Here is a 57671-nt window from a genome sequence, read left to right as displayed (position 1 = left end):
AAAAAAATCCCGGACACAGGGCCCGGGATTTTCAGCAGGATAACGCGTTATTTTTTCAGTTCAGCCAGACCCAGCCAGGTCTGCACGACGGTGTCCGGGTTCAGCGACAGGCTGTCGATCCCTTCTTCCATCAGCCACGCGGCAAAATCTTCATGATCCGACGGACCCTGACCACAAATACCAACGTATTTACCTTGTTTCTTCGCCGCGCGAATCGCCATCGACAGCAGCGCTTTCACCGCGTCGTTACGCTCATCGAACAGTGCGGAAACCACACCGGAGTCACGGTCAAGGCCCAGCGCCAGCTGCGTCATGTCGTTCGAACCGATAGAGAAGCCATCGAAGTGTTCGAGGAACTGTTCCGCCAACAGTGCGTTGGACGGGATCTCGCACATCATGATGATTTTCAGGCCATTCTCACCACGTTTGAGCCCCTGACGCGCCAGTTCGTCCACCACCGCTTTTGCCTGATCGACGGTACGCACGAACGGCACCATGATCTCAACGTTGGTCAGCCCCATCTCGTTACGAACGCGTTTCACCGCGTCGCACTCCAGCGCAAAGCAATCGCGGAAGCTGTCGGAAACGTAGCGACCGGCACCACGGAAACCGAGCATTGGGTTCTCTTCTTCCGGCTCGTAGCGCTCGCCACCCACCAGGTTAGCGTATTCGTTCGATTTGAAGTCAGACAGACGCACAATAACGCGTTTTGGATAAAACGCCGCGCCCAGCGTCGCGATCCCTTCGGTCAGACGGCCCACATAAAACTCTTTCGGCGAGTCAAAGCCTTTCATCATCTCGCGGATTTCATTTTGCAGCTTCGGTTCCTGGTCATCAAACTCCAGCAACGCCCGAGGGTGCACGCCAATCATACGGTTGATGATGAATTCCAGACGCGCCAGACCCACGCCTTCGTTCGGCAGGCAGGCAAAGTCAAACGCACGGTCCGGGTTGCCGACGTTCATCATGATTTTCAGCGGCAGATCCGGCATGGTATCGACGCTGGAACTGTTCACGCTAAAGTCCAGCAGGTCAGCGTAAACGTAGCCGGTGTCGCCTTCGGCGCAGGACACGGTGACTTTCTCGTCATCTTTCATGCGTTCTGTTGCATCGCCGCAGCCCACTACCGCAGGGATCCCCAGCTCACGGGCGATAATCGCCGCGTGACAGGTACGCCCGCCACGGTTAGTCACAATCGCCGCGGCTTTTTTCATGATCGGTTCCCAATCCGGGTCAGTCATGTCAGTGACCAGCACATCACCCGGTTGGATACGGTTCATTTCGCTAATATCGTGAATCACCTTCACGCTACCCGCGCCGATGCGATGGCCGATGGCACGGCCTTCAGCAACAATACGCCCCTGGGAATGCAGCGTATAACGCTCCATCACCTGTCCACGCGAACGCACGGTTTCCGGACGCGCCTGAACGATAAACAATTTACCGGTGTGGCCGTCTTTCGCCCACTCGATGTCCATCGGACGACCGTAGTGTTTTTCAATCTGGACGGCCTGTTTTGCCAGTTCCTGCACTTCATCGTTGGTCAACGAGAAGATATCGCACTGTTCCCGCGGCACGTCTTCAATACGCACCTGCTTGCCATGTTCCTGCGTCGGCGCGTAAACCATGCGGATCTTTTTCGACCCCATAGTACGGCGCACGATTGCCGGGCGATTAGCCGCCAGCGTTGGTTTGTGGACATAGAACTCATCCGGGTTCACCGCGCCCTGCACGACCATTTCACCCAGCCCCCACGCGGAGGTAATGAACACCACCTGGTCGAAACCAGATTCGGTGTCGATGGAGAACATCACGCCGGAGGATGCCAGGTCGGATCGCACCATCAGTTGGACGCCCGCCGAGAGCGCAACGCCGCGGTGGTCATAGCCCTGGTGAACGCGATAGGAAATCGCCCGGTCGTTAAACAGTGAAGCAAACACGTGCTTCACCGCCACCAGCACCGCATCGAAACCGTGGACGTTAAGGAAGGTTTCCTGCTGACCGGCAAAGGACGCATCCGGCATGTCTTCCGCTGTGGCGGAGGAGCGCACGGCAAAAGAGGCGTTGGAGTTATCCGCCGCCAGCTGGTTATATGCGTCGTGAATAGCCTGTTCCAGTTCGCTCTGGAAAGGAGTGTCGATGATCCACTGGCGGATCTGCGCGCCAGCTTTCGCCAGGGCGGTAACGTCGTCAATATCGGTGTCATCCAACAGTTGATAGATCTGCTGGTTCACGCCGCTCTGGTCGAGGAACTGATTAAACGCATCGGCAGTGGTGGCAAATCCGTTGGGTACAGAAACTCCCATCCCGGACAGATTCGTAATCATTTCACCCAAGGAGGCATTTTTGCCTCCAACTCTGTCTACATCATTCATGCCGAGTTGGTTGTACCAAAGCACCAGCGGTGACGAGCCATTGTTGGACATCGAGACAATCCTTTTTAGATTAAAGAAGCAGTGATAAGTAACGACTGACTACTCAAAATATCCTCGCATATTTAAACTGCTGAAAAAAACGGTGAATCGTGTAAGCAAATTATTTTTTACTTTTTAGGATTGATTCCCGTTAATTCATAACCTACTGATTAGGCTAAAAAGCCACAATAACCGACGGTATATTGACCAGCTCGTAAAAATGAAATGGGCATTTCATTAAAAATAAAAATACCATTTCATTTTTAATTTAAGGACAAGCATCGTCAGGTTGTGTTTAAATTTAATTTACGCTTTCAGGTAATTAACGGGGAAAGGCAAAATGGAAAACGCAGTCGATCGTCAGGTATTTTATATTTCCGATGGCACCGCTATTACGGCGGAGGTTCTCGGCCACGCGGTGATGTCGCAATTCCCGGTGGCGATAAACAGCATTACCCTGCCGTTCATTGAAAGCGAAAGCCGGGCGAAGGCGGTGAAGGAGCAAATCGACGCGATTTACCAGCAAACGGGCGTGCGTCCGTTAGTTTTCTATTCCATCGTTATTCCCGAAATTCGCGACATTATTCTGCAATGTGAAGGATTTTGTCAGGACATCGTGCAGGCGCTGGTCGCCCCCTTACAGGAAGAACTTAAGCTTGATCCCACCCCTATTGCTCATCGTACTCACGGCTTAACGCCCGGTAATCTCACCAAATACGATGCGCGTATCGCGGCGATTGATTACACCCTGGCGCATGATGACGGTATTTCTCTGCGTAACCTCGATCAAGCGCAGGTAATCCTGCTTGGCGTCTCCCGCTGTGGAAAAACCCCCACCAGCCTTTATCTGGCGATGCAGTTTGGTATTCGCGCCGCCAACTATCCGTTTATTGCCGACGATATGGATAACCTCGTGCTGCCCGCGTCGCTAAAACCGCTACAGCATAAGCTGTTTGGCTTGACCATTAACGCCGAGCGTCTGGCGGCTATTCGCGAGGAGCGACGCGAAAATAGCCGCTACGCCTCAATGCGCCAATGCCGGATGGAGGTCGCGGAAGTTGAAGCGTTGTACCGCCGCAATCAAATACCGTGGATCAATAGCACCAATTATTCCGTAGAAGAAATTGCTACTAAAATCATGGACATCATGGGATTAAGTCGCAGAATGTACTAATACACTAGTACAATGCATCGAATTTGTTTATCATAGCAGTGTGATTGAGAGCACATTACGCTCCGCGCTTGAATTCAGCGGAGATTGGTTTATCGTGATGTGCATCACTTCCCAGCAAATTGGCTGGTGAGGCAACAAATTTCTGAGATCCCCATGAATAAGACCGATGAATTGCGTACGGCTCGAATTGAGAGCCTGATTACGCCTACTGAACTTGCCGAGCGTCACCCGGTATCAGCGGACGTTGCGGCGCACGTGACCGCTTCACGCCGACGGATTGAGAAGATCCTCAACGGTGAAGATCGCCGCCTGCTGGCGATTGTTGGCCCCTGCTCTATCCACGATCTTGATGCTGCCATCGATTATGCCCGCCGTTTACAAGTGCTGCGTGAAAAACACCAGGGCGAGCTGGAAATCGTCATGCGCACCTATTTCGAAAAGCCGCGTACGGTTGTCGGCTGGAAAGGATTAATCTCCGATCCGGACCTCAACGGTAGCTATCGCGTCAATCACGGTATTGAGCAGGCGCGTAAACTGCTGCTACAGGTCAACACGCTTGGCGTCCCAACCGCTACCGAGTTTCTCGATATGGTGACCGGTCAGTTTATCGCCGATCTCATTAGCTGGGGCGCAATTGGCGCGCGGACCACGGAGAGCCAGATTCACCGCGAAATGGCTTCCGCTCTCTCTTGTCCGGTTGGTTTTAAAAACGGTACCGATGGTAATACGCGCATTGCGGTTGACGCCATTCGCGCCTCTCGCGCCAGCCATATGTTCCTGTCGCCGGATAAAAATGGCCAGATGACCATTTACCAAACCAGTGGTAATCCTTACGGTCATATCATCATGCGTGGGGGGAAGAAACCGAACTACCATGCCGACGATATTGCCGCTGCCTGCGATACGCTGCATGAATTCGATTTGCCGGAACATCTGGTGGTCGATTTCAGCCACGGCAACTGCCAGAAGCAGCACCGCCGCCAGCTGGAAGTGTGTGACGATATTTGCCAGCAGATCCGCAATGGTTCTTCGGCGATTGCCGGTATTATGGCGGAAAGTTTCCTGCGTGAAGGTACGCAGAAAATCGTCGCCGACCAACCGCTCACCTACGGTCAATCGATAACCGATCCTTGCCTGAGTTGGGAAGATACCGAACTGCTGCTGGAAAAACTGGCCTCCGCGGTCGCCACCCGCCTGTAACATCCTCAGCCCGCCGCACTACGGCGGGCGCTTTACGCTCACCATTTATAGTACTAAATAAAACTTGCGGTTAACTCGCTGAATATTGATAATGGTTATCATTGTTACATTGATTTTCATTATAAAAATGTCGCTAATGGATACCTGCGCAGAATTAGAACCGCAAAAGGATAATACGCCTCGCCCGCTCTCCAGCGATCGCCGGATCGACAGTCAGGTGCTGTTAGGTCAGGAAGGCCGCGTGATCATCGAACATGGTGAACATCAATATTTATTGCGTCAAACTCAGGCAGGAAAACTCATTTTAACGAAGTAGCTACACCACCCGGATGGCAGTGCAGCTAGTGCCGGATTAGCTCGAACAGCTGACCTCGAGATGTTTACCCCAGTCCGGCGGACGGCGGCTGTAATCATCCTGGCGATCGCACCACGGAGAGCGCAGCGCTTCATGTAAACGGTGTAATTCCTGATAGTCGCCTTGCTCTGCCTGTTCAATCGCCCGCTGGGCCAACCAGTTACGTAACACAATGGACGGGTTAGCCTGTTTCATCGCGCGTTGACGCTGAGAATCATCAATCTCTTCTTGCTGCAGACGAGTTCGATACTGCGTGAACCAGCTATCAAACGCGGCTCTATCGATAAACTCATCACGCAGCGATGATGCCGCACTGTGTTGTTCAGTTGCGCTCAGCAGGCGGAATGTCAGGGTATAATCACTGCCCTCACGTTTCATCAATGCATACAGCCCATTGAGCAGATCGTTATCTCCCTGCTCTTCGCTAAATAGCCCCAGCTTTTTACGCATCCGCTGACCATACTCGCGGAACAACGTTTGCTGATAGGTATCCAGCGCCGCGTTCAAGGCATCGACTTCAATGAACGACGACAGCGACTGTGCCAGACGCTGCAAATTCCATAGCCCCACGGCAGGCTGATTATCAAAGCGGTAGCGTCCCTGATGGTCCGAGTGGTTACAGATATATTCCGGCTGATAATCATCCACGAAACCAAAGGGGCCGTAGTCGAGCGTCAGCCCAAGAATAGACATGTTATCGGTATTCATCACGCCATGCGCGAAACCGACGGTCTGCCAGCGAGCAATCATCAGCGCCGTACGCGTGACCACATCGTGGAACCACAGCGAGTAGCGTTCCGGCTCATTCTGCAAATGCGGCCAGTGATGACGGATGGTGTAGTCCGCCAGCTTACGAACGTTGTCCATGTCACGACGATAATAGAAATGTTCAAAATGACCGAAACGGATATGGCTCTCGGCAATACGCATCAGCATCGCGCCGGACTCAACGGTTTCACGTTGGATTGGCGTATCGCTGGCAACTATTGCCAGCGCACGAGTCCCAGGAATCCCCAGATAATGCATTGCTTCAGAGGCCAGACTTTCGCGCAGCGTGGAACGCAGCACCGCACGACCATCGCCCATCCGCGAGTACGGTGTCAGCCCTGCGCCTTTAAGATGCCAGTCAACCGTTTTGCCGTTTTCGAGTTGCTGCTCACCCAGTAAAATGCCACGGCCGTCGCCTAACTGCCCGGCCCAAACGCCGAACTGGTGGCCGCTATAGACCTGCGCCAGCGGCGACATGCCCGGCAGTAGCTGTTCACCGCCCCAGACTCCGGCCCCATGTTCTGGGGTAAAGAGCGCGGCGGGAATGGCTAACTCATTGGCAAGCGGCGCGTTATGCCAGACCACACGGGCATTGTGTAGCGGCGTGGGCTGTTGCGCGCTGTAAAATTCTGGCAGCTCATCGCGCCAGCGGGTGTTAAATGACAGGTTCATGGTTCCTCCTGCCCGTAGTGTATTGGGTTACTGTACGTTAAACACCCGAGGAAGTGCAGGGTTATTGTTGCGCTAATGTTATTAATGACGATTCAGGCACCACGGGCCACAAACTTCCCAGCATTCCACTAAAGCCGAAAGACTCCACACGCTGGCGAAGAATTTCGTCATCAATGCCGGAAATCATAATCGCCCGACAATAGGGTTGTATCTGACTTACGATGGCACGCATAAATGGCTCAAAGGAGCCCAACCTCGCCTGACGCTGGACAAAATTTCTGTCGAGCACCACGCGACTAAATAGCCCTGCGAAGACGGCTTTGGTCGATGCATCACCGGAGCCAAAGTCGCTGAGTACCAGCGGGAAGCGCTGGCATAATCTGGCGAGCGGATGATTTTCATCAACCTGATTGAGCCCAGGGAACCCTTCGCTTACGGCCAGTTCCAGAAAGGAGAAACGCTCGACGTTGGCCGCCAGCTCATCATCAGTGAGCAGCGCGTCAACAACGCCAGGAGGAATAGTGACCCACGCTTTCAGGCCGTGCTGGAGAAAAAACAGCTGGCAGGTAGTCAAAAGATCCAGTTTCTCAAGGAATAAAGCGATTTCTTCTTGCGCGGTAAGTCGTGGTAGAACGAGGCTAGTCGGAATACGAACGTGGTTATTAACACCGCTAAACTGGCTGACAACTTTCAGGCCAACAAGCTGTCCCCCATTATTCCTGGCGGGAAGAAAAAACAATTGAGAACAATACGTATTATCCAACGATACAATCATTGCGACTGCCCTTCACTAAAAGTCATGTCCGGGTTCCTGAAGTCACAAAGCGAAAACCTACGGTAATGGATACTGTGTTTATTCCTTTCATCGGTTCCTTGTTATTTCATTTGTCCGTCACTGGATCGTAATGATTGTAATCGAAACTAATGGATTAACACAATCAACCTTAAGTTCCATGATCTCGACCAACAAAATGAGAATATCGTTCGTGATTTAATTTAAATTAAATCGACTATGTAAAAAAGGAGGCATTTCGCCTCCTTCTCTTTTACTTAAATTCGCCTGGCCTGCCAAAAATTCTTTCGCCAGTAGACATTGTCGAGGGAGGAGCGCGTGACCCCCTGGCTGGTTGAGGCATGGATAAACTGATTGTCCGTGTCGTAAATACCGACGTGTAGGCCGCTTTCACCTGCCCCCGTCTTGAAGAACACCAGATCGCCTGGCAAGAGATCGTCTTTATCTATCTCGGTACCTATTTTGGCCTGCTGCCGGGTTTCCCTTGGAAGACGCATTTCAAATTTATCGCGGAAAGTGACCAGCACGAAGGCCGAGCAATCTACCCCTCGACGATTCATGCCACCGTAGCGATAAGGCGTACCGTGCCAGTGCTGTAACTGATCGTTTAAGCTCGCTATAACGGTAATGGAATCCGCGAGTCGTGGATTCGGCGGTGGCGGACGATGACTGCTACAGCCAACTAAAATGAATGCCACGAGAAAAAGTGTCCAGAAACGCATATCCAGCGCATCCTCTATTTTTATAATCAGCCAACAAATTATATCGATAAGCGATCGGCTGGCAAGCAATGACCGCCACCCGAGGCTGAGTATGGATTATTTTTCACCGCTATCAGCATAAACGAGCCATTGATGGCCCGCTATTTCCAGCTTCTGGAAAGTCATATTATAGGCCGTCGCTAAATTTTCCGGCTGTAATACGGCGTCAGTTCGACCGCTGGCAATCAATTGTCCAGCGCATAATAACCACACCCGGTTGGCATGCCGTAAAGTGTAGTTAAGATCGTGGCTGCTCATGATGATTGTCACGCCTGCGGCGCACAACTCAGCTAACAGCTTATCCAGCGCGGCCTGCTGGGCGACATCCAGGCTGTTCATCGGTTCATCCAGTAACAGAAGTTGCCCCTGCGCATTATCCCATGGGGAAATCTGTAACATCACCGCCGCAAGCCGGACCCGCTGCCACTCGCCGCCTGAAAGCTGGCTGACGTTACGCCCCAGCTTATTACTCAGCCCTAGCGCCTGCGTGACATGATCCGCAAACGATGATTTTTCACTGTCGTGTTGATGCAGCATCAGAAACTGCCAGACGGGCATGGCAAACGGAGGCGTCTGGTGTTGGGACAGATAGGCCCGGTGGCGCGCCAGCGCAGAAGCAGTCCACGCATCCAACGGCTGTCCGTTGAGCGTCACCACACCTTGGCCCCGGCTCAATCCGGCCATTCTCGCCAGCAACGTACTCTTTCCCGCTCCGTTCGGCCCAACGAGATGGATAATCTCGCCGCGACCAACGTCAACGCTAACGTTTTGTAGCCGAACGTTTTCGCTGACGTCCTGAAGCTGCATCAGAGGCATCATGACTGCGCGAGTGCCTGCTTGATGGCGGCCATCAGCGTTGGGTCATCCGGCGTCATATCCGGAGAGAAACGGTTGATAACCTCGCCATTACGGCCAATTAAAAACTTCTCAAAATTCCACAGGATATCGCCCGGTTGTGCCGGTGCACGTCCTTTACTGGCCATACGCTCATAGAAGCCACTGCCTTCAGGCGCGATGGCATCCGGCGCGATATGGGTTAGCTGAGCGTACAGCGGATGACGCCCGTCACCGTTGACCTCAATTTTGCTAAACAGCGGGAACGTTACGCCATAAGTCGTGCTGCAGAAGGTCTTAATCTCTTCTTCGCTGCCCGGTTCCTGTCCAAGGAACTGGTTGCAAGGGAACCCCAGCACGCTAAAACCTTCGCTCTGTAGCGAAGTCTGCAAGGCTTCCAGCTGCTCATACTGCGGCGTCAGGCCGCATTTAGAGGCGACATTCACAATCAGCAGCACTTTGCCTTTATAGCTTTCGAGAGTCGTGCTTTCACCATCAATCGTGGTGACAGGGGTGTTCAAAATCGTGGTTTGCATAGCATCCTCTTTTCAGGTTAAGCCGGGTCTAACGCCCGGACTTTAATAGTAACCAGATAAATACCGGCGCGCCTAGCGTCGCCGTCACAACACCTATTGGCAGTTCCGCGGCAGACAGTGCCAGCCGGGCGACAATATCGGCAAACAGGAGCGTACTGGCCCCTGCTAGCGCACTGGCGGGCAACAGCACGCGATGGTCAGTCAGACCGCACAGACGCAGCATATGCGGCACCACCAACCCAATAAAGCCGATTGCACCCGCTAACGCTACGCTCACGCCCACCAGCCAACCGGTAGCCATAACCAACAGCTTGCGCCACAGCGCAATGGGCACGCCGAGCTGAAGCGCTGAGGTTTCACCCAGCGCCAGCAGATTGAGCGGCTGAGATTGCAGGCAGACCCACACCATGACGGGCAATAGCGCCACCATCAGCCACAGCTGTTGCCAGTCAACGCCACCAAACCCACCCATCATCCAGTACATCAGCTGGCGCAGATCAAACGATGTTGAGAAGTAGACCGCCCAGGTCATCAACGCGCTACAGATAATCCCCAGTGCGACCCCTGCCAGCAGCAATCGACTGGTAGACAAGTGCCTGCGCGCAAAACGCATTAAAATAGCGGTGATAAACAGCGCCCCCGCAATGGCCGCAAGCCCTGGAACCCATCCGGGTAAAACGCCCTGGCCTAGCATAATGACCGCAATCAACCCCACGCCCGCGCCGTTAGACACACCAAGCAAACCGGGTTCGGCAAGCGGGTTTTCAAATAGTGCCTGCATAACGGCACCGCAAAGCGCAAGCGACGCGCCAACCAACATCACGGCAAACGTGCGCGGCAGGCGAATCTGCCAGATAAAAAGCTGCCCTTTTGCGCTAAACCATTCGCTGGGCGCAATCCATTGATCACCGGCGCACAGACCGATGATCAGCATAAACAGGAGCACCAGCGTCAGGGCGGTAAGCCAGCGGCGGTTTCTCCGCTGCTGTTGATGTACGTAGTCCTGCATAATTACCCGTAAGCACGTAGAGAAGCATTTGATTTTACGGTGGATGTGCCACCTAAGAAAAGAAAAAGGCCGCGAATGCGGCCTTTTTAGTTAGTTCAGATTACTCTTCTTTGGGTGTTGCGTTTTCGACCCGGCTTTTTAACTTCTGTCCTGGTCTGAAGGTCACCACACGCCGGGCTGTAATGGGAATATCCTCACCCGTTTTCGGGTTACGTCCCGGGCGTTGATTTTTATCACGCAAATCAAAGTTACCAAAACCGGATAGCTTTACCTGCTCGCCGTTTTCCAGAGCGCGACGGATCTCCTCAAAAAACAGTTCTACCAGTTCTTTGGCATCCCGCTTGCTAAGCCCAAGCTTATCAAACAGATATTCTGACATTTCAGCTTTTGTAAGCGCCATAGGTTCAATCCCTCAATGATGCCTGGAATCGCTCTTTTAATGCCTCTACACATTTGGCGACGGTAGCGGCAATCTCCTCTTCTTCGAGTGTACGGCTGGTATCTTGTAAAATCAGGCTGATAGCAAGGCTCTTGTAGCCCTCCGCAACACCCTTACCACGGTACACGTCAAATAAGTTTACGCCAACTATCTGATTTACGCCAACTTTCTTACATTCGTTTAAAATATCAGCAGCAGGCACATTTTCAGCAACCACAACGGCGATATCGCGACGGTTCGCCGGGAAGCGAGAAATGTCCTTCGCCTCAGGAACCACGCGGTCTGCAAGCTTGTTCCACTCTAGTTCGAATGCCAGCGTACGACCATTCAGATCCAGTTTACGCTCAAGCTCAGGGTGAATAACACCAATGAAACCAATGCGTTCACCTTTCAGATAAATCGCCGCAGACTGCCCCGGATGCAGCGCCGGGTTAGCTTCCGCTTTAAACTCAATTTCAGACAATTTACCGGTCAGGTCGAGAACGGATTCCAGATCGCCCTTCATATCATAGAAATCAACGGTCTCTTTTGCCAGGTTCCAGTGCTCTTCATAGCGGTTGCCGCAGATAACCCCACCCAGCATCACGTCCTGACGAATGCCCAGCGGCGCTTGCGTATCCGGAACGAAACGCAGGCCGGTTTCGAAAATACGCACACGGTTCTGCTGGCGGTTCTGGTTGTATACCGCAGTCGACAGCAGGCCGGTCAGCAGAGACAGGCGCATCGCAGACATTTCGCTGGAGATAGGGCTTGGCAGAATCAGCGCTTCTTCACCCGGATGAACCCATTGCTGAACTTTCGGGTCAACGAAGCTGTAGGTGATCACTTCCTGGTAGCCTTTATCGTTCAGCATTGTTTTCACACGCTTGAGCGACAGATTGGCTTCTTTATGGCTACCCATCACCAGACCCGCCTGTACTGGCTCGTTCGGGATGCTGTTATAGCCGTAAACACGCGCCACTTCTTCAACCAGGTCTTCTTCGATTTCCATATCGAAGCGCCAGGTCGGTGCAATGGCCTGCCATTGGTCCTGACCGACGGTCACTTCACAACCCAGACGGGTCAGGATATCCGTAACCAGGTCATCAGCAATATGATGGCCAATCAGGCGATCCAGTTTGCTACGGCGCAGCGTGATAGAGGCACGCTTCGGCAAGGTCGCTTCGCTGGTCACATCAATGATTGGGCCGGCGTCACCACCACACAGGTCGAGCAGCAGACGGGTGGCGCGCTCCATCGCTTTGTACTGCAGAACCGGATCTACGCCGCGTTCATAGCGGTGAGAGGCATCGGTGTGCAGACCATAACGACGCGCGCGGCCGGTGATAGACAGCGGGCTGAAGAAAGCGGATTCCAGCAGTACGTTCTGAGTTTCATCGTTCACGCCAGAATGTTCACCACCAAAGATACCGGCCATCGCCAGCGCTTTGTTGTGATCAGCAATGACCAGCGTATCGGCGCTGAGTTTTGCTTCGGTGCCATCCAGCAGAACCAGGGTTTCACCCTCTTTTGCCATACGCACTTTGATCCCGCCTTCGATGCGATCTTTATCGAACGCATGCATTGGCTGACCCAGTTCCAGCAGCACGTAGTTGGTGATGTCAACAACTGCGTCGATAGAACGGATGCCACAACGACGCAGCTTCTCTTTCATCCACAGCGGGGTTGGTGCTTTAACGTTAATACCTTTCACGACGCGCCCCAAGTAGCGTGGGCAGGCATCAGCGGCTTCAACGTCAATCGGCAGAACATCAGCAATCGTTGCCGCAACCGGCGCAATTTCCGGCGCGTTCAGCGGCAGCTTGTTCAGCACGGCGACGTCGCGTGCCACGCCGATGATACCCAGGCAGTCGGCGCGGTTTGGCGTCACGCTAATTTCGATGGTGTTGTCATCAAGTTTCAGGTATTCACGGATATCGGTACCCAGCGGCGCATCGGCCGGCAGTTCAATGATACCGTCATGGTCGTCAGAAATACCCAGCTCGGAGAATGAGCACAGCATCCCTTCAGACGGCTCACCGCGCAGTTTGGCGGCTTTAATTTTGAAGTCACCTGGCAGTACTGCGCCGATAGTCGCCACTGCAACTTTCAGGCCCTGACGGCAGTTTGGCGCACCGCAGACGATGTCCAGCAGGCGCTCGCCGCCGACATTCACTTTTGTCACCCGCAGCTTATCGGCGTTCGGATGCTGGCCGCATTCAACCACTTCACCGACCACAACACCGTTAAAGCTGCCGGCAACCGCTTCAACGCCGTCAACTTCCAGACCAGCCATGGTGATTTGCCCTGACAGCGCTTCGCTATCAATGGCTGGATTTACCCATTCGCGTAACCACAGTTCACTGAATTTCATTGTTTTGTCCTGCCCTTATTTAAACTGTTTGAGGAAACGCAGATCGTTTTCGAAGAACGCACGTAAATCGGTGACGCCGTAACGCAGCATGGTCAAACGCTCCATACCCATACCGAACGCGAAGCCGGAATAGACTTCCGGGTCGATACCGACGTTACGCAGAACGTTCGGGTGCACCATGCCGCAGCCCAGGACTTCCAGCCATTTGCCGTTTTTACCCATAACATCTACTTCAGCGGATGGTTCGGTGAACGGGAAGTAGGACGGACGGAAACGAATCTGCAGATCTTCCTCAAAGAAGTTGCGCAGGAAATCGTGCAGCGTGCCTTTCAGGTTGGTAAAGCTGATGTTTTTATCAACAATCAGACCTTCCATCTGATGGAACATCGGGGTGTGCGTCTGGTCGTAGTCGTTACGATACACGCGGCCCGGAGCGATAATACGGATTGGCGGCTCTTGCCCTTTCATGGTACGGATCTGTACGCCAGAGGTCTGAGTGCGCAGCAGACGCGTTGCATCAAACCAGAAAGTGTCGTGGTCAGCACGTGCTGGGTGATGCTTAGGGATATTCAGCGCATCGAAGTTATGGTAGTCATCTTCGATTTCCGGCCCCGTTGCAACGGTAAAACCGAGCTCACCGAAGAAACTTTCAATACGGTCGATGGTACGCGTAACCGGGTGCAAGCCACCATTTTCAATACGACGACCCGGCAGGGAGATATCGATAGTCTCCGCGGCCAGACGGGCATTTAGCGCGGCATTTTCCAGAGCTGCTTTACGCGCGTTAAGCGCCTGCTGCACTTGCTCTTTCGCTTCGTTAATCACCGCACCCGCTGCTGGACGCTCTTCCGGCGGCAGCTCGCGCAGGGTAGTCATCTGAAGGGTCAGGTGCCCTTTCTTGCCCAAATATTCGACGCGGACATTGTCTAACGCGGCAACATCTGAAGCCTGGTTAATGGCGGCCGTTGCACTGGCAACCAGCTCTGCGAGATGTGACATGGTTTTCCTCGTTATGTGGCGATATTCACTAGTCGCTCGTATATACGCAAAATCATTCAAGTTGTATCAAGGCGGCAAAAGAGCAAATCCTCAGGAGCGTACATTAGTACGTAACTGGGGTGAGCAAATGCAGCCAACACAGAGAAAACTTGAAGGATGACACGTATAAAAAAAGCCTCCACCAGGGAGGCTTTTAGGCGCTGTTTTCCGTTTCTTCTTTCACGCGCAAGCCTCCTGGATTCAGGTGCTAAAGTAAAAAAAGAAGCGGAAAATAGCAGCATTCATGCTTGCGTTACCTTGTGTGGTAAGAAACGTAGAACCTTTATTGAAAGGGCTACGGGAATAAATGTCAACGTAATGATGCAGTTAAAATGAAAAGAGGGAGACTAGCTCCCTCTTCCAACCGGCTTACGCCAGTGCTGCTTTCGCTTTTTCAACTAACGCGGTGAACGCGATTTTGTCGAATACTGCGATGTCAGCCAGGATCTTACGGTCGATTTCAACAGAGGCTTTTTTCAGGCCGTTGATGAATTTGCTGTAAGAAATACCGTTCTGACGTGCTGCTGCGTTGATACGCGCAATCCACAGTTGACGGAACTGACGCTTTTTCTGACGACGGTCACGATAAGCGTACTGACCTGCTTTGATAACAGCCTGGAAGGCAACGCGGTATACGCGAGAACGCGCACCGTAGTAACCTTTAGCTTGTTTCAAAATTTTCTTGTGACGTGCACGGGCAACTACACCACGTTTTACGCGAGCCATATGTGCTCTCCTGTATCTATTCTAATTAAAAAGTTAAAAGGGTTAACGACTTATGCGTACGGCAGGCACGCGATTACCAGGCCCAGATCGCCTTTAGAAACCATGGCTTTTGGACGCAGGTGACGTTTACGCTTGGTAGCTTTTTTGGTCAGAATGTGACGCAGGTTAGCGCGCTTGTGCTTAAAACCACCTTTACCGGTTTTTTTGAAGCGCTTAGCAGCACCGCGTACGGTCTTAATTTTTGGCATTTTAATAACTTCCACTTCGCATTGTTAATAAACGAAACGTAGGCGAACAGTACCTGTGAAGCCCGAAGGCTCCACAGACATTGCTACTTGAAGGCCTTACTGTTTCTTCTTAGGAGCGAGCACCATGATCATCTGGCGGCCTTCGATCTTCGTAGGGAAGGATTCGACTACTGCCAGTTCACTCAGATCGTCACGGACGCGCGTAAGCACTTCCATACCAATCTGTTGGTGGGCCATTTCACGACCGCGGAAACGCAGCGTGATCTTAGCCTTATCGCCCTCTTCGAGAAAGCGTACCAGGCTGCGGAGTTTTACCTGGTAGTCGCCATCATCGGTACCAGGACGGAATTTGATTTCCTTAACCTGGATAACTTTTTGCTTTTTCTTCTGTTCCTTAGAAGACTTACTTTTTTCATAAAGGAACTTGCCGTAGTCCATGATACGACAAACTGGCGGTTCGGCGTTAGGGCTGATTTCAACTAAATCTACTCCAGCTTCTTCAGCTTTTTCGATAGCTTCTCTCAGACTCACAATACCCAAAGCTTCGCCTTCCAGACCTGTTAAGCGAACTTCCAGGGCGCGAATCTCGCCATTGATACGATTCGGACGTGCCGTTTGAACTCGTTTTCCGCCTTTAATACCTTATTCCTCCAGTTGTTTTAGACTGCGGCTGCGAATCTCTTGTTGCAGCTTCTCGATAACTTCATTTACGTCCAGGCTGCCCAAGTCTTTGCCACGACGGGTACGCACGGCAACTTTGCCTGCTTCTACCTCTTTGTCGCCACAGACCAACATGTAAGGGACACGACGTAAAGTGTGCTCGCGGATTTTAAAGCCAATCTTCTCATTTCTCAAGTCTGCTTTTACACGAATGCCCGCATTTTGCAGTTTACGGGTCAATTCGTTGACATATTCAGACTGAGAATCGGTAATATTCATTACCACAACCTGTACAGGAGCAATCCAGGTTGGGAAGAAACCGGCGAACTCTTCGGTCAGGATGCCAATGAAACGCTCCAGTGAACCAAGAATTGCGCGGTGAATCATCACCGGTACCTGACGTTCGTTGCTTTCGCCAATATAAGAGGCGCTCAGACGAGACGGCAGGGAGAAGTCTAACTGAACAGTACCGCACTGCCATGCACGATCGAGGCAGTCATAAAGGGTAAATTCAATTTTTGGACCGTAGAAGGCACCTTCACCCAGTTGATACTCAAACGGGATGTTGTTTTCTTCCAGCGCAACAGCCAAATCGGCTTCTGCGCGGTCCCAGGTTTCATCGCTACCGATACGTTTTTCCGGACGCGTTGAAAGTTTGACCACGATTTTCTCAAAACCGAAAGTGCTGTACATATCATAGACTAAACGAATGCACGCGTTCACTTCATCGCGCACCTGCTCTTCTGTACAGAAGATGTGGGCGTCATCCTGAGTAAATCCACGTACACGCATTAAACCATGCAGCGCACCTGACGGTTCGTTACGGTGGCAGCTACCGAACTCTGCCATACGCAGCGGCAGATCGCGGTAGGATTTCAGACCCTGGTTGAAGATTTGAACGTGCCCTGGGCAGTTCATCGGTTTGATACAGTATTCACGGTTCTCTGAAGAAGTGGTGAACATTGCATCTTTATAGTTATCCCAGTGGCCGGTTTTTTCCCACAGCACACGGTCCATCATGAATGGACCTTTTACTTCCTGATACTGGTACTCTTTGAGCTTAGAGCGCACGAAGGTTTCCAGTTCACGGAAGATAGTCCAGCCGTCGTTATGCCAGAACACCATACCCGGCGCTTCTTCCTGCATATGATACAGGTCGAGCTGCTTACCGATTTTACGGTGGTCGCGCTTCGCCGCTTCTTCAAGACGCAGCAGATAGGCATTGAGGGCTTTTTTGTCCGTCCATGCGGTACCATAGATACGCTGCAGCATCTTGTTGTCGCTGTCGCCGCGCCAGTAGGCACCAGCGGTTTTCATCAGTTTGAAGTTGTGGCAAAAACGCATATTCGGCACGTGCGGACCACGGCACATGTCGACATATTCTTCGTGATGGTACAAGCCAGGCTTGTCATCATGCGAAATGTTTTCATCAAGAATGGCAACTTTATAGGTTTCACCACGAGAGACGAAAGCATCGCGGGCTTCATGCCAGCTCACTTTCTTCTTGATGACATCATAGTTTTTCTCGGCGAGCTCGTGCATACGTTTTTCGAGCGCGTCGATGTCTTCCTGGGTCAGCGTGTGGTCAAGATCAACGTCGTAATAGAAACCGTTGTCGATAACCGGGCCGATCGCCATTTTGGTGTTTGGCCACAGCTGTTTGATAGCATGACCCAGCAGGTGCGCACACGAGTGACGAATGATTTCCAGACCCGCTTCATCTTTTACGGTGATGAGGGCAAGAGTGGCATCATTTTCAATCAGATCGGAAGCATCAACCAGTTCACCGTTTACGCGCCCAGCGATGGTGGCTTTTGCCAGGCCAGGACCGATGTCCAGAGCAACATCCATTGGGCTAACGGCTTGATCGTAATGGCGTTGGCTGCCATCAGGAAGAGTAATTACAGGCATTTAATGTCCTTATTTGCAGTGGTGCCCCACACGAAAGAGCACATACAAAATTAAATTATTTAGAAATACCAGACGGTTAAGTACGTTTCTGAGCTTCACTCTGCTAAGTGTGTACAAAGGACGAACAAAATCCAAAATGTACTCGCACTAACTATCTGATACCGAGCCATTAGTTTACACGTCGAGGACATGTCAGAAAAGCTTGAATTCAGTGTGAGGGTTCGCACTTTTTCTTATCGGCGATAAATGACGCGATTCAACGTGACGTGCCCTGCTCTACCGACGACATATAGATAGGCTCAGTTGACTGCTATAAAAGCAGCGCTGAACCAACCCGGAGAATGAATTCCCCAGCAAAGGGGGGGATTAACTGAATTGGAACACCTGGGATACCCCTAGTTTGAAAAGCACCGGACCGTTTAAGGGGGATCTCAAACCGTCGGGTCTTGACGAAGAAGAATCATCGTTCAGGAATGAAGGCTGAGAAAACCTGGGAAAGGAACATGCTCATAGGGAAAATGGCATAAGCAAAATTATAGGTATTTTTTTACTGCATCCAATATTTCCTGGGTTGCCAGTTCTCTGTCTGTGGCCACATACACAACCCCATGATCTCCCGTTAGGGAAGGAAAACCTGCTGACATGATTTGCAGCTCTATCCCCTCACCGTTTGGATACTCTTGCCGTATAGACGTAATATTTTTACGCACGGTGATAACTTTACAGGGTTCCGCATTAAAAAGAACAATGACCTTTTTCATCTATTGCCATGACTCCATCGTTCGTATTCACCAGGCATATCATTTTTATGAAGGCAGTCCTGAGGACTGAACCCTGGTAACTACGGCCTCATTAAACATCATGTTTGTTTTGCAGAAAATACACTTTGCACCGAATGGATTTTTCTCTGAAACATCAAAGATTGAAGTTCGGTACTGAGAGCCATGACAACATGGACATCTGAAATGAATATTTAGATTAATAATATATACCTCATTGATGACAATCACCTGCCGCCATCATCCCAACGTACTGCACTGTTTAACATTATCAATTCAGGCAAATTATCGAGAATAAACACAAGCAACTATCCGATTAAACGTGTATGGTGGCAGTCCCTTAAATCAGGAAATGCCTATGTCCGGACGTAAAAACACACAATCCCGTCGCAATCACTTAGTCAAATGTTCATGCCCGAACTGTTCAAAAGATTCTGAACATAGTTTTAGTCGAGTTCAGAAAGGTTCCCAACTTGTCTGCCCGTACTGCAGTACTTTATTCAAATCGGCACAACGCTTCTAAAATCACGGCCTTGCCAAATGATGTGGATGAATAATGTTAAACCTACTCATTTGGCAATATAGTTTAGCAAGCACAGAGTTTTTTGTTTGGGATGTGTTCTCTTCTGACGGTCTAAGAAACTCCACCAACTCACTATTTTTCAAATCCTTAGCCTAAAGAGCTCAGTTTTTCTCACACCGCAACCTGCACATTTTCAGATCACAAGTGAACTAAAAAAAGCCAAGCTGTTGCTAAGCAAATTTATTTTACCCATTCAATTGTTAGGCCTGTCTACTCAGGAATAATCCGTCATCGTTATCGCAGACCTATAATTTTCATTTATCACACAGAATTAAATTCGTGGCTGCGAGGCCTTTATCACCGCTATGAATTGCAAATTCAACTTTTTGCCCTTCAAATAGCGTTTCTAAATTACCGCTATGGCGAGCAGAAAGACGAATCAATACATCCTTACTTCCATCAAGCGGAGAGATAAGACCAAAACCCTTGTCTTCGTTAAACCACTTAACCAAGCCTTTAATTCTTGAGGACATACTGACTCCTGTTGAGCATTTTTGAATTTTATGAAAACGTATCGTATTGAACGTATAGGCTCAAGGGAGGGGGTATCAGCGATAGCGCCTGGCTATGAGAACTGCTCAGTAAAATGTTTTACGTCCGTTGATATAGCGAACTAACCACTTCATTAATGCACGACTGGGTTCGATTAGCAAATTTTATTTTGGCCGTCCGGAAGCCTTCCTAAAAAATATCAATATAAAAATAGCTTTTAATATTTTTTGCGCGTATATTAATTGCGTGTTTTTAACAAGGAATTTACTTGTCTCATAAAATGACAGGAATTGTCAAAAGTTTTGACGTTATTAGTGGCAAAGGTCTCATCACCCCATCAGATGGTCGAAAAGACGTTTTACTCCACATCTCAGCCTTCTACAATAGTGAATCAGAATCACTCCAGCCAGGAATTCGTGTAGAGTTTTGCCGCATCAATGGCCTTAAAGGCCCTACCGCCGCAAATGTTTACCTATCATGATTGGCCGCGCATTCCCGCCACATTCGCATACACCAGCGTCTCAGCAAGTCGCCGCATCTTTTTTTCCCTTGTTTGGCTTGCTGTAGCAGTTAACCTGATTGCTGGCCACCCATGCTGTTGCAGAGGGCGTGAAGAATACTAAATACCACCAACTCCACCGGTGAAAGGCTGCCGTACAGTTTCCCCCGCAAAGGCCCCAATGCCCTTCCCTGCGTTCGTGGCTATTTTTGCCGGCGATTCTGGTACACTAAATCAACGCGTGAACGAAAAGGAGCGGACAATGCCAACAGACCGATTTGCCAAAAAGCACTGGAAAATGGTGCTGGTGCTGATAGCTATATGTGGAGCGATGCTGTTGCTCAGGTGGGCGGCGATGATATGGGGTGAATAAACGGTAAATCCTACCGTCGCTGAACGTCGGGAATGGAACACAAACTAACGTTATTGCCTGAACATTAAAACACAGATAGAAATGCTTTTTAAATATGTTCATTGACAATATGTGCGGAGAAAACTTATTTAGAATGACAATTTAATTACAAAAACTGAAGCTTGTTATTTTAAAAAAAATAATAGCAGCAAGAAAAACCGGTACCACTCTACCCGGTTTTCTCTGCCGGTATTAATAATCAATAGAAAATCAAATTATTACAGCACAGAATGATCAGGACCAGTCGCCTGCAACCAGGGTGTGTACGTTAAACGCATCATCCATAGATTGGCCGGTAGACTGAGAGCCCGGGGCGATGTTAGAGCCTGCTTCGACGTCATAGGCGCTGGAAATACCAACGTGCTGTGCAGTCGTTACGGTAGCGGTAGAACTGGCAGGCTGTGTTGCAGGTTCAGCAGCAAATACGCCGAAAGAGAGTGCCGACAGCAGAATAGCTGCAGATGCGATTTTGATATTTTTCATAATGTTTATTCTCTGACTTGATTAAGACTTTGAAACGCTAAGGCATCATATTGCCCTTGAACATAGTCTAGATCCAGATCACACTTTTGGCTAGTCAAAATATTTAGCTATTCGTGTCAAATTAATTGACCATATGTCAGAATTACCAAATGTGGAGATATTATGGAGAACTTGTATTTTTAATTAAATAAAACGCTGGTTGTTTTTAATAATAACACTTAACGATAAATATCAGAACACAGGCCGGGTATTCCCGGCCTGTTAATTGTTACATGGTATAACCCAAAGTCAGCGACGTACGGCGGTCAGTGTGGTTCGGCGCCGTTGCCGGTGGTTCAGAGTTCCAGGTCACGTTATAAGCGACCTTCAGACCAAAGTGTTCGTTAATAGCAACGCTCAACGCAGTCTCAGAGTTCACCGTAGTATCCTCTGCACCCAGCACAGAGACACCCTGGGTAAATTTCGTGGTATCCGTCATCTGCCAGGCGTAAGCGCCGGAAGCATAACCCAGCGGCTGAGTTTCCGTATTACCGTCGGTGTACTCATCGTAACGTACACCAGGACCAAATTCGAAACGTAAGCTGTGGATAGGACCATTCAGGAACTGATGACCATAACCAGCAGTAAAGACGTCACGCTCATGGTAGCCGTTGTAGCGGTCGGTCAACCAGCTTGCCTGACCAAACAGGTAATCCACGCTGGTCATGTTGTAACGACTACGTCCACCTGCTGAATACTTTTCAGAGGAGCGTTCATCATTAGCAGAGGTGTTGCTGGCTGCTCCCCACAGGGACCACGCAGTCGATTCACCATACCATGTCAGCGTAGTATCAGCAGTGGCGGAAGAACTTTTGGTATTGCCAGATTGCGCGAGGTAACCCGCATTAATATCGCCTTCAAAAGGCTTTTTAGCGGTGGTTGGGTCATCCATGACAGTAAAAACGGTATCACTGGCGGTTGCATACGCAGACGCAAACACGCCCCCCAGCAGCACAACCGCTACCGGTACTGTCTTCAAAAGCTTCATTTATTAAGAGTCCGTACAACAAAAAAGGAGACGATTTCGTCCCGGAAACTTTCGCGAGGATCAACGACGGGGTGGTCCATAGAAAGGCAATAAATTATAAAAAGGCACGTATAACATAGCAATCTTATTCTTCTGTCATTTTTTGAATAAGAACTACCTTAAAACATATTTAATTTTATAATGAAAATGAGAGATTGCTTACCATTCTCTATAAAAATCATACTGTTGTTGCTTTCTTTATCAGCCTGTAAGTGCCAGACTGAAACGCAATGGGGTTCAGTACAACCTAACGGCTTATAAAAGGAGGTTATCGGTATGGTAAAAATTTACACACTGACGCTCGCCCCTTCGCTCGACAGCGCCACTCAAACGCCACACATTTACCCAGAGGGCAAACTTCGCTGCACATCCCCGATCTTCGAACCCGGTGGTGGCGGAATTAACGTTGCCCGCGCAATCACTTTTCTCGGCGGTGAAGCCACGGCAATCTTTCCGGCTGGCGGTGCCACCGGCCAGCACCTGATAGACCTGCTACAGACGGAAAACGTCCCCGTCGAAAGCGTCGAAACGCAAGAGTGGACGCGTCAGAATCTTCATGTTCACGTTAATGCCAGCGGTGAGCAATATCGTTTTGTCATGCCTGGCGCAACGCTCAATCACGACGAACTACTGAGACTGCAGGAAAAAGTTTCGCAAATCCCAGCCGGTTCTTTGCTGGTTATCAGCGGCAGTCTCCCGCCGGGCGTTTCACTCGATGCGTTTGTCGCGCTGATAAAGGCCGCTCAACGGCAGGGGTTGCGCTGCATTATTGATAGCTCGGGTGATGCTTTAGCCGCCGCACTGGATATCGGCAATATCGAGTTAGTCAAACCCAACCAGAAAGAACTGAGTGCCCTGGTGCAGCGAGAGTTGATACAACCCGATGATGTACGTCTTGCCGCCCAGGAAATCATACGCAGTGGCAAAGCCCTGCGTGTCGTGGTCTCTTTGGGCGCGCAAGGAGCCCTGGCTGTCGATGCCAATAGCTGCGTGCAGGTCGTTCCGCCGCCAATTAAGAGCCAAAGTACCGTCGGCGCGGGTGATAGCATGGTGGGTGCGATGACCCTGAAACTGGCAGAAAATGTCTGTCTGAAAACCATGGTGCGTTATGGCGTCGCTGCAGGCAGCGCTGCCACGATTAATCAGGGAACGCGCCTGTGCTCGCGTGATAACACGCAAAAGATATTCGACTACCTGCAACAGCACTAAATGCTCAGTAAATCGGGCTCACGGGGCTACCCGTGAGTCGCGAAATGGCGGTAATCGACTATGCTAACAAAACTCGATTGTTAACAATGGAGTGCATCACGGTGGTTGATCCATCGTCGCGTAAGTGACCCACCCTACGTTCGTAGCAGAAACGGAATCATTTGGCCTGCGCTTTCAACACCTTTTTTATCCGTTGTGCGGTATAGCTCGAATTTTACCCTGTACTTATGCGCTAACCTTATGATATGGCAGAAAACATGGGGAGAGACATCATGTGGCAAGCGATCGGTAGCCTGTTAGGCGAGCAACTTGGAAGTGGCGAAATCGAACAGCGCAATGAACTGCCAGGCGGAGAAATCCATGCCGCATGGCATCTGAAGTATGCTGGGCGGGAGTTTTTCGTGAAATGCGATGAACGTGAATTACTGCCTATTTTTACTGCGGAGGCTGACCAGCTTGAGCTACTCTCCCGCAGTAAAACCGTGACCGTCCCGGAAGTCTTCGTCGTCGGTTCCGACCGCGACTACAGTTTCCTGGTCATGGAGTATCTGCCACCACGTCCGCTGGATGCGCATAACGCCTTTTTACTCGGACAGCAGCTTGCCCGTCTACATCAGTGGAGCGATCAGCCTCAGTTTGGCCTCGATTTCGATAACGATCTCTCCACCACACCACAGCCCAACGCTTGGCAGCGCCGCTGGTCGAACTTCTTCGCCGAGCAGCGTATCGGCTGGCAGCTTGAATTAGCCGCAGAAAAAGGAATGAAATTCGGAGATATTGACGCCATTGTTGAGCATATTCAGCAGCGACTGAGTGCACATCAACCGCAGCCTTCCCTGCTACATGGCGATCTATGGTCAAATAACTGTGCGCTGGGGCCAAATGGCCCATATCTGTTTGACCCTGCCTGTTATTGGGGCGATCGTGAGTGTGACCTGGCCATGCTGCCATTGCATCCGGATCAACCACCACAAATCTACGATGGCTACCAATCCGTTTCCCCGCTCCCTGCCGATTTCCTCGACCGCCAGCCGGTATATCAGTTGTATACCCTGATTAACCGAGCCATTCTGTTTGGCGGGCAACATCTGGTAGTGGCGCAAAAAGCATTGGATAACGTACTGGCTGCATAACGACAACGCCCCCTTTCGGGGGCGTTGTAATTAGTTCATCTGTACGCCTTTCAGGCGGAACTCAATATTCATAATCAACCCGGTACCCGGTTTGCCCGCTTCGTAACGCCATTTCCGCATCACGGTTTTGACATCGCGTTCAAACATGTTGGACGGTTGCGCTGACAGAATTTCAACATTATCAACGCGCCCATCGGCGGTTACATCAAATTTCACCCGCACCTTACCTTCAATGCGCAGCGCCTGTGCGCGCGTTGGATAACTAGGCTGCTGGCGATTCAGCGCCCGAGGCCCGGTAGGGGCATTCATCGACGGCGCGCTAGCTCCCGGCAGGTTATTCGCTACAGACCGTGCTGGCGGCGCTTCTTTATTCACCGTCGAGAGTGGACGCTGTTCAACCGGTTTCACTTCCGGCTTCGGCTGTTCAACTTTCACCGGCTTCGGTTTTGGTTTCGGCTTAGGCTTCGGTTTATGAATAACGACCGGCGCCTGCGGTACTTCAGGGATCGGTTCTGGATCTGGTTCCGGCTCAGGCTCGACCACTGGCTGCGGTTGAACCACAGCCTGAGGCGGTTCTAAATCAGCAGGAGCAACCATCGTGATGGTAATCGGCTGAGCGGGAGCCGGCAGTTCAATAACCTGATGTACCGAGGTATAAAGCAGACCAGCCACGACAGCACCGTGAATACCAACAGAGAGAAGCGTCGGCCATGGAAAGCGGCGAGGTAAATCAAGGGTCATTGCAGTCATAGTCGTTACAGTTGAAAAATGAGACCTCGATTTTAAATGCAAATAGCAATCATATTCAATAAGACATCTTATCTTCGGTCAACTTTCTCCCGTAGTTGACTAAAAAAACCGCGCAGGATCGCGACTTTTAACCACAACAAAACTTTGCATTGCAGTCATTAGCGCTTTCACTTAACGTGATCCGCAAATTATTTAAACAGGAGTTCCGCCCGTGCTTTACGTCATCTATGCCCAGGATATCGCCGACTCTCTTGAAAAACGGTTATCAGTACGCCCTGCCCATCTGGCACGATTGCAGTTATTACAGGATGAAGGACGGCTGCTTACCGCAGGTCCAATGCCTGCCGTCGACAGCAACGATCCCGGTGCTGCAGGTTTTAGTGGTTCAACGGTAATTGCGGAGTTTGAATCTCTGGAAGCCGCTCAATCCTGGGCGCAGGACGATCCGTATGTTGCGGCAGGCGTCTACCAGCAGGTTTGGGTTAAGCCATTTAAGAAAGTATTTTGATATACAAATATCGGAATACAAATCAATAAGATAATAAAGTTTACCGTTGACTTAAGAGCGCAAAAGGATAGGCCATATTTGCGCTCTTTGTAGTCGAATCTCAGCTGAAGTTAAAATTCTGATTGATCACGTGTAAATCATCGTGATGGAGCAACAATATATTATGGGAATTTGCCAGCGCTCTAGCTGAAGGTGTGTAAGTGTTATTCGTTACCACGGCGCCACGGTTCGCACGGTTTTTAGGTACGTACTCCACACCGACCCCATTGGAATGCACTGTAATCCTGCCAATTATAATGCTGATAAAAATAACTGCAATCAATGAGTTGCGTGGAATTCAGTGAAGCAAGCAGGAAGGAAGGTCTTTTGAGAAGTGTATTTGGGCATGCCCCTGACGCAACGCCAGCAAAAGAGACAGAGGGCACCATGAACGGTGCCCTTTTTTACCATCAGAGTTCGTAAATGGCGTAAAGCAGGCAATTGCGCTGCCGGCCGACAATGCACTTTCTGATGGAATGGATGCGCATGTTACGACGTGACTGAGATTCCAGCCAACGTGATTTACGACGGCTTGCTTGTCTCAGCATCCGCCAGCGCCCCACTTCGGGTCTACTACGCTTCATTTCTAACGCTCTTTCTAATAAAGACGGCTCATTATAGCCCCTTGCCAAATGCTGACCAGCGCTTTCTCGTCGCGTTTTTATTTGCCAGATGTCTCTCGATGCGTAAACTCTTAACAACTGGCTTTCAAAAGGATTTTCGAAATATGACAACCGTCTACACCGTAGTAAGTTGGATGGCTATTCTGGGGTACTGGTTGTTAATCGCCGGGGTAACATTACGTATTCTCATGAAGCGCCGTGCGGTGCCATCGGCAATGGCCTGGTTGCTTATCATTTATATCCTGCCGCTGGTCGGGATCATCGCCTATCTGTCTTTGGGCGAACTGCACCTTGGTAAACGTCGCGCCGAACGCGCTCGCGCCATGTGGCCCTCTACGGCGAAATGGCTCAACGACCTCAAAGCCTGTAAGCATATCTTTGCCGAAGATAACAGCCAGGTGGCGTCTTCGCTATTTAAACTCTGCGAGCGCCGCCAGGGTATTGCCGGTCTTAAAGGCAATCAGCTGCAGCTATTAACGGAAACCGACGACGTTATGCAGGCACTTATCCGTGATATCCAGCTCGCACGACATAATATCGAAATGGTTTTCTATATCTGGCAGCCCGGCGGCATGGCCGATCAGGTCGCGGAATCACTGATGGCTGCGGCGCGCCGCGGGGTTCATTGTCGCCTGATGTTAGATTCCGCTGGCAGCGTCGCTTTTTTCCGTAGCCCATGGGCTGCGATGATGCGTAATGCTGGGGTTGATGTCGTTGAAGCACTTAAGGTCAATCTAATGCGCGTATTTTTACGACGCATGGATTTACGTCAGCATCGCAAAATGATCATGATCGACAACTATATTGCCTATACCGGCAGTATGAATATGGTCGACCCACGCTTCTTTAAACAGGACTCCGGCGTCGGGCAATGGATCGATCTGATGGCACGTATGGAAGGACCAATCGCCACCGGTATGGGGATTGTTTATTCCTGTGACTGGGAAATTGAAACCGGCAAACGTATTTTACCGCCAACGCCGGATCTCAATATCATGCCGTTTGAGGAGGCCAGCGGCCATACCATTCAGACAATCGCTTCGGGCCCGGGCTTCCCGGAAGATTTAATCCATCAGGCGTTACTGACCGCAGCTTATTCCGCACGCGAATACCTGATAATGACCACCCCCTACTTCGTCCCCAGCGACGACCTGCTGCATGCCATCTGTACCGCAGCGCAGCGCGGTGTGGACGTCAGCATTATTATGCCGCGCAAGAATGATTCGGTGCTGGTCGGCTGGGCCAGCCGCGCATTCTTTACCGAACTACTGGCGGCCGGGGTCAAAATTTATCAGTTTGAAGGTGGTCTCCTGCATACCAAGAGTGTGCTGGTCGATGGGGAACTCAGCCTTGTTGGCACAGTGAATCTCGATATGCGCAGTCTGTGGCTCAATTTTGAGATAACGCTGGTCATCGACGACGCTGGATTTGGCGCCGATCTTGCAGCCGTTCAGGACGATTATATTTCACGCTCGCGCTTGTTAGATGCGCGGTTGTGGGTGAAACGTCCCTTCTGGCACCGTATTGCCGAGCGGCTGTTTTACTTCTTCAGCCCGTTGCTGTAAAACGTGCCCATCAGAACTTAACAGGTAGTCATTATGGATATGGATTTGAACAATCGCCTGACCGAAGATGAAACGCTCGAACAGGCCTACGACATTTTTCTCGAACTGGCTGGCGATAATCTCGACCCAGCGGATATCATTCTTTTCAACCTGCAGTTTGAAGAGCGCGGCGGTGCTGAACTGTTTGATCCGTCTGAAGACTGGAAAGAACACGTCGATTACGACCTTAACCCTGATTTCTTCGCAGAAGTCGTGATTGGCCTGGCCGAGACCGATGGCGGCGAATTAAACGATATTTTCGCACGCGTTCTGCTGTGTCGCGAAAAAGACCACAAACTCTGTCATATTCTCTGGCGTGAGTAAAAAATCAGGGCAGCGACGCTGCCCTTTTTTATATCCGTATTCATACCGTCTATAGCTTATTCGGCAAGGCGGTACCGCATGAATTACAGTAATGGGCCCGAGGCTCGTGGTCGCGCTGTTTACAATGTGGACAAACGCGCTCCTCGCGGCGCTTTTGGAACTCATTGGTCAACTGCGCGCTAATAATCCCGGTCGGAATCGCAATCACGGAATAGCCGATTAAGATAAGAACAGAGGCCACCATTCTACCTGCCGCCGTATGCGGCGTAATATCGCCATAGCCGACCGTCGTCACCGTCACAATCGCCCAATACACCGACGTGCTAAGAGTGGTAAAGCCGTTCACTGGCCCTTCAATGCCGTACATCAACGACCCAGCCACAATCATGACGATGCCAATGAAAGCGTAGAACAAAATCAACTGATGGCGAGAGTTGACGATAGCGCCCCATAAGCTATTCAGCGCCGGCATAAGCCGCAACAGCTTCAATATTCGCAGTACGCGAATGACGCGCATCGCACGCCAGGCGAAGAGATATTCCACGCCAATTTGGGGCCATAGCATGATCACGTAAAACGGCAGAATGGTCGCGAGGTCGATAAATCCCCAAAAGCTGAACACGTAGCGCGCGGGGTTAGGCCAGCAGAAAAGCCGCAGGAAATATTCGCCAGTGAAGACCAGCGTAAAGGCAATTTCCAACCACACAAAAGCATGCCATTCATCGTAGGTCAAATGGTAGGTCGTGCCGATACCCGACTCAATAAAGATGGCGATGACGCTTAATAAGGCGAATAAACCGCACACCGCTTCAAAGCGTCGGCTGGAATGAGTACGTTGATCGAACAGAAAATGGTAAAGACGATGGCGCAAAGCGCTAATAGCCACCACGTTGTAACCTCGTATAAAAAAGGGCTGGCAACTTGCCAGCCCTGACGATTATAACGGGTCAACCTTCAGACAGGAAACTGCGTGGCGGAAACTTCCCTCCAGAAGTGGACGGGTTTTCGCACATTCTGGCCCAGCCAACGGGCAGCGAGTACGGAACACGCAGCCTGACGGCGGGTTGATCGGTGAAGGCAGTTCCCCTTCCAGCAGCTGAATGGTTTTATTTTGCTCCAGATCCGGATCGGGAACCGGCACCGCAGACATCAACGCTTTGGTATAAGGGTGCAACGGGTTGTTGTACACCTCATCATAGGTGCCCAACTCAACCGCATGGCCCAAATACATCACCAGGACACGGTCGGAGATGTGCTTCACTACCGCCAGGTCATGGGCGATAAAGATCAGCGACAGCCCCATCTCACGCTGCAGCTGTTGCAGCAAGTTGACCACCTGAGCCTGAATCGAAACATCGAGCGCTGACACCGGCTCATCGCAGATAATTAGCTTCGGCTCAAGGATCAGCGCGCGGGCAATCCCGATACGCTGGCACTGGCCGCCGGAAAACTCATGCGGATATCGGTTGACCAGGTTTGGCAGCAACCCAACCTTCATCATCATGGTCTTCACTTTGTCGCGCACTTCTTCACGCGGCATTTTCGGATAATAGGTCCGCAACGGTTCGGCAATAATTTCGCCGATAGTCATGCGCGGGTTCAGCGATGCCAGCGGATCCTGGAAAATCATCTGAATATCGCTGCGTACATCGCGCCATTCACTCGGCTTCATCCCTAAAAGATCTTTGCCAAGCCAGGCTACTCTGCCGTCCGTCGCTTTCACCAGACCAATAATGGCACGGGCAAACGTCGACTTACCGCAGCCGGACTCGCCGACTACGCCCAGCGTTTCGCCTTCGTATAGACGAAGCGTGACGCCGTCTACCGCCCTCAGTGATTTTGGCGGCTGCCAGAACCACTGCTTGCCATCTTTAATTTCGAAATGGACCTTTAAGTCTGCAATCTCGAGCAGAACTTTTCTTTCGTCAGTTACGGCGCTCATACCAGTTCCCCCACGTTTCTATAGCAGGCGCGTAAGCGGCCTGGCGCAAACTCTTCCAGCGGCGGAGCGCTGTTGCATGACTCTATCGCATGCGGACAACGTGGCTGGAACGGGCAACCGGTCGGTAAACGCAACAGGTTTGGAGGATTGCCAGGAATGGTGAGCAGCGATTCACCTTCCGCATCAAGACGCGGGACCGCGTTGAGCAAGCCGATAGAGTATGGGTGAGCCGGATGATAGAATACATCGCGCGCCTTGCCGTATTCCATGGTCCGCCCGGCATACATCACCAGCACCTTGTCACAGATTCCGGCAACAACGCCAAGATCGTGGGTGATCATGATAATTGCGGTATTGAATTCGCGTTTCAGCTCATTCAACAGGGTCATAATTTGCGCCTGGACGGTCACATCCAATGCGGTGGTCGGTTCATCAGCAATTAGCAATTTTGGCCGGCACATCAAGGCTATTGCAATCATGACGCGCTGACGCATACCGCCGGAAAATTCATGCGGATACATTTTCATGCGCTTACGCGCTTCTGGCATTTTCACCGCATCCAGCATTTTGACCGACTCTTCAAACGCTTCGGCCTTGCCCATGCCTTTGTGCAGCATCAGCACTTCCATCAGCTGTTCACCCACCCGCATATACGGGTTCAGTGAGGTCATCGGGTCCTGGAAAATCATTGAAATCTGCTCGGCACGCAGCTTATTCAGCTCACGTTCAGGCAGGTTTAGAATTTCTTTACCGTTAAAAAGCGCCGACCCGCCAATCCGCCCATTACTGGCCAGCAGCCCCATCAAGGCAAATGCGGTTTGCGATTTACCCGAACCTGACTCACCGACGATCCCCAGCGTCTCACCCGCCCGCAGGCTAAAGTTGAGGTCGTTTACGGCAGTCACGTCGCCATCAGGCGTTTTAAAGGTGACGCGCAGATCTTTAACGTCCAGCAGTCGCTGTGACGCGGTTGCCGTTTCAATTATGCTCATGGCAACACTCCTTAACGGTCTTTCGGATCGAGGGCATCACGCAGGCCATCGCCGATAAAGTTAAAACAAAACAGCGTCACCACCAGGAACCCAGCCGGGAACAGCAACAGCCACGCCGACACTTCCATCGAGTTAGCCCCGTCGCTTAACAGCGCACCCCAGCTACTCAGCGGTTCCTGGGTACCCAGGCCTAAGAAGCTCAGGAAGGATTCAAACAGGATCATGCTTGGCACCAGCAGCGAGGCATAAACGACCACTACGCCCAGTACGTTCGGCACAATATGGCGCACGACGATGTTAAAGGTCGACACACCACCGACCTGCGCGGCTTCGATAAACTCTTTACGTTTCAGGCTAAGGGTCTGGCCGCGAACGATACGCGCCATATCCAGCCAGGAAACCATTCCGATAGCCACGAAAATCAGCAGGATGTTTTGACCAAAGAAAGTCACCAGCAGGATGACAAAGAACATGAATGGGAAGGAGTTGAGGATTTCCAGCAGTCGCATCATGACCGAGTCGACTTTACCGCCAAGATAACCTGATAACGAACCGTAAAGGGTCCCCACGATGACCGCTACCAGCGCAGCGGCAATCCCAACCATCAGAGAGATACGCCCACCAATTGCCACACGAACCAGCAGATCGCGACCTGAAGAGTCAGTACCAAAGTAGTGCCCAGACGCCAGGTCCGGCGCGTTGGACATCATGCCCCAGTCAGTGTCGTAATAGGAAAACTGCGACAGCATTGGCGCAAGGGTAACAAACAGCGCAATCAGCACCAGCACGACTAAACTGGCGACCGCCGCGCGGTTATGCATAAAACGCCGACGGGCGTCCTGCCACAGGCTGCGGCCTTCCACTTCCAGCTTCTCACTGAATTTTTCCAGTGCCTCGCTGTTTTTTTTACTTAATATCATGGCGAGCTCCAGCCTTAGTAACGGATTTTCGGGTCAATCACGGCGTAGAGGACATCCACCACCGCGTTAAACAGGATCGTCAATGCACCGACCAGAATGGTCAGGCTCAGCACCAGGGAGTAATCGCGGTTAAGCGCCCCGTTGACGAACAGCTGTCCAATACCCGGCAAGCCGTAGATCGTCTCAATGACCATCGAACCGGTAATAATACCGACGAAGGCAGGCCCCATATAAGAAAGCACCGGTAATAATGCAGGCTTTAACGCGTGACGGAAAATAATCCGTCGCATCGGCAGCCCTTTGGCACGCGCGGTACGAATAAAGTTGGAGTGGAGAACTTCAATCATTGACCCACGAGTGATACGCGCAATGCTGGCAATATAAGCCAGAGAGAGCGCCACCATCGGCAGGATCATGAACTTAAGCGCCCCACCATTCCAGCCACCGCCAGGTAGCCAGTGCAGCGTAATTGCGAAGATCATGACCAGGAGCGGCGCGACAACAAAGCTGGGTATCACCACGCCTGTCATTGCTATTCCCATGACGGCGTAATCCCATTTCGTATTTTGATTTAGCGCAGCAACAACGCCCGCACTAACGCCGAGAATTACCGCCAGGAAAAAGGCCGCAAAACCTAATTTCGCAGACACCGGGAAGCTTGAGGCAACCAGGTCATTCACGGAATAATCTTTGTATTTGAATGACGGTCCAAAATCGCCGTGTGCCAGTTGTTTCAGATAATTGAAATACTGGACGCCGATAGGATCGTTCAGGTGATATTTAGCTTCAATGTTCGCCATAACTTCAGGCGGTAGAGTACGCTCACCGGTAAATGGACTGCCCGGCGCAAGACGCATCATAAAGAATGAAATGGTAATAAGAATAAATAGTGTCGGAATCGCTTCCAGACAGCGACGTAATATAAATTTCAACATTGCCCGTACCTTCTGGCGTGTGCCTTTTACATGTCTTTATAAGCCTGGCTTACGCAGTCATGTGATAGTGCGATGGAATAAGACACAGTGAGGCGGCACACTGCCGCCTCACGGATTGCCATTAATGCTTAATGATGTACAGATCTTTGGTGTAGATATTGTCCATCGGATCTTTACCGGTGTAACCCCCAACCCATGGTTTCACCAGACGGGCGTTCACATAGTAATAAACCGGAACGATAGCGGAGTCTTTGCCCAGCTGCTGTTCAGCTTTGTCATACAGCGCAGAACGCTGTGCTTCGTCGGTTACTTTCAGCGTCTCTTTCATGATCGCATCAAACGCCGGGCTCTTATAGTGCGCGGTATTCATGGAGCTGTCGGACAGCATCGTGTTCAGGAAAGAAGTCGGTTCGTTGTAGTCAGCACACCAACCTGCACGTGCCACATCGTAAGTACCCTGATGACGGGTATCGAGGAAGGTTTTCCACTCCTGGTTCACCAGCTTCACATCCACGCCGAGATTTTTCTTCCAGATGGAGGCCGCGGCAATAGCCAGTTTTTTGTGCAGATCGGAGGTGTTGTACAGCAAGCTGAAGCTCAGCGGTTTATCGGCTGTGTAACCCGCTTCTGCCAGCAGTTTTTTCGCCTCAGCGTTACGCTGTTCTTGAGTCAGCTTGAACCAGTCTGGTTCAGTAAGCTTCGCACCGTCAGTATAAGGAGGGGTGTAACCGTAAGCCGGTAGATCGCCCTGAGCTTTAACTTTGTTGGTGATAATGTCGCGATCCAGACCCAGTTTCAGCGCAGTACGTACGCGCGCATCGTTGAACGGTGCTTTTTGGTTGTTAATTTCGTAATAGTAAGTACACAGATACGGGTCAACGTGAACTTCGGTCGGGATCTCTTTTTTCAGTTTCTGGAACAGTTCGATCGGCAGGTTATTATAGGTCATGTCGATCTCACCGCTACGATAACGGTTGACGTCCGTGACTTCAGAAGAGATTGGCAGATAGGTGATTTGGTCGATAACAGTATCTTTGTTATCCCAGTAGTTCGGGTTGCGCTCCATTACGATGCGCTCATTCACCACCCAGTCTTTCAGTTTGTAAGCACCGTTGGTAACGATATTGGCAGGCTGAGTCCATTTCTCACCGAATTTATCGATGGCGGTTTTGTTAACCGGGGACATCGCCGGGTTCACCAGCAGTTTGTAGAAATACGGCACCGGCTCGCTCAGAGTGACTTCCAGAGTATGGTCATCGATGGCTTTCACACCGAGATCGGTGGTCGGTTTTTTACCGTCGATGATTTCATCAACGTTCAGAATATGGCCATATTGCGGGTAGCTCGCATATGGGGACGCGGTTTTAGGGTCTACCAGGCGCTGCCAGCTATACACGAAATCTTGTGCCGTTACTGGCTCACCGTTGGACCACTTCGCGTCTTTGCGCAGATGGAAAGTCCACACTTTAAAATCTTTGTTATCCCAGCTTTCGGCAACGCCCGGGATTGGGTGACCATCTTTGGTCGAAGTGATCAGCAGGCCTTCAAACAGGTCACGGCTGACGTTAGCTTCCGGTACACCCTCAATTTTGTTCGGATCCAGCGACTGTGGCTCTGCGCCGTTGTTGCGGATCATGGTCTGCTTATCTGCCAGTTTAACGCCTGCAGGAACCTCTGCGGCCGCTGCACTTCCTGCGATAAGAGCAGCGAAAACGCCTGCTGCAATGAGGCTTTTTTTTGTGATGATGGACATTGTGTTGATACTCCGTTCATTATTATTACTGACGTTTGTCAGCCTGTTTAGTGCCCTTTCGGGTTCCTGTGCAGCGCAGGAGATTTTTGCGTCTGCCAGGTCATTTACTGCTTGCTATCACCGACTTTTTATTACGGCCGCTATTATGGCAACCTGACGTCGATTCATTTAAAGCCTCCCCCTGTCGGGAGACTTTTCTTATTCGGTTCATAACTGCTTACAACTAGAAACAGTTATCATTTACACAACTTTATCCTGCAAATAACTTAGGCCGGAAAGTACCAAATGACTCACACCGTCGCCAATATAATTTGCAAATTTGTTAACCAATTCTCTTTTGCTCAGCAATTCACAATCAGACCGACAGATTAGCAGCTCGATGATCATACCCTAAATCACTATTTATCAATTAGATATGTAAAAATCATCTGCGCTTACCCAGGTCAACCGGAAAATGTTTGTTTTTTGCACAAAAAATTAACAGTTGTTCATTTTTTAGCACATAACTCTGCATTGAAACTGAAATTACTAATATCATTTCAATTATCTAACAGCAAGCCCCAGAGTATCGTGTGAAAGAAATAACATTTACGCTGCGCATCGGGGAATCAATAAATTAGTGCATCAAATTGATATTTATTGATTTTTTTGAATCATTCGAATTGGTTATCTCTGCATAAAAACAGAGAAAGAGGGATAGGTTTTTCTGATATTAACGGCGCGCAAAAGGGTAAATCCCGTTGCGCGCCGCAGAGTAATTAACCAACCAGGCCTGGGAAGATAGATTTGATGCCGGTGACGATAAATTCGATCCCCAATGCCATCAATAAAAGCCCCATGATGCGGGTCACTACGTTAATCCCCGTCTGGCCTAGCATGCGCACCAGCCACGGGGAAATGCGGAATATCCCCCAACAGCACGCTGCAAACAGCGCAATAGACAGAGAAAAACCGAGTAAATAAGAGAAGGAGTGATATCGAGTTCCCCACACGATGGTCGAACTGATTGCCCCAGGCCCCGCCATCAGAGGTAAAGCCAGCGGTACTACGCCAAGGCTTTCGCGCACTGCGGTTTCTGATTGTTCCTGCTTATTCTGCTTATCCTCCCCCAACTTACCGCTGATCATCGACATCGCGATCGTCACCACCAGGATCCCGCCGGCAATACGGAAGGAATCAATGGAAATACCGAATAGTTGGAGAATGAAGTCACCGAGAAATAACGAGGTCAGCAGGATAATGGCGACTGAAAGGCTGGCGGTCATATTGGTTTTGTTTCGTACCGCCGCTGTCTGATAACTGGTCAGACTAATAAAGACGGGGATGAGCCCCACCGGGTTAACTAACGCAAAAAGCCCGATAAAGAACTTAAAGAAGATAGGAAAATCAAACAGCGTTTGAATCACAGGAACCCCGAAGAACCATTAAAAGTTGTAGTTGACGAACAACAAACCGCGAAATGCGCTGACAATACCCTTTTTATTAGCAGTGTTCATCTGAATTATCCATAAAAATGGGGGTAAAACAGAGTGTTATAGATTTGTGTAAACTATGCTAATGTCTCCATCACCGCTACTCACGATTGATTAACAGTTTCCGCGGTTTACTAAAAGCCCCCTGCTGAAAGGTGTCAGCTTAGCCTAAACTTGATTTAGATCACGTAAATCGTACTCAGAAGTGGGTAATCTGCTTACACCGAAAGGGATTCAGCCAGACAAATTAAGGCGTATCTCAGAAGGTTGGCTCCTTGGCTAAAAAGAAGCTCTTTTAGTAAATCAGTGAATCAGTTTGTGAATAACGCTTTGTTTTCTTAACTTTTTCCCCAGCTGCAGGTGATTTGTCTATACTGACTTGTCGAGCAGATGATTCACTAAAAAAGTTTAACATTATCAGGAGAGCATTATGGCTGTTACTAATGTCGCTGAACTTAACGCACTCGTAGAGCGCGTAAAAAAAGCCCAGCGTGAATATGCCAGTTTCACTCAAGAGCAAGTTGACAAAATCTTCCGCGCCGCCGCTCTGGCCGCTGCAGATGCTCGAATCCCTCTCGCAAAAATGGCCGTTGCCGAATCCGGCATGGGTATTGTTGAAGATAAAGTGATCAAAAACCACTTCGCTTCAGAATACATCTATAACGCCTATAAAGATGAAAAGACCTGTGGTGTTCTGTCTGAAGACGACACTTTCGGTACCATCACCATCGCTGAACCAATCGGCATCATCTGCGGTATCGTACCGACAACTAACCCGACTTCTACCGCTATCTTCAAATCGCTGATCAGCCTGAAGACGCGTAACGCCATTATCTTCTCCCCGCACCCACGTGCAAAAGATGCAACTAATAAAGCAGCGGATATCGTTCTGCAGGCAGCAATCGCTGCTGGCGCACCGAAAGATCTGATCGGCTGGATTGACCAACCGTCTGTTGAGCTGTCTAACGCTCTGATGCATCACCCAGATATTAACCTGATCCTCGCGACCGGTGGTCCAGGCATGGTTAAAGCAGCATACAGCTCCGGCAAACCAGCCATCGGCGTTGGCGCAGGTAACACCCCTGTTGTTATCGACGAAACCGCTGATATCAAGCGTGCTGTTGCCTCTGTACTGATGTCTAAAACTTTCGATAACGGCGTAATCTGTGCTTCCGAGCAGTCCGTTGTTGTTGTTGACTCCGTATACGACGCTGTTCGTGAACGTTTCGCAAGCCACGGCGGCTACATGCTGCAGGGTAAAGAACTGAAAGCCGTTCAGGACATCATCCTGAAAAATGGCGGTCTGAACGCGGCTATCGTTGGTCAGCCAGCGCATAAAATCGCTGAACTGGCAGGCTTCACCGTACCAGCAACCACCAAGATCCTGATTGGTGAAGTTAAGGTTGTTGACGAAAGCGAACCGTTTGCACACGAAAAACTGTCGCCAACGCTGGCAATGTATCGTGCGAAAAACTTTGAAGACGCTGTTGATAAAGCGGAAAAACTGGTTGCGATGGGCGGTATCGGTCATACCTCTTGCCTGTACACCGACCAGGACAACCAGCCAGAACGCGTTGCTTACTTCGGTCAGCTGATGAAAACCGCGCGTATCCTGATCAACACCCCTGCTTCTCAGGGTGGTATCGGCGACCTGTATAACTTCAAACTCGCACCTTCCCTGACTCTGGGTTGTGGTTCATGGGGTGGTAACTCCATCTCTGAAAACGTTGGTCCTAAGCACCTGATCAACAAAAAAACCGTTGCTAAGCGAGCTGAAAACATGTTGTGGCACAAACTTCCGAAATCTATCTACTTCCGTCGTGGCTCACTGCCAATCGCGCTGGATGAAGTGATTACCGATGGTCACAAACGTGCGCTGATCGTGACCGACCGCTTCCTGTTCAACAACGGCTACGCTGATCAGATCACTTCCGTGCTGAAAGCATCCGGCGTTGAAACTGAAGTGTTCTTCGAAGTTGAAGCTGACCCAACGCTGACTATCGTCCGTAAAGGTGCAGACCTGGCGAACTCCTTCAAACCAGACGTGATTATCGCGCTGGGCGGCGGTTCCCCAATGGATGCGGCCAAAATCATGTGGGTTATGTACGAGCACCCAGAAACCCACTTCGAAGAACTGGCGCTGCGCTTTATGGACATCCGTAAACGTATCTACAAGTTCCCGAAAATGGGCGTGAAAGCGAAAATGGTTGCTATCACCACCACTTCCGGTACCGGTTCTGAAGTGACTCCGTTTGCGGTTGTTACCGACGATGCAACTGGCCAGAAATACCCACTGGCTGACTACGCGCTGACTCCAGATATGGCGATTGTCGATGCCAACCTGGTTATGGACATGCCGAAGTCACTGTGTGCTTTCGGTGGTCTGGATGCGGTTACTCACGCCCTGGAAGCTTACGTTTCCGTACTGGCTTCTGAGTTCTCTGACGGTCAGGCTCTGCAAGCTCTGAAACTGCTGAAAGAAAACCTGCCAGCGTCCTACCATGAAGGTTCTAAGAACCCGGTAGCCCGCGAGCGTGTTCACAGTGCAGCGACCATCGCCGGTATCGCGTTTGCTAACGCCTTCCTGGGTGTATGTCACTCCATGGCACACAAACTGGGTTCTCAGTTCCACATTCCTCACGGTCTGGCGAACGCCCTGCTGATCAGCAACGTTATTCGCTATAACGCGAACGACAACCCAACTAAACAGACTGCGTTCAGCCAGTACGACCGCCCACAGGCTCGTCGTCGCTACGCTGAAATCGCTGACCATCTGGGTCTGTCTGCACCAGGCGACCGTACTGCAGCTAAGATTGAGAAACTGCTGGGCTGGTTGGACGAAATCAAAGCTGACCTGGGTATTCCTAAGTCTATCCGTGAAGCTGGCGTGCAGGAAGCTGACTTCCTGGCACATGTCGACAAACTGTCTGAAGACGCGTTTGATGACCAGTGTACCGGTGCGAACCCACGTTACCCGCTGATTGCTGAACTGAAACAAATTCTGCTGGATACTTTCTACGGTCGTGAATACGTCGAAGGTGCTGTAGAAGAGAAGAAAGAAGCAGCTCCAGCTAAAGCTGAGAAAAAAGCGAAGAAATAATTCGCCTCATCTCTGCTGAAAAGCAAGTTATCAAGCCCCATCTTTGATGGGGCTTTTTTTATGCGTCAAAACCAGAATAGCGATGTTGTTGATGGCAAAGCATCAGGGCTGCGTCCCTGCCCCTTATCATCGCCTGATAAGAGGCAGGAAACGCATCAGGAGACGATTAACGAGAACGGCAGGTATGACGATGTTTATCCTGGATGAGGGTCAAAGAGCCCTTCTCCAGCGCTTCTTTGTAGTGTTTACGGCAGACCGATACATAGCGCTCATTTCCACCGATAACCACCTGCTCACCTTCGTTATACGGCCGCCCTTCCTGATCGAGACGTAAAACCATGCTGGCCTTACGGCCGCAGAAACAGATTGTTTTTAATTCCACCAGCTTGTCTGACAGCGCCAATAAATACTGACTACCGCCGAATAGCTCGCCGCGGAAATCTGTTCTCAGTCCGTAACACAATACCGGGATATCCAGATTGTCGACCACGTCAGAAAGCGCGTAGACCTGCTCACGCGTCAGGAACTGGCATTCATCGACCAGTACGCAGTTAACCGGCTCACGCGCATTCTCGGCGTTAATTTCATCAAACAGATTACTGTCCTGATTAAACAGTTTCGCAGGTGAAGACAGGCCAATACGGGAGCTGACTTTACCCGCACCGAAGCGATCGTCTATTTCAGCGGTATAAACGATGGTGCGCATACCGCGCTCCTGGTAATTGTATGATGACTGCAGCAGGGCCGTAGACTTCCCAGCATTCATCGCTGAGTAGTAGAAATAAAGTTGTGCCATTGGCTGAAAATCCTAATCGATACGTTTTTTAAACGGCCGCAGTGTAACATATTTTGCCCTCTTGCTTCCTGCGTCATCCCGTCATTGTGTATGAACGCACACTCCGTTCGCCATACGCCCTTAAAGACGCAGGTTTCAGTGTTACCCATAATGAACAACACAGTATTCCCAACCACTTATATTGGTCCCTAATTACAATTAACATCATCATATGACTGAATTATCTAGTTTTTCCGCATGGGTAAACCATACAGCATCAGGATGTTGATATGATTAAATAGCTAGCATGATGAATAGTTGAAAATTTTAATGATTCCGACATAAAAAACGTGACCATTACCAAATTGTGTAGCGATATACTGGCCATTGTTATCTGTAAATTAAACAGTTTCCGGCTGAAATAACATCGTCATAACGCAGGTCTTAAACCTGCCTCTTCTTTAGCACACAGCGTATTGCGGCCTCAGACATTGAACCTTGTTATCAAATCACTGCAATTTACCCGTACAGGCAAGAAGGTAAATAGATAAGTGACGGTTAAGAAAATCGATACCACTGCCTCGCCAGGGGGCAAAGTGGTTGAGGAACGTAACGATTCAGAAGCTATAAAACGATACACAAAATGGACACCTGCAGGCTAATACATAAGGTTGATATTTATCCATACGGAGTATATTTATGCGCAAGCCCCCACCGGCATACCGCGCCTTATCCTGTTACCCCTGCTGCAATAACTCGCACCAGGTGTGTATAGTTGCGGACAATTTAACTTATAAATATTAATAACAGCACCAAATAACACGTTATTTTGAATTCCTTACATTCTTCCCTATTGCACAACTGATTTTATCGCTCTATTATTACAGCAACAAACCACCCCACAATATAAGTTTGAGAATACGACAATGAGCGAAGCACTTAAAATTTTGAACAACATCCGTACTCTTCGTGCGCAGGCAAGAGAATGCACCCTTGAAACGCTTGAAGAAATGCTGGAAAAATTAGAAGTTGTTGTTAACGAACGCCGCGAAGAAGATAACGCTGCTGCTGCAGAAATCGAAGAACGCACTCGTAAACTGCAACAATATCGCGAAATGCTGATTGCTGATGGTATTGATCCGAACGAACTGCTGAATAGCATGGCTGCTGCTAAAACTGGCACCAAAGCTAAACGCGCTGCTCGTCCAGCTAAATATAGCTACATTGATGAGAACGGCGAAACCAAAACCTGGACTGGCCAGGGCCGTACTCCAGCTGTAATCAAAAAAGCGATGGACGAACAGGGTAAATCCCTGGACGACTTCCTGATCAAGGATTAATCCTTACGCTTCGCGAAAAATCCCGCTTCGGCGGGATTTTTTATATCTGACAAATGCCATACCCTGATAACTTCCCCATCCCAAAAAGTACATTTCTTATCCATTAGCATTATTTAGATATAAAAAAACCGGGTTTCCCCGGTTTAAGTAGTCATCGCCAAATTACTTCGCGATACCCAGAGTATCCTGCAGCCAGGCTTTGAAATCTTCGCCCAGCGTATTGTGACGGATACCGTATTCAACAAACGCCTGCATATAACCCAGTTTATTACCGCAGTCATGGCTCTTGCCTTTCATGTGGTACGCTTCAACGGTTTCTTTTTCGATGAGCATATCGATGGCGTCGGTTAACTGGATTTCGTCACCTGCTCCCGGAGGCGTTTTCGCTAACAGAGGCCAAATTTCAGCGCTCAGTACGTAGCGGCCTACAACGGCGAGATTAGATGGCGCAACGTCGGCCTTAGGTTTCTCTACTACACCAACCATAGGTACGCTGTCGCCTGGGTTTAAGGTCGCCCCTTTGCAATCAACAACCCCATAGGCAGTCACGTCGGCAACCGGCTCCACCATAATCTGGCTAGCGCCCGTTTCGTTATATCGCGCCATCATATCGGCCAGGTTATCACGGCTCAGATCGGACTCATATTCATCCAGAATCACGTCTGGCAGAATCACCGCTACCGGTTCATCACCGACAACCGGATGCGCGCACAGCACCGCGTGTCCAAGCCCTTTAGCCAGCCCCTGACGGACCTGCATAATGGTGACGTGCGGCGGGCAGATAGACTGAACTTCTTCCAGAAGCTGACGTTTAACGCGCTTTTCCAGCATCGCTTCAAGTTCAAAGCTGGTATCAAAGTGGTTTTCGATCGAATTCTTAGAAGAATGGGTAACCAGCACAATTTCAGTGATACCAGCTGCAATACACTCGTTCACGACATACTGAATTAAAGGCTTATCCACCAGCGGCAACATTTCCTTAGGAATTGCTTTCGTCGCCGGTAACATCCTTGTCCCTAATCCCGCAACCGGGATTACAGCCTTTCTTACTTTCGAATTTAGGGCAGCCATTAAAATCTCCTGAACTGTTCAAACTTTGAACTTGCTCGTTAATTAAGTACGCATCGAGTATATCATTACAGCCTCATGAGGCTGGTCTGAAAAGGATACGTTGACCTCGAATTAAGATTTATACTCAAGACGTTGAGCTGAAGGAGGAGCGTTTCCCATTGTCCCAGATAGCTCGTTAAACATACCAACGATGATAACGGGTCTGGCCAACGCACCAGCACGCTGAAGCATGACGAGTATATCCACATCAATTTACAGATAGTATCACTCCGGCAGATAAGCCGTTAAAGCTATCCCTGTAAAAAAATGCGTTTGCTCATTCCGCAGACAACATTAAGCGTAAACGCCCACCATTTCCCCAAACCTGACACTGCCACGAAGTACAGCGCTGACTAATTTGGTTTAGATAAGCGTTTCCTAACGTACCGAGCGGCACGCCATTACTTATTTGAATTTGATGTTCGCCGGTATTTAATGTGCCGTTCAACCCGGCTGATACCAGAATCAGGTTTTTTAACCCGCTGTGATAATAACCCACCAGCAGCGGGAATTGCCCTGGAAGGTTGGCTTGCCGCAGCAGTTGATTAACCTGCTTTAACAGGCTCCCTAATTCTGGTAGTCGTTGCCCCTGATGAGAGAGCTGTTCTTGCAACAGGCCATTAAATAGTACACGCAATAATAACGCGGCTAATACCCCGTTATCACCTGCTCGTGTAACATCCAGACAATAAAAAGCCAAATCGTGTTCCGATAATGGCGCAATATCCAGAACCAATCCCGGTGCATCAACCGCCATGAGCTGGCGATAATTTATCCGGCAGTGCGATATTTTTTGCTGCACCGGCGGCTGTAACTCTTGTAACAATTTTGCCGCCGCCGTTGGATTGTTAACCAGCGCATCCCAATCTTCAAATAACCGCTCTTCTTCTTCTACGCGGGAATTAAACATATTGGGATAGAGGCAGGCCAACACGGTTTCCCGCAAGCGATTCAGATCTTTGACCGGTTTTAATAATACATCCTGAACCCCAAGGCGCAGCGCTTTGGCAATATCAGCCATATTTTCAGTGGCAGAGATGATAAGGATCGGCAAGGTATCACCGGCATTACGCAGATGCTCGACCAGCTGTAGGCCATTCATCCGCGGCATCGCAAGGTCACAAATCATCAGATCGGGTTTTTGATTCGCCATCTGCGTTAATGCATCGACACCGTCCTGCGCCAGGAGAGTGCTCGCGCCAAGCGACGAAAGCCATGAATCCATAAGTGAGCGGAAAACGGGCTCGTCTTCGACAATCAAAATCTGTTTTCCCGCCAACGGCTGCGTCATGATGTCTCCCCTGCCTGACGATAAGTAAATAGTGGCATGCTATTGTGATTATCGCCTTTCAGAATTTGCTGAAGTAGTCGAAAAAAATACCTTAAGTGGAACTTTGCACCAAAGGCAAAAGCTCATCTGTCTTTTTTTCAACCGCTTGTTGACCAGCGGCGATTGCAGACGAGGCTCGATGAAAATCTAGCGTCGAGATCTGGGGACAAAACGGTTGTAAGAGGATATCCGGCGGATCGCCAGCCATACGGTTACGCTTAAGCCGATTTTCAAGCACCTGGATCGAGGTGGTCATAATCTCCATCGCCGTCGGCGCAACGACCGAGCGACGGGCAGCTACTCGCCCCAGGCGGGAACGCAGACGCTCATGCCATGATAGCTCATCCTCCGAGCCATTTATCTCGCTATCAGGCTGAATATTGACGGACAGGAGATCCTGCTGCATAAGATGTGCGTCATGTTGCAAATCGACAGCAATCACAATGTCAGCACCCAGCGCACGTGTTAACGAGACCGGTACCGGGTTTACCACCGCGCCATCCACCAACCAGTAACCGTTGTGCTGAACCGGCGCCATCAGGCCTGGAATACTACACGATGCCCGCACGGCCATATGCAGATCGCCTTCGGTAAACCACAGCTCGCGCCCGGTACTGAGATTAGTCGCTACCGCAGCAAAACGACGCTCGCAGTGTTCAATCATCTCGGTGGGCATAATTTGTCGATAGTGATTAAACACGCGCTCGCCGCGCAGCAGCCCTCCCCGGCGCCAGGAAAGATCCATTAACCGCAGGACATCCCAATAGCCAAAGGAGCAAACCCATTTTTCCAGTGCAGGAAGACGATTGCTGGCGTAGGCAGCACCTACCAGTGAACCGATAGAACACCCAGCGACGATATCAATCTCAATGCCCATCTTTTGTAGCGCTTTAATGACGCCAATATGCGACCAGCCTCGCGCTGCCCCTGAACCTAACGCCAGGCCAATTTTGATTTTTCTCATTATTCCCGGTGAACTTCCTCTTGCTTCTGGCGTGGCATCATTGCCATCGCTCGGTTAACATAGTGCTATCAGGCGTGTTTACGCCATTACTCTGTCGATTCAGGGAGACATCTTTGTCTGAACTTTGCCCATGTGGCAGCGCTCTCGAGTATAGCTTATGTTGCCAGCGTTATCTGTCCGGTAACGAACGTGCTCCAGACCCGTCACAGCTTATGCGTTCCCGCTATTGCGCCTTCGTCATGAAAGATGCAGATTATCTGATTGGAACCTGGCACCCATCCTGTCAGGCCGAAACTTTTCGTGCCGACATTCAGAAAAATTTCGCTCATACCGAGTGGCTAGGACTGACCGTTTTTGCCACCGAGGAGAGTCGTAACCCCGGTGAAGGCTTTGTCAGTTTTGTCGCCCGTTTTAGTGAAAATAACAAGAACGGTGCCATCATTGAACGTTCACGATTCTTACAAGAAAACGGGCAATGGTACTATATAGACGGTACACGGCCAGTCATTGGTAGAAACGATCCCTGCCCATGCGGTTCAGGTAAGAAATTTAAAAAATGCTGCGGGCAATAGACCCGATAACAGCTTCGCAAACATCATCAACAGGATTTACCCGGCAATGCACTCGATTCAAAGAAAAATTCTGCGCACCATCTGCCCTGACCAGAAAGGCCTGATCGCGCGTATCACCAACATCTGCTACAAGCACGAACTCAATATCGTGCAGAACAACGAATTTGTCGATCACCGTACCGGGCGCTTCTTTATGCGTACCGAGCTGGAAGGGATCTTCAATGACACCACTCTACTCGCAGATTTAGACAGCGCGCTACCGGAAGGTTCCGTGCGTGAACTGACCCCGGCAGGACGTCGTCGCATCGTTATTCTGGTGACTAAAGAGGCCCACTGTCTGGGCGACCTGCTGATGAAGGCCAACTATGGCGGACTGGACGTTGAGATTGCCGCAGTTATCGGCAACCATGAAACTCTGCGCTCGCTGGTTGAACGTTTTGACATTCCTTTCCAACTGGTCAGCCACGAAGGTCTGGCCCGTGAGGAGCACGATAAGCTGATGGCAGATGCCATCGACGCGCATCAGCCGGATTATGTCGTACTGGCGAAATACATGCGCGTCCTTACGCCGGAATTTGTCGGCCGTTTCCCGAATAAGATTATCAACATTCACCACTCATTCCTGCCAGCCTTTATCGGTGCACGTCCGTATCACCAGGCCTATGAACGCGGCGTGAAGATTGTGGGCGCAACCGCGCACTACGTGAACGATAATCTGGATGAAGGCCCAATCATCATGCAGGACGTCATTCACGTCGATCACACCTACACGGCGGAAGATATGATGCGTGCCGGTCGTGACGTTGAGAAAAACGTGCTGAGCCGCGCGCTTTACCAGGTATTAGCCCAGCGCGTGTTCGTTTACGGCAATCGGACGATTATTCTTTAATCGCTAGCGAAATGAATTGATTAGCTTTAATCCGTTACGGATGAAAAGTACGCAAACAGTTCATTTTCGATAAAGGAATACTTTACAGCGGCGCGTCATTTGATATGATTCGCCCCGCTTCCCGAGTAAGGAAGCAGGCCAGTAAGACCTAGCATTACCCCGTGGTGGGGTTCCCGAGCGGCCAAAGGGAGCAGACTGTAAATCTGCCGTCATCGACTTCGAAGGTTCGAATCCTTCCCCCACCACCATCTCTAAGCTTCATCACAATTTGAATTACCCCTGGTGGGGTTCCCGAGCGGCCAAAGGGAGCAGACTGTAAATCTGCCGTCATCGACTTCGAAGGTTCGAATCCTTCCCCCACCACCATCATCTCCAGAAAACACATCATTTCAATCAATACGCATTATCTCATATTCTGCCCATGCGGGAAGGATGAGAAGCTTCGACCAAGGTTCGATTCGAGCGTAGCGAGAAAGCGTTGCCGCAGGCAACGACCCGAAGGGCGAAGCGCGCAGCGCTGAGTCATCCTTCCCCCACCACCATCACTTCCAGATAGCATCAAGCCATTATCTCCTCTGATTAAAAATCATTAGATTCGATAGTTAAATTTGCTCCAATTATTGTCAAACGCTGTCATATATCTCCCAGCGGCGCTGCGCTTGGCCGGGTTACAGACTGCGCGCCTTTGTAGCCCGGCCAAGCGCAGCGCCGCCGGGAAGACGCCAATGATATTCAGGCATAAAAAAACCTCGCAGAAGCGAGGTTTTTTGCATTACAGCGCGGAATTAATGACGAGCGCGAACAATCTGATATTTGCGGGTCAGATATTCGACCGGCACGCTCCAGATGTGGACCAGACGCGAGAACGGGAATATCAGGAACAGCGTCATCCCGAGCACCAGGTGCATACGGAAGATAAACGCCACACCGTCCAGATACTGCGAAGCGCCACCGTGGAAGGTCACCACAGACTGAGCCCAGTTCACCAGTTTCATCATCTCGCTACCGTCCATATGCTGAGCGGAGAACGGAATCGTCAACAGGCCCAGCGCACACTGGATAACCAGAATCGACAGCACCAGAATATCGGCACCGGTAGTGGTGGCACGCACGCGAGGGCTGAACAGACGGCGTTTGAGCAACAGCACGCCGCCGACGAGGCACATCACGCCGGACGCGCCGCCCGCGAACATCGCCATCTTCTGTTTCACTTCCAGCGGCAGCCACGCTTCATACATCCAGTGCGGGGTCAGCATACCCAGGAAGTGGCCAGCGAAAATCCCCAGAATCCCGATATGGAACAGGTTAGACGCCAGGTTCATCCCTTTACGATCCAGCATCTGGCTGGACGCCGCGCGCCAGGTGTACTGGCCGTAATCGTAGCGTAGCCAGCTGCCAATCAGGAAGACAGAACCCGCGATATACGGATAGATGTCGAAGAAGAACATATTCAGGAAGTGCATTATTGCTGTCCTCCGTTAGAGATATTCAAATATTGCGGGGCAACGGCTCCGGCAAAACGACGCTGGTGATTGCTGATTTCCGACTCACCGCAGCCCTGATCGGCAAAGAATTTGACCTGCTCTTCTTCCCAGACCGCATCCAGCGCCTGTGGCGTATCATCGCGGGCTTCGTCCGCAATTTTTTCCGCCACTTTCGCTTCGTCAACTGCGCTATTCGCCAGCTTCAGCAGCTGTTCGAACAGCACCGCATAAGCGCTTTCGCGCTGCTGCAGACGTGCGCAAAGCAATGCCAGAATTGGCGCGATATCCTGCAAACCGCCAATCGCCTCGCTCTCCGGCAACTGCGCCAGATATTCCAGATATAGCGGCAGGTGATCCGGCAGCTCGCGGCTGTCAAGTTCCAGACCGTGCTGTTGGTACTGATTCAGCAGATCCACCATCGCCTGGCCGCGGTCGCGGGATTCGCCGTGCACATGTTCGAACAGCAGCAGCGACGTTGCGCGACCACGGTCAAACAATTCGCTGTACGCGGCCTGCGCATCCAGCGGATCCTGCGCGGTTAAATCGCGCAGGAAGATGCCCAGTGCCTGGGCATCCGCTTTATCCAGTTTCTCTGACGAGGCCAGAGCATCGAAGAGTTCACCTTGATGCTGCCACAAGGCAGCATCCGGGTACTCAAGCAAACGAGATACCACCACGAGTTCGATCATGCGTGCGGCTCCGTTTTGCTGCTCACATCCACCGAGTCAATACGACGGCTGTTGAACAGGTTGAACTTGGTGTCGGAACCGTGGCAGCCATCGCCGAAGCTAAAGCCGCAGCCATTTTTCTCCGGGAACGCTTCACGAGCCTGTTCGCGGTGGCTGCTTGGCACCACGAAACGATCTTCGTAGTTAGCAATTGCCAGGTAGCGATACATTTCCTGCGCCTGCGCTTCGGTCAGACCGACCTCTTCCAGCGCACGGGTATCGATAACACCATCGACGGTTTCCGTACGTTTGAAGTGACGCATTGCCAGCATACGTTTCAGCGCCAGCAGTACCGGCTGAGTGTCACCCGCGGTGAGCAGGTTCGCCAGGTACTGAACCGGGATACGCAGGCTTTCTACGTCTGGCAGAATACCGTTGCTGCCCAGTTCACCCGCGTCGGCCGCAGACTGAATCGGTGACAGCGGCGGCACGTACCACACCATTGGCAGCGTGCGGTATTCCGGGTGCAGCGGCAGCGCCAGCTTCCAGTCCATCGCCATTTTGTAAACCGGCGATTTCTGCGCCGCATCGATAACGCTCAGCGGAATGCCATCTTTCTGCGCCTGCTCAATCACTTTCGGATCGTTTGGATCAAGGAACACGTCCAGCTGACGCTGATACAAGTCTTTTTCGTTCTCGGTGCTCGCTGCGGTTTCAATCGCATCTGCGTCATACAGCAGCACGCCAAGGTAACGAATACGGCCAACACAGGTCTCGGAACACACGGTCGGCTGACCCGCTTCGATACGCGGGTAGCAGAAGATGCATTTCTCAGACTTGCCGCTCTTCCAGTTGAAGTAGATTTTTTTGTACGGGCAGCCGGTGATACACATACGCCAGCCGCGGCATTTGTCCTGGTCGATCAGCACAATGCCGTCTTCTTCACGCTTGTAGATAGCACCGCTCGGGCAGGTGGCAACACACGCCGGGTTCAGGCAGTGCTCGCACAGGCGCGGCATGTACATCATGAAGGTGTTTTCGAACTGGCCGTACATCGCCTTCTGCATGTTTTCGAAGTTTTTGTCTTTCGACAGCTTCTCAAACTCACCGCCCAGATCGTCTTCCCAGTTTGGACCTTTAGTGATCTTGTCCATACGCTTGCCGGTAATCAGCGAGCGTGGGCGGGCAATCGGCTGCGCTTTGCTATCAGCCGGAGCGTTGTGCAGCGCCTGGTAGTCAAAATCAAACGGCTCGTAGTAATCGTCGAGGCCCGGCAGATGCGGGTTAGCGAAGATTTTACCCAGCAGCAGCGCTTTGTTACCCATGCGCGGTACCAGTTTGCCGTTGATCTTACGGATCCAGCCGCCCTTCCATTTTTCCTGGTTTTCCCAGTCGGTCGGGAAGCCGGTGCCCGGCTTGGTTTCCACGTTGTTGAACCACGCGTACTCGGTCCCTTCGCGGCTGGTCCAGACGTTCTTACAGGTGACTGAGCAGGTATGGCAGCCGATGCATTTATCGAGATTCAGCACCATGCCGACTTGTGAACGAATTTTCATTTTACGCTCTCCTGTACCTGGTCGTTGCCTTCGCCATCCAGCCAGTTAATGTTCTTCATCTTACGTACCACCACAAACTCATCACGGTTTGAACCTACGGTGCCGTAGTAGTTAAAGCTATAGGCCAGGTGCGCGTAGCCGCCGATCATATGGGTCGGTTTAGGCGTGATACGCGTCACCGAGTTATGAATACCGCCGCGTTGACCGGTAATTTCTGAACCCGGCAGGTTAACAATACGTTCCTGCGCGTGGTACATCATGGTCATCCCGGCCGGCACACGCTGGCTCACTACCGCACGCGCGGTCAGCGCACCGTTGTTGTTGAAGACTTCAATCCAGTCGTTATCTTCAACGCCGATCTCTTTGGCATCTTCTTCACTCATCCACACTACCGGACCGCCGCGACCTAAAGTCAGCATCAGCAGGTTGTCGCTGTAGGTAGAGTGAATGCCCCATTTCTGGTGCGGCGTCAGGAAGTTCAGCGCCTTCTCTGGGTTACCGTTCGATTTCTTGCCCATCACTTCTTTCACCGAACGGGTGTCGATCGGCGGACGGTAAACCAGCAGGCTTTCACCGAAGTCGCGCATCCACTGGTGGTCCTGATACAGGGACTGACGGCCAGACAGCGTACGCCATGGAATCAGCTCATGAACGTTGGTGTAACCGGCGTTATAAGAGACGTGTTCGTCTTCCAGACCGGACCAGGTTGGGCTGGAGATAATCTTGCGCGGCTGCGCCTGAATATCACGGAAGCGAATTTTTTCGTCTTCTTTATTGAGCGCCAGGTGCGTGTGGTCACGGCCGGTAAACTCGCTCAGCGCCGCCCAGGCTTTCACCGCCACCTGACCGTTAGTTTCCGGTGCCAGGGTGAGGATCATTTCTGCCGCGTCAATTGCCGTATCCAGCATCGGCTGGCCTTTCGCCGGGCCTTCTGCCTTGGTGTAGTTGAGCTTACGCAGCAGATCCATTTCGCTCTGGGTGTTCCAGGCAATCCCTTTCCCGCCGTTACCGATTTTTTCCATCAGCGGACCGATGGAGGTAAAGCGTTCGTAGGTCGCCGGGTAATCACGTTCAACCGGAATGATGTGCGGTGCGGTTTTGCCTGGGATCAGGTCACATTCGCCTTTTTTCCAGTCTTTTACATCTAACGGCTGCGCCAGCTCAGCGGCGGAGTCGTGCTGGATTGGCAACGTTACAACGTCAGTTTCTTTACCGAGGTGGCCGACGCACACTTCGGAGAATTTCTTCGCGATACCTTTATAGATATCCCAGTCGCTTTTCGATTCCCAGGCTGGGTCAACGGCAGCAGACAGCGGATGTATAAACGGATGCATATCCGAGGTATTCATGTCGTCTTTTTCGTACCAGGTCGCCGTTGGCAGCACGATGTCAGAGTAGAGACAGGTGCTCGACAGACGGAAGTCCAGCGTTACCACCAGATCCAGCTTGCCGTCGAGACCGTTATCCTGCCATTCCACTTCTTCTGGCTTCAAACCGCCCTGCTTGCCCAGATCCATACCCTGAATACCGTGCTCGGTACCCAGCAGGTACTTCAGCATGTACTCATGGCCTTTACCGGAAGAACCCAGCAGGTTAGAACGCCAGATAAACAGGTTGCGTGGGTGGTTTTTACCATTTTCCGGCTGCTCAGCCGCAAAGCGGATGGTGCCTTCTTTCAGCGCCTTCACGGTATAGTCAACCGGGGTCATACCGGCTTTCTTCGCTTCATCAGCAATACGCAGTGGGTTGGTACCCAACTGTGGTGCAGACGGCAGCCAGCCCATACGTTCCGCGCGAACGTTGAAGTCCAGCAGATGACCGGTATAGCGGGATTTATCCGCCAGCGGTGACAGCAGTTCCTGGGCGGTAACCGACTCGTAGCGCCATTGGCTGGAGTGGTTATAGAAGTAAGAGGTGCTGTTCATGTGACGCGCCGGACGCTGCCAGTCAAGGGCAAACGCCAGCGGCTGCCAACCGGTCTGCGGACGCAGTTTTTCCTGGCCCACATAGTGCGCCCAGCCGCCGCCGCTCTGACCGACGCAGCCGCAGAACACCAGCATATTGATAAGACCACGGTAGTTCATATCGAGGTGATACCAGTGGTTCAGACCGGCACCGACGATGATCATTGAACGGCCGTGCGTTTTATCGGCGTTATCAGCAAATTCACGCGCGGTACGAATAATCTGTGCACGTGGAACGCCGGTGATTTTCTCGGCCCAGGCTGGGGTGTACGCTTTCACGTCATCATAGCTGGTCGCGCAGTTTTCATCGTTCAGGCCACGATCCAGACCGTAGTTGGCCATGGTCAGGTCGTAAACGGTGGTGACCAGCGCGGTGGTACCGTCAGCCAGTTGCAGACGTTTTACCGGCAGTTTGTGCAGCAGAATATTTTCCAGCTCAACGCTGGTGAAGTGTTCGGTGCCTTCGCCGCCAAAGTACGGGAAGCCCACCTGCGCGATATCATCCTGGCTACCGAGCAGGCTCAGCTGCAGTTCGGTTTCATCGCCGGATTTACCGTCGCGCTGTTCAAGGTTCCACTTGCCTTTTTCGCCCCAACGGAAGCCGATGGAACCGTTCGGTGCCACCATGTCGCCGTCGGTATTCACCGCCACGGTTTTCCACTCTGGGTTGTTTTCCTGGCCCAGGGAATCCACGAGGTCAGCGGCACGCAGCATACGACCCGCCGCGTAGTAGCCTTCACGCTCTTCAAGCATCACCAGCATTGGCATGTCGGTGTAACGGCGAACGTAGTCGGTGAAGTACTGGCTTGGTTTGTCGAGGTGGAACTCACGCAGCATAACGTGGCCCATCGCCAGCGCCATTGCCGCATCGGTACCCTGCTTCGGTGCCAGCCACAGATCGCACAGCTTGGCGATTTCGGCATAGTCAGGCGTGATAGCGACGGTTTTGGTCCCTTTATAACGGACTTCAGTAAAGAAGTGCGCATCCGGGGTACGGGTCTGAGGAACGTTGGAACCCCAGGCAATGATATAGCTGGAGTTATACCAGTCGGCAGATTCCGGTACGTCGGTCTGTTCACCCCAGGTCTGCGGAGACGCTGGCGGCAAGTCACAGTACCAATCGTAGAAGCTCAGGCAGGTACCGCCAATCAGCGACAGATAGCGTGCGCCGGAAGCGTAGGAAACCATCGACATCGCCGGAATTGGCGAGAAGCCCGCCACGCGGTCCGGGCCGTAGGTTTTGACGGTATAGACGTTAGATGCCGCAATCAGCTCATTCACTTCCTGCCAGGAAGAACGAACGAAACCGCCGCGACCACGCGCTTGCTTAAAGCTTTTCGCTTTATCGGCATCTTCAATAATGGACGCCCATGCATCAACCGGATCGCTGTGCAGCGTTTTCGCTTCGCGCCACATTTTCATCAGGCGTTTACGCATCAGCGGATATTTCAGGCGGTTGGCGCTGTAGAGATACCAGGAATAGCTTGCACCGCGCGGGCAGCCGCGTGGTTCGTGGTTTGGCAGGTCCGGACGGGTGCGCGGATAGTCGGTCTGCTGGGTTTCCCAGGTGACCAGACCATTTTTGACATAAATTTTCCAGCTGCAGGAACCGGTGCAGTTAACGCCGTGCGTAGAGCGAACGACCTTATCATGCTGCCAGCGCTGGCGGTATCCATCTTCCCAATCCCGGTTGGTATCTAGAATCTGTCCGTGCCCATCGGCAAATGTTTCGCCCTTTTGTTTAAAGTAGCGAAACCGGTCCAGGAATTTACTCATCGGGTCTCTCCTGTTTGGAGCCTTACGGCTCTCTGATAAGTCGACATTGCTGAATTTGCAGCGAAGGTAACGCGCTGAAACATGGAGGGAATTGATAACGATCAAGGTGGCTTTGCTTTATTACTGCCGCCAAAAACACAAATACCACCTTGGTGGTAGTTATTTTTATTTTTTAACACACTGTAAATTAAGGTTTTTTATTAAAAATTAAATATTACAAGCTGTAAAAAACGGCTCTGTCGGTATTAAGGGGTAGAGACTTTTTATCTCCTGCAAAACCATTGCGGGCACGATGCTAACGGGATAAAAAATATCACCAGTATGTTGTAACTAAGTAGCGATAAAAATAAAGGCGCGAACCCTCGCGCCTTTATTCACAAATAACGCTTCAGGTTATTTCTTCGCTTTACGTCCGTAAACGGCCCACGTCACAACGACGCAGACAATATAGAACACAAGGAATATTTTCATTGCGCCAGCCGGGGAGCCGGTCATTTCCAGCGAAATACCGAACGATTTCGGAATGAAGAAACCGCCAACCGCGCCAATCGCAGAGATAAAGCCCAACGCCGCCGCCGTATCCGTTGCCGCTTCACGCAGAGCATGTTCTTCGCTGCCACCCTGCGCTTTCACGCGATCCATGGTCAATTTCCGGAAGATAACGGAGATCATCTGGAAGGTGGATGCGCTACCCAGCCCGGCCGTCACGAACAGGCCCATGAACACCGTAAAGAATGCCACGAAGTTTCCGCCCTGGCCGTTGGTTGGCAGAGTCAGGAACAACAGTGCCGAGAAAATAGCCATCGCGATGAAGTTTATCAGCGTCACGCGAGTCCCGCCCAGACGATCGGAAATACCGCCTCCGAGAGAACGCGCCAGCGCACCGATGAACGGGCCGAAGAAGGCAAAGTGCAGAATATTGATATCCGGGAACTGGGTTTTCGACAGCATGGCAAAGCCCGCAGAGAATCCGATGAACGAGCCGAAGGTCGCCAGATAAAGCACCGCCATAATCCACAGGTGGCCACGTTTGAGCACCGGCAACTGCTCACTCAGTGACGCTTTAGAAGCGGACAGATCATTCATGCCAAACCACGCTGCCAGCGTGAAGAAAATCAGGAACGGTACCCAGATCCACGCGGCATTTTCTACGAACAAGACAGAGCCGTCTGCCTGTTCAACACCTTTGCCGCCGAAGATAGCGAAAATGGACATGCCGATGGCCAATGGTGCAACCAGCTGCATCACGCTCACGCCCATGTTGCCCAGACCGCCATTCAGACCCAACGCGCTACCCTGCTTCACTTTCGGGAAGAAGAAGCTGATGTTCGCCATGCTGGAAGCGAAGTTTGCCCCGGCAAAACCGCACAGTAGCGCAATAATCACAAAGACGCTAAACGGCGTGGTAGGATCTTGCACCGCAATACCGAGCCACACGCACGGAATAATCATTATCCCGGTACTGAATGCCGTCCAGCGGCGTCCGCCAAAAATCGGCACCATAAATGCGTAAGGAACTCGCAGGAGTGCCCCTGATAAGCCCGGCAGCGCGGTCAGCATAAAGAGCTGGTCGGTGGTAAAATGGAAGCCCACTTTGGGTAAGTTGACGGCAACGGCACTGAACAACATCCATACGCAAAATGCTAACAGCAAACACGGTACTGAAATCCACAGGTTCCGGCTCGCGACGCGGTGACCGCGCTCTTGCCAGAACGCCGGATCTTCCGGACGCCAGTCGGTAATGACAGCGCCGGTAGCCCTTTCGGGGGCAGTGGAGTGACTCATAGACACCTCTGATTATTAATATTAACCCTGCCACAGTAGGGTTTACACCGCGCGGTAAGTTGATATAAATCAAAGGAAAAGTTGTCCGCATCTTGCTTAAAAAAACATCATCACCCTTTGTGGGTAGGTTTTTTCGCCAAAAAAAACCTGTTTTATCACATGGCTGTTATGCTGCTAGCCCATTCCCCCCACCATCTTGACTATGACGGAAATAAAGGAGTACCTCTTTTGAGGTATGGGTATACTCCAGGCGATAGCCGAAAATACCGCCACTCGCCGGAGAGACTTCCGCCAGGAGCCACATCGAAGAATGTTTAAACGTTTTTTTACACCACTCACGCTAGTGAATCAACTGGCGCTGATCGTACTGTTGTCTACCCTCATCGGGGTGGCGAGTATGATGATTTCTGCACGGCTGATAAACGGCGTCCAGGGTAGCGCACATGCTATTAATCAGGCTGGTTCACTGCGTATGCAGAGCTATCGCCTGCTCGCGGCGATCCCGGTGAAAAAGAGCGACCAGATACTCTTTGATGAAATGCAGCACACCGTATTCAGCCCTGAACTGCAGCTCGCCGCCGAACGCGACGGTCAGGTAAAACAACTGGCATCGCTGCAACAGTACTGGCTGACCCATCTGGCACCCGACATCCGCAATGCGCAAACGCAGAATGCCGTAGTCAACGATTTAACCGGCTTCGTCGACCGTATCAACCAGCTAGTTACCGTCTTCGATCACACCACCGAAGAACGTATCGCCCACGTAGTGTGGATGCACCGGCTGATGTCCGTGTTCATGGCGATGCTGTTTATCTTCACCGTCTTCTGGCTGCGCACGCGCCTGCTCCATCCATGGCGCCAGTTGCTGCGCATGGCGGAAGCCATCAGTCATCGTGACTTTACCTACCGCGCGCAAATCAGCGGTCGTAATGAAATGGCGACGCTGGGCATGGCGCTGAACAATATGTCCGCCGAGCTTGCGGAAAGCTACGCCTCGCTGGAAAAGCGCGTGCAGGAGAAAACCGCCGGGCTTGAGCAGAAAAACGCTATCCTCTCCTTCTTGTGGCAGGCCAACCGACGGCTGCACGCCAGCGTACCGCTGTGTGAACGAATTTCACCGGTGCTGAATGGCCTACAGGAACTCACGCCACTGCGGGAAATAGAGGTGCGGGTTTACGACACCGAAGATGAAGAAAATCATCAGGAATTTAGCTGTCATTCCGGTTGGGAGTGCGACGATAAAGGCTGCTATCTCTGTCCTCGCGATATCGATATGTCCGCGCCTGACGGGGTCACGCTGAAATGGCGTCTGACCGACCCGCGCAACCACTACGGAATTTTACTCGCCACTTTGCCGCACGGCCGCGAACTGAGCCACGATCAGCAACAGCTGGTCGATACGCTGCTTGAACAGTTAACGTCGACGCTAGCGCTGGATAAACAGCTGGAACGCCAGCAACAGCTGATTGTCATGGAAGAACGCGCCACCATTGCCCGTGAGCTACACGACTCCATCGCCCAATCGCTGTCATGCATGAAAATGCAGGTCAGCTGCCTGCAGATGATGCAGAACGAGCAGTCCTCCCCGGAAAGCCGAGAGCTGCTGGGTCAGGTGCGTAATGAATTGAACTCTTCCTGGGCGCAGCTACGTGAGCTGCTGACCACTTTCCGCCTGAAACTGACCGAGTCCGGGCTACGTCCGGCGCTGGAGTCCAGTTGCAAAGAGTACAGCGGCCACTTTGGCTTCCCGGTTCAGCTTGATTACCAACTGCCACCGCGCTACGTGCCCTCACATCAGGCAATTCACGTTCTGCAAATCGCCCGCGAAGCGCTGAGCAATGCCTTAAAACACTCGCAGGCAACGGACGTGCAGGTCAGCGTCACCCAACAAGGCAACCAGGTAAAAATGGTGGTGACGGATAACGGCTGTGGCGTGCCGCAGCATGCTG

General features: G+C 51.2%; 55 protein-coding genes, 2 tRNA genes, 1 other RNA gene and 1 other annotated feature (1 of these 59 only partly in view). Of the genes, 19 read left to right on the top strand and 39 right to left on the bottom strand.

Annotation, left to right across the window (positions count from 1 at the left end; translation table 11 throughout):
- Positions 1 to 47: 47 nt before the first annotated feature.
- The gene (ppsA, locus tag ABOC97_RS16140; protein ID WP_349599612.1) at positions 48 to 2426 is read right to left on the bottom strand and encodes a phosphoenolpyruvate synthase; all 2379 of its coding nucleotides are present in this window, start codon (positions 2424 to 2426) and stop codon (positions 48 to 50) included.
- A gap of 328 nt (positions 2427 to 2754) precedes the next feature.
- On the opposite strand from ppsA, the gene ppsR reads away from it, so the two are divergent.
- From ppsR to hemP, 3 genes are all read left to right on the top strand, one after another.
- Positions 2755 to 3588, top strand: a complete 834-nt coding sequence (ppsR, locus tag ABOC97_RS16135; RefSeq protein ID WP_061285142.1) for a posphoenolpyruvate synthetase regulatory kinase/phosphorylase PpsR — start codon at positions 2755 to 2757, stop codon at positions 3586 to 3588.
- A gap of 153 nt (positions 3589 to 3741) precedes the next feature.
- Positions 3742 to 4788, top strand: coding sequence for a 3-deoxy-7-phosphoheptulonate synthase AroH (aroH, locus tag ABOC97_RS16130; RefSeq protein ID WP_349599609.1), 1047 nt, complete (start codon positions 3742 to 3744; stop codon positions 4786 to 4788).
- Positions 4789 to 4879: 91 nt separating this feature from the next.
- Entirely contained in the window at positions 4880 to 5104 is a 225-nt protein-coding gene (gene hemP, locus ABOC97_RS16125) for a hemin uptake protein HemP (RefSeq protein ID WP_349599606.1), read from the top strand.
- Positions 5105 to 5140: 36 nt separating this feature from the next.
- On the opposite strand, the gene selO is transcribed toward hemP, so the two are convergent.
- From selO to ymcF, 16 genes are all read right to left on the bottom strand, one after another.
- A complete protein-coding gene (selO, locus tag ABOC97_RS16120; RefSeq protein ID WP_349599603.1) occupies positions 5141 to 6583 on the bottom strand; it encodes a protein adenylyltransferase SelO in 1443 nt (480 codons plus the stop codon).
- Positions 6584 to 6644: 61 nt separating this feature from the next.
- Positions 6645 to 7358, bottom strand: a complete 714-nt coding sequence (locus ABOC97_RS16115) for an EAL domain-containing protein (RefSeq protein WP_349599600.1) — start codon at positions 7356 to 7358, stop codon at positions 6645 to 6647.
- Positions 7359 to 7633: 275 nt separating this feature from the next.
- On the bottom strand, positions 7634 to 8098 hold the full coding sequence (locus ABOC97_RS16110) for a C40 family peptidase (RefSeq protein WP_234507067.1): 465 nt from the start codon (positions 8096 to 8098) through the stop codon (positions 7634 to 7636).
- A gap of 96 nt (positions 8099 to 8194) precedes the next feature.
- The gene (gene btuD / locus ABOC97_RS16105) at positions 8195 to 8956 is read right to left on the bottom strand and encodes a vitamin B12 ABC transporter ATP-binding protein BtuD (protein ID WP_349599598.1); all 762 of its coding nucleotides are present in this window, start codon (positions 8954 to 8956) and stop codon (positions 8195 to 8197) included.
- Positions 8953 to 9507: a glutathione peroxidase gene (locus ABOC97_RS16100; RefSeq protein WP_349599596.1), complete on the bottom strand. Its 555-nt coding sequence runs from the start codon at positions 9505 to 9507 to the stop codon at positions 8953 to 8955. The genes btuD and ABOC97_RS16100 overlap by 4 nt, the downstream gene beginning before the upstream one ends.
- 28 nt (positions 9508 to 9535) lie before the next feature.
- On the bottom strand, positions 9536 to 10516 hold the full coding sequence (gene btuC / locus ABOC97_RS16095; RefSeq protein WP_349599594.1) for a vitamin B12 ABC transporter permease BtuC: 981 nt from the start codon (positions 10514 to 10516) through the stop codon (positions 9536 to 9538).
- Positions 10517 to 10616: 100 nt separating this feature from the next.
- Positions 10617 to 10916, bottom strand: coding sequence for an integration host factor subunit alpha (gene ihfA, locus ABOC97_RS16090; protein WP_003030571.1), 300 nt, complete (start codon positions 10914 to 10916; stop codon positions 10617 to 10619).
- 4 nt (positions 10917 to 10920) lie between these two features.
- Positions 10921 to 13308, bottom strand: coding sequence for a phenylalanine--tRNA ligase subunit beta (pheT, locus tag ABOC97_RS16085; RefSeq protein ID WP_349599592.1), 2388 nt, complete (start codon positions 13306 to 13308; stop codon positions 10921 to 10923).
- A 15-nt stretch (positions 13309 to 13323) separates the two neighbouring features.
- A complete protein-coding gene (gene pheS, locus ABOC97_RS16080) occupies positions 13324 to 14307 on the bottom strand; it encodes a phenylalanine--tRNA ligase subunit alpha (RefSeq protein ID WP_234507057.1) in 984 nt (327 codons plus the stop codon).
- 165 nt (positions 14308 to 14472) lie between these two features.
- Positions 14473 to 14597, bottom strand: a sequence feature (Phe leader region).
- Positions 14548 to 14592: a pheST operon leader peptide PheM gene (gene pheM, locus ABOC97_RS16075; RefSeq protein ID WP_001386830.1), complete on the bottom strand. Its 45-nt coding sequence runs from the start codon at positions 14590 to 14592 to the stop codon at positions 14548 to 14550. It overlaps the preceding feature by 45 nt.
- Positions 14598 to 14715: 118 nt before the next feature.
- The gene (rplT, locus tag ABOC97_RS16070; RefSeq protein ID WP_052284424.1) at positions 14716 to 15072 is read right to left on the bottom strand and encodes a 50S ribosomal protein L20; all 357 of its coding nucleotides are present in this window, start codon (positions 15070 to 15072) and stop codon (positions 14716 to 14718) included.
- Between the two features lie 50 nt (positions 15073 to 15122).
- Entirely contained in the window at positions 15123 to 15320 is a 198-nt protein-coding gene (gene rpmI, locus ABOC97_RS16065) for a 50S ribosomal protein L35 (protein ID WP_012017121.1), read from the bottom strand.
- A gap of 96 nt (positions 15321 to 15416) precedes the next feature.
- The gene (gene infC, locus ABOC97_RS16060; protein ID WP_071830666.1) at positions 15417 to 15959 is read right to left on the bottom strand and encodes a translation initiation factor IF-3; all 543 of its coding nucleotides are present in this window, start codon (positions 15957 to 15959) and stop codon (positions 15417 to 15419) included.
- A 3-nt stretch (positions 15960 to 15962) separates the two neighbouring features.
- Positions 15963 to 17891, bottom strand: a complete 1929-nt coding sequence (gene thrS, locus ABOC97_RS16055) for a threonine--tRNA ligase (RefSeq protein ID WP_349599587.1) — start codon at positions 17889 to 17891, stop codon at positions 15963 to 15965.
- A gap of 533 nt (positions 17892 to 18424) precedes the next feature.
- Complete coding sequence (locus tag ABOC97_RS16050) at positions 18425 to 18652, bottom strand: hypothetical protein (RefSeq protein ID WP_349599584.1); 228 nt, start codon at positions 18650 to 18652, stop codon at positions 18425 to 18427.
- Positions 18653 to 18697: 45 nt separating this feature from the next.
- Complete coding sequence (gene ymcF, locus ABOC97_RS16045; protein ID WP_234507076.1) at positions 18698 to 18874, bottom strand: cold shock small protein YmcF; 177 nt, start codon at positions 18872 to 18874, stop codon at positions 18698 to 18700.
- 148 nt (positions 18875 to 19022) lie between these two features.
- Between ymcF and ABOC97_RS16040 the strand changes: the two genes are divergently transcribed.
- Positions 19023 to 19193: a YnfU family zinc-binding protein gene (locus ABOC97_RS16040; protein ID WP_320673463.1), complete on the top strand. Its 171-nt coding sequence runs from the start codon at positions 19023 to 19025 to the stop codon at positions 19191 to 19193.
- A gap of 314 nt (positions 19194 to 19507) precedes the next feature.
- On the opposite strand, the gene ABOC97_RS16035 is transcribed toward ABOC97_RS16040, so the two are convergent.
- Entirely contained in the window at positions 19508 to 19726 is a 219-nt protein-coding gene (locus tag ABOC97_RS16035; RefSeq protein ID WP_349599581.1) for a cold shock domain-containing protein, read from the bottom strand.
- Between the two features lie 287 nt (positions 19727 to 20013).
- Here ABOC97_RS16035 and cspF point away from each other — a divergent pair, with 287 nt between their 5' ends.
- Entirely contained in the window at positions 20014 to 20226 is a 213-nt protein-coding gene (gene cspF / locus ABOC97_RS16030) for a cold shock-like protein CspF (protein ID WP_349599578.1), read from the top strand.
- 280 nt (positions 20227 to 20506) lie between these two features.
- Positions 20507 to 20617: a small membrane protein YniD gene (gene yniD, locus ABOC97_RS16025; protein WP_126440732.1), complete on the top strand. Its 111-nt coding sequence runs from the start codon at positions 20507 to 20509 to the stop codon at positions 20615 to 20617.
- Between the two features lie 273 nt (positions 20618 to 20890).
- On the opposite strand, the gene ABOC97_RS16020 is transcribed toward yniD, so the two are convergent.
- Both ABOC97_RS16020 and ABOC97_RS16015 read right to left on the bottom strand, forming a co-directional pair.
- Complete coding sequence (locus tag ABOC97_RS16020) at positions 20891 to 21139, bottom strand: YdgH/BhsA/McbA family protein (protein WP_349599575.1); 249 nt, start codon at positions 21137 to 21139, stop codon at positions 20891 to 20893.
- Positions 21140 to 21407: 268 nt separating this feature from the next.
- Entirely contained in the window at positions 21408 to 22166 is a 759-nt protein-coding gene (locus ABOC97_RS16015; protein WP_234507387.1) for a DUF481 domain-containing protein, read from the bottom strand.
- 315 nt (positions 22167 to 22481) lie between these two features.
- Here ABOC97_RS16015 and pfkB point away from each other — a divergent pair, with 315 nt between their 5' ends.
- A complete protein-coding gene (gene pfkB, locus ABOC97_RS16010) occupies positions 22482 to 23414 on the top strand; it encodes a 6-phosphofructokinase II (RefSeq protein ID WP_349599573.1) in 933 nt (310 codons plus the stop codon).
- Between the two features lie 272 nt (positions 23415 to 23686).
- Positions 23687 to 24547 carry a fructosamine kinase family protein gene (locus ABOC97_RS16005; RefSeq protein WP_234507391.1) on the top strand — a complete coding sequence of 287 codons (861 nt, stop codon included), beginning with the start codon at positions 23687 to 23689 and terminating at the stop codon, positions 24545 to 24547.
- A gap of 30 nt (positions 24548 to 24577) precedes the next feature.
- On the opposite strand, the gene tonB is transcribed toward ABOC97_RS16005, so the two are convergent.
- The gene (gene tonB / locus ABOC97_RS16000) at positions 24578 to 25288 is read right to left on the bottom strand and encodes a TonB system transport protein TonB (protein ID WP_349599645.1); all 711 of its coding nucleotides are present in this window, start codon (positions 25286 to 25288) and stop codon (positions 24578 to 24580) included.
- Between the two features lie 220 nt (positions 25289 to 25508).
- Between tonB and ABOC97_RS15995 the strand changes: the two genes are divergently transcribed.
- The gene (locus ABOC97_RS15995; protein ID WP_349599570.1) at positions 25509 to 25805 is read left to right on the top strand and encodes a YciI family protein; all 297 of its coding nucleotides are present in this window, start codon (positions 25509 to 25511) and stop codon (positions 25803 to 25805) included.
- 100 nt (positions 25806 to 25905) lie between these two features.
- Here the strand turns inward: ABOC97_RS15995 and ABOC97_RS24060 are convergent, their stop codons facing one another.
- Together ABOC97_RS24060 and ABOC97_RS15990 are read right to left on the bottom strand one after the other, a co-directional pair.
- Positions 25906 to 26061 carry a restriction endonuclease gene (locus ABOC97_RS24060; protein WP_416011992.1) on the bottom strand — a complete coding sequence of 52 codons (156 nt, stop codon included), beginning with the start codon at positions 26059 to 26061 and terminating at the stop codon, positions 25906 to 25908.
- 193 nt (positions 26062 to 26254) lie between these two features.
- A complete protein-coding gene (locus tag ABOC97_RS15990) occupies positions 26255 to 26428 on the bottom strand; it encodes a YciY family protein (RefSeq protein ID WP_234508876.1) in 174 nt (57 codons plus the stop codon).
- 143 nt (positions 26429 to 26571) lie between these two features.
- Here ABOC97_RS15990 and cls point away from each other — a divergent pair, with 143 nt between their 5' ends.
- Together cls and ABOC97_RS15980 are read left to right on the top strand one after the other, a co-directional pair.
- Positions 26572 to 28032, top strand: coding sequence for a cardiolipin synthase (cls, locus tag ABOC97_RS15985; RefSeq protein ID WP_349599567.1), 1461 nt, complete (start codon positions 26572 to 26574; stop codon positions 28030 to 28032).
- A gap of 33 nt (positions 28033 to 28065) precedes the next feature.
- Complete coding sequence (locus tag ABOC97_RS15980) at positions 28066 to 28395, top strand: HI1450 family dsDNA-mimic protein (protein WP_052284415.1); 330 nt, start codon at positions 28066 to 28068, stop codon at positions 28393 to 28395.
- Between the two features lie 49 nt (positions 28396 to 28444).
- Here the strand turns inward: ABOC97_RS15980 and ABOC97_RS15975 are convergent, their stop codons facing one another.
- From ABOC97_RS15975 to ABOC97_RS15945, 7 genes are all read right to left on the bottom strand, one after another.
- On the bottom strand, positions 28445 to 29275 hold the full coding sequence (locus ABOC97_RS15975; protein WP_416012516.1) for an ion transporter: 831 nt from the start codon (positions 29273 to 29275) through the stop codon (positions 28445 to 28447).
- A 57-nt stretch (positions 29276 to 29332) separates the two neighbouring features.
- Positions 29333 to 30337, bottom strand: a complete 1005-nt coding sequence (oppF, locus tag ABOC97_RS15970) for a murein tripeptide/oligopeptide ABC transporter ATP binding protein OppF (protein ID WP_234508872.1) — start codon at positions 30335 to 30337, stop codon at positions 29333 to 29335.
- On the bottom strand, positions 30334 to 31329 hold the full coding sequence (oppD, locus tag ABOC97_RS15965) for an ABC transporter ATP-binding protein (protein ID WP_234508871.1): 996 nt from the start codon (positions 31327 to 31329) through the stop codon (positions 30334 to 30336). The genes oppF and oppD overlap by 4 nt, the downstream gene beginning before the upstream one ends.
- A gap of 11 nt (positions 31330 to 31340) precedes the next feature.
- Positions 31341 to 32249, bottom strand: a complete 909-nt coding sequence (gene oppC / locus ABOC97_RS15960; RefSeq protein WP_234508870.1) for an oligopeptide ABC transporter permease OppC — start codon at positions 32247 to 32249, stop codon at positions 31341 to 31343.
- 14 nt (positions 32250 to 32263) lie between these two features.
- Entirely contained in the window at positions 32264 to 33184 is a 921-nt protein-coding gene (gene oppB, locus ABOC97_RS15955; RefSeq protein ID WP_349599560.1) for an oligopeptide ABC transporter permease OppB, read from the bottom strand.
- A gap of 121 nt (positions 33185 to 33305) precedes the next feature.
- Positions 33306 to 34937 carry an oligopeptide ABC transporter substrate-binding protein OppA gene (oppA, locus tag ABOC97_RS15950; protein WP_234508868.1) on the bottom strand — a complete coding sequence of 544 codons (1632 nt, stop codon included), beginning with the start codon at positions 34935 to 34937 and terminating at the stop codon, positions 33306 to 33308.
- Between the two features lie 758 nt (positions 34938 to 35695).
- Positions 35696 to 36343: a YchE family NAAT transporter gene (locus ABOC97_RS15945; RefSeq protein ID WP_349599557.1), complete on the bottom strand. Its 648-nt coding sequence runs from the start codon at positions 36341 to 36343 to the stop codon at positions 35696 to 35698.
- 496 nt (positions 36344 to 36839) lie between these two features.
- Here ABOC97_RS15945 and adhE point away from each other — a divergent pair, with 496 nt between their 5' ends.
- A complete protein-coding gene (adhE, locus tag ABOC97_RS15940; RefSeq protein ID WP_349599554.1) occupies positions 36840 to 39509 on the top strand; it encodes a bifunctional acetaldehyde-CoA/alcohol dehydrogenase in 2670 nt (889 codons plus the stop codon).
- A gap of 166 nt (positions 39510 to 39675) precedes the next feature.
- Here adhE and tdk read toward each other — a convergent pair whose 3' ends face one another.
- On the bottom strand, positions 39676 to 40305 hold the full coding sequence (tdk, locus tag ABOC97_RS15935) for a thymidine kinase (RefSeq protein ID WP_234508865.1): 630 nt from the start codon (positions 40303 to 40305) through the stop codon (positions 39676 to 39678).
- 905 nt (positions 40306 to 41210) lie between these two features.
- On the opposite strand from tdk, the gene hns reads away from it, so the two are divergent.
- Positions 41211 to 41624, top strand: a complete 414-nt coding sequence (gene hns / locus ABOC97_RS15930) for a histone-like nucleoid-structuring protein H-NS (RefSeq protein ID WP_234508864.1) — start codon at positions 41211 to 41213, stop codon at positions 41622 to 41624.
- A 162-nt stretch (positions 41625 to 41786) separates the two neighbouring features.
- Here the strand turns inward: hns and galU are convergent, their stop codons facing one another.
- The 3 genes from galU to rssA form a co-directional block, all read right to left on the bottom strand.
- Positions 41787 to 42695: a UTP--glucose-1-phosphate uridylyltransferase GalU gene (gene galU, locus ABOC97_RS15925; RefSeq protein WP_234508863.1), complete on the bottom strand. Its 909-nt coding sequence runs from the start codon at positions 42693 to 42695 to the stop codon at positions 41787 to 41789.
- A 316-nt stretch (positions 42696 to 43011) separates the two neighbouring features.
- The gene (rssB, locus tag ABOC97_RS15920; protein WP_234508862.1) at positions 43012 to 44025 is read right to left on the bottom strand and encodes a two-component system response regulator RssB; all 1014 of its coding nucleotides are present in this window, start codon (positions 44023 to 44025) and stop codon (positions 43012 to 43014) included.
- Positions 44026 to 44116: 91 nt separating this feature from the next.
- Positions 44117 to 45028, bottom strand: coding sequence for a patatin-like phospholipase RssA (gene rssA, locus ABOC97_RS15915; protein WP_234508861.1), 912 nt, complete (start codon positions 45026 to 45028; stop codon positions 44117 to 44119).
- Between the two features lie 113 nt (positions 45029 to 45141).
- Here rssA and ABOC97_RS15910 point away from each other — a divergent pair, with 113 nt between their 5' ends.
- From ABOC97_RS15910 to ABOC97_RS15890, 5 genes are all read left to right on the top strand, one after another.
- The gene (locus tag ABOC97_RS15910) at positions 45142 to 45600 is read left to right on the top strand and encodes a YchJ family protein (protein ID WP_349599547.1); all 459 of its coding nucleotides are present in this window, start codon (positions 45142 to 45144) and stop codon (positions 45598 to 45600) included.
- A 46-nt stretch (positions 45601 to 45646) separates the two neighbouring features.
- Complete coding sequence (gene purU / locus ABOC97_RS15905; RefSeq protein ID WP_234508859.1) at positions 45647 to 46489, top strand: formyltetrahydrofolate deformylase; 843 nt, start codon at positions 45647 to 45649, stop codon at positions 46487 to 46489.
- 163 nt (positions 46490 to 46652) lie between these two features.
- Positions 46653 to 46737 (top strand) — tRNA-Tyr (locus tag ABOC97_RS15900).
- 33 nt (positions 46738 to 46770) lie between these two features.
- Positions 46771 to 46855 (top strand) — tRNA-Tyr (locus ABOC97_RS15895).
- Between the two features lie 45 nt (positions 46856 to 46900).
- Positions 46901 to 47031, top strand: a non-coding RNA gene (locus tag ABOC97_RS15890) — RtT sRNA.
- A 243-nt stretch (positions 47032 to 47274) separates the two neighbouring features.
- On the opposite strand, the gene narI is transcribed toward ABOC97_RS15890, so the two are convergent.
- The 5 genes from narI to ABOC97_RS15865 form a co-directional block, all read right to left on the bottom strand.
- Positions 47275 to 47952: a respiratory nitrate reductase subunit gamma gene (gene narI / locus ABOC97_RS15885; protein ID WP_234508010.1), complete on the bottom strand. Its 678-nt coding sequence runs from the start codon at positions 47950 to 47952 to the stop codon at positions 47275 to 47277.
- A complete protein-coding gene (gene narJ, locus ABOC97_RS15880; protein WP_234508012.1) occupies positions 47952 to 48662 on the bottom strand; it encodes a nitrate reductase molybdenum cofactor assembly chaperone in 711 nt (236 codons plus the stop codon). Before narJ ends, narI begins: the two co-directional genes overlap by 1 nt.
- Positions 48659 to 50197, bottom strand: a complete 1539-nt coding sequence (narH, locus tag ABOC97_RS15875) for a nitrate reductase subunit beta (protein WP_349599543.1) — start codon at positions 50195 to 50197, stop codon at positions 48659 to 48661. Before narH ends, narJ begins: the two co-directional genes overlap by 4 nt.
- Positions 50194 to 53937, bottom strand: coding sequence for a nitrate reductase subunit alpha (locus ABOC97_RS15870; protein ID WP_349599540.1), 3744 nt, complete (start codon positions 53935 to 53937; stop codon positions 50194 to 50196). Before ABOC97_RS15870 ends, narH begins: the two co-directional genes overlap by 4 nt.
- A 393-nt stretch (positions 53938 to 54330) precedes the next feature.
- On the bottom strand, positions 54331 to 55722 hold the full coding sequence (locus ABOC97_RS15865; protein WP_349599537.1) for a NarK family nitrate/nitrite MFS transporter: 1392 nt from the start codon (positions 55720 to 55722) through the stop codon (positions 54331 to 54333).
- A gap of 310 nt (positions 55723 to 56032) precedes the next feature.
- Between ABOC97_RS15865 and narX the strand changes: the two genes are divergently transcribed.
- Positions 56033 to 57671, top strand: the 5' portion of a protein-coding gene (gene narX / locus ABOC97_RS15860; RefSeq protein ID WP_349599534.1) for a nitrate/nitrite two-component system sensor histidine kinase NarX. 161 nt of this gene lie beyond the right edge of the window; the window shows 1639 of its 1800 coding nt (coding positions 1-1639); it begins with the start codon at positions 56033 to 56035; its stop codon lies off the right edge, out of view.

The organism is Kluyvera huaxiensis (assembly GCF_040149365.1).
In the GTDB taxonomy this organism is placed as follows: domain Bacteria; phylum Pseudomonadota; class Gammaproteobacteria; order Enterobacterales; family Enterobacteriaceae; genus Kluyvera; species Kluyvera intermedia_A.
The sequence above is the reverse complement of the archived record's forward strand: the minus strand, read 5'-3'. Positions and strand labels throughout refer to the sequence as shown.

Excerpts from the sequence above, each read along its gene's own strand:
- ppsR (WP_061285142.1), top strand. The coding sequence starts at position 2,755 with ATGGAAAACGCAGTCGATCGTCAGGTATTTTATATTTCCGATGGCACC.
- ppsA (WP_349599612.1), bottom strand. The coding sequence starts at position 2,426 with ATGTCCAACAATGGCTCGTCACCGCTGGTGCTTTGGTACAACCAACTC.
- ABOC97_RS15990 (WP_234508876.1), bottom strand. The coding sequence starts at position 26,428 with ATGAAGCGTAGTAGACCCGAAGTGGGGCGCTGGCGGATGCTGAGACAA.
- thrS (WP_349599587.1), bottom strand. The coding sequence starts at position 17,891 with ATGCCTGTAATTACTCTTCCTGATGGCAGCCAACGCCATTACGATCAA.
- selO (WP_349599603.1), bottom strand. The coding sequence starts at position 6,583 with ATGAACCTGTCATTTAACACCCGCTGGCGCGATGAGCTGCCAGAATTT.
- hns (WP_234508864.1), top strand. The coding sequence starts at position 41,211 with ATGAGCGAAGCACTTAAAATTTTGAACAACATCCGTACTCTTCGTGCG.
- ihfA (WP_003030571.1), bottom strand. The coding sequence starts at position 10,916 with ATGGCGCTTACAAAAGCTGAAATGTCAGAATATCTGTTTGATAAGCTT.
- ABOC97_RS16015 (WP_234507387.1), bottom strand. The coding sequence starts at position 22,166 with ATGAAGCTTTTGAAGACAGTACCGGTAGCGGTTGTGCTGCTGGGGGGC.
- oppB (WP_349599560.1), bottom strand. The coding sequence starts at position 33,184 with ATGTTGAAATTTATATTACGTCGCTGTCTGGAAGCGATTCCGACACTA.
- rssB (WP_234508862.1), bottom strand. The coding sequence starts at position 44,025 with ATGACGCAGCCGTTGGCGGGAAAACAGATTTTGATTGTCGAAGACGAG.
- cls (WP_349599567.1), top strand. The coding sequence starts at position 26,572 with ATGACAACCGTCTACACCGTAGTAAGTTGGATGGCTATTCTGGGGTAC.
- btuC (WP_349599594.1), bottom strand. The coding sequence starts at position 10,516 with ATGCAGGACTACGTACATCAACAGCAGCGGAGAAACCGCCGCTGGCTT.
- purU (WP_234508859.1), top strand. The coding sequence starts at position 45,647 with ATGCACTCGATTCAAAGAAAAATTCTGCGCACCATCTGCCCTGACCAG.
- ABOC97_RS16110 (WP_234507067.1), bottom strand. The coding sequence starts at position 8,098 with ATGCGTTTCTGGACACTTTTTCTCGTGGCATTCATTTTAGTTGGCTGT.
- aroH (WP_349599609.1), top strand. The coding sequence starts at position 3,742 with ATGAATAAGACCGATGAATTGCGTACGGCTCGAATTGAGAGCCTGATT.
- ABOC97_RS16040 (WP_320673463.1), top strand. The coding sequence starts at position 19,023 with ATGCCTATGTCCGGACGTAAAAACACACAATCCCGTCGCAATCACTTA.
- ABOC97_RS16035 (WP_349599581.1), bottom strand. The coding sequence starts at position 19,726 with ATGTCCTCAAGAATTAAAGGCTTGGTTAAGTGGTTTAACGAAGACAAG.
- narH (WP_349599543.1), bottom strand. The coding sequence starts at position 50,197 with ATGAAAATTCGTTCACAAGTCGGCATGGTGCTGAATCTCGATAAATGC.
- ABOC97_RS16100 (WP_349599596.1), bottom strand. The coding sequence starts at position 9,507 with ATGCAAACCACGATTTTGAACACCCCTGTCACCACGATTGATGGTGAA.
- rplT (WP_052284424.1), bottom strand. The coding sequence starts at position 15,072 with ATGGCTCGCGTAAAACGTGGTGTAGTTGCCCGTGCACGTCACAAGAAA.
- ABOC97_RS16020 (WP_349599575.1), bottom strand. The coding sequence starts at position 21,139 with ATGAAAAATATCAAAATCGCATCTGCAGCTATTCTGCTGTCGGCACTC.
- oppA (WP_234508868.1), bottom strand. The coding sequence starts at position 34,937 with ATGTCCATCATCACAAAAAAAAGCCTCATTGCAGCAGGCGTTTTCGCT.
- rssA (WP_234508861.1), bottom strand. The coding sequence starts at position 45,028 with ATGAGAAAAATCAAAATTGGCCTGGCGTTAGGTTCAGGGGCAGCGCGA.
- yniD (WP_126440732.1), top strand. The coding sequence starts at position 20,507 with ATGCCAACAGACCGATTTGCCAAAAAGCACTGGAAAATGGTGCTGGTG.
- oppC (WP_234508870.1), bottom strand. The coding sequence starts at position 32,249 with ATGATATTAAGTAAAAAAAACAGCGAGGCACTGGAAAAATTCAGTGAG.
- tdk (WP_234508865.1), bottom strand. The coding sequence starts at position 40,305 with ATGGCACAACTTTATTTCTACTACTCAGCGATGAATGCTGGGAAGTCT.
- galU (WP_234508863.1), bottom strand. The coding sequence starts at position 42,695 with ATGGCTGCCCTAAATTCGAAAGTAAGAAAGGCTGTAATCCCGGTTGCG.
- btuD (WP_349599598.1), bottom strand. The coding sequence starts at position 8,956 with ATGATGCCTCTGATGCAGCTTCAGGACGTCAGCGAAAACGTTCGGCTA.
- oppD (WP_234508871.1), bottom strand. The coding sequence starts at position 31,329 with ATGAGCATAATTGAAACGGCAACCGCGTCACAGCGACTGCTGGACGTT.
- narI (WP_234508010.1), bottom strand. The coding sequence starts at position 47,952 with ATGCACTTCCTGAATATGTTCTTCTTCGACATCTATCCGTATATCGCG.
- ABOC97_RS15980 (WP_052284415.1), top strand. The coding sequence starts at position 28,066 with ATGGATATGGATTTGAACAATCGCCTGACCGAAGATGAAACGCTCGAA.
- narJ (WP_234508012.1), bottom strand. The coding sequence starts at position 48,662 with ATGATCGAACTCGTGGTGGTATCTCGTTTGCTTGAGTACCCGGATGCT.
- ABOC97_RS15865 (WP_349599537.1), bottom strand. The coding sequence starts at position 55,722 with ATGAGTCACTCCACTGCCCCCGAAAGGGCTACCGGCGCTGTCATTACC.
- oppF (WP_234508872.1), bottom strand. The coding sequence starts at position 30,337 with ATGAGCGCCGTAACTGACGAAAGAAAAGTTCTGCTCGAGATTGCAGAC.
- tonB (WP_349599645.1), bottom strand. The coding sequence starts at position 25,288 with ATGACCCTTGATTTACCTCGCCGCTTTCCATGGCCGACGCTTCTCTCT.
- rpmI (WP_012017121.1), bottom strand. The coding sequence starts at position 15,320 with ATGCCAAAAATTAAGACCGTACGCGGTGCTGCTAAGCGCTTCAAAAAA.
- pheS (WP_234507057.1), bottom strand. The coding sequence starts at position 14,307 with ATGTCACATCTCGCAGAGCTGGTTGCCAGTGCAACGGCCGCCATTAAC.
- ABOC97_RS15870 (WP_349599540.1), bottom strand. The coding sequence starts at position 53,937 with ATGAGTAAATTCCTGGACCGGTTTCGCTACTTTAAACAAAAGGGCGAA.
- pfkB (WP_349599573.1), top strand. The coding sequence starts at position 22,482 with ATGGTAAAAATTTACACACTGACGCTCGCCCCTTCGCTCGACAGCGCC.
- pheT (WP_349599592.1), bottom strand. The coding sequence starts at position 13,308 with ATGAAATTCAGTGAACTGTGGTTACGCGAATGGGTAAATCCAGCCATT.
- adhE (WP_349599554.1), top strand. The coding sequence starts at position 36,840 with ATGGCTGTTACTAATGTCGCTGAACTTAACGCACTCGTAGAGCGCGTA.
- ABOC97_RS16050 (WP_349599584.1), bottom strand. The coding sequence starts at position 18,652 with ATGAAAAAGGTCATTGTTCTTTTTAATGCGGAACCCTGTAAAGTTATC.
- ABOC97_RS16115 (WP_349599600.1), bottom strand. The coding sequence starts at position 7,358 with ATGATTGTATCGTTGGATAATACGTATTGTTCTCAATTGTTTTTTCTT.
- ABOC97_RS16005 (WP_234507391.1), top strand. The coding sequence starts at position 23,687 with ATGTGGCAAGCGATCGGTAGCCTGTTAGGCGAGCAACTTGGAAGTGGC.
- hemP (WP_349599606.1), top strand. The coding sequence starts at position 4,880 with ATGGTTATCATTGTTACATTGATTTTCATTATAAAAATGTCGCTAATG.